The sequence below is a fragment of the Bacillus sp. M6-12 genome (assembly GCF_002860285.1).
Classification (GTDB): Bacteria; Bacillota; Bacilli; order Bacillales; family DSM-1321; genus Peribacillus.
In genome coordinates, this window is sequence record NZ_PGVF01000033.1 from 1 (window position 1) to 57,671 (window position 57,671).

Consider the following 57,671-nt stretch of genomic DNA (forward strand, 5'->3'; position numbering starts at 1 on the left):
TCGTGAGTTTTTTTCCATGTAATTACCTCGATGTATTATTTATTAATAATGTCCCTTATTTTTTCTATTTTGATACCTACGTTTCGTAAGGCATTAGAAATATACCTGGCAAACTCCAAGGCACTTTCTCCATCTCCATGAATGCAAACCGTGTCGGCTTTAATCTGTATATCTGTACCCTGCAGCGAGCGAACCTTTCCTTCTTTAACTATTTTAATAACCTGGCCAATCGCAGCATCATGATCCTTAATCAGAGCATTGCTTTCCAGCCTGGGGGTCAGTGAACCGTCCTCCTGATAGGTCCGGTCAGAGAATACTTCACTTGCTGATAGCAAACCAGCTTTCTCTCCGGCTTTTACCAATTCGCTTTCCGCTAGACCAACCAAAATTAATTGGGGATCAACCTTGTAAATGGCTTCTGCTATTGCTTCTGATAATTTAGGGCTTCTGGCGGCCATATTATAAAGGGCTCCATGAGGCTTAACATGCTGCAGCCTTCCTCCTTCAGCCTTGACAAATCCATAAAGGGCCCCTATTTGATAAAGCACGAGATCATAAGCCTCCTGAGGGGAAATTTGTATGTCCCTTCTTCCAAATCCAGCTAAATCCTGGAGTCCAGGATGCACACCAATGCCGACATTTTTCTCCAGTGCCATTTGGACGGTTTTCCGCATTGTAGAAGGGTCTCCTGCATGAAATCCGCATGCAATATTAGCCGACGTGATGAAATCAAGAATTTCTTCATCCCTGCCCATTCTATAGGCCCCAAAGCTTTCACCCATATCACAGTTGATGTCTATCATATGCATATTTTTCACCCTTATTTAAATTTTAGTGATACTCCATTTTTCAGATGCTGAATCCTTTTCTCCTTTTCAAAGAGCAGGCGTTGTGCTTCTTGAGTAGAGACTTCTGTAAACCTAATAAACTCCCCTGGTTTCATCTGGGCAACCAAAGGCAAATCAACAGACGCAACCTGGCCGATTTTTGGGTAACCGCCTGTAGTTTGGCGGTCTGCCATCAGGACAATTGGATTTCCTTCAGAGGGAACCTGAATCGTCCCAAACGTTACTGCCTCCGAAAGCATCTCCTCTGCATTTTCCAATTGAAGTGATGGCCCTTTTAGCCGGTAGCCCATTCGATCGGATTGCGGCGTCACCTGGAATCGTTCAGCAAACAGGCTTTCCAGGCTGTCATTCGTAAACAAGTGAAATTGGCGTCCTCTTGTTATGCGGACGGAGGGTTCAGTTACCGAGTATGGCATAATATCGGCAGCAACTGACCAATCCATTTCTGTGAAAGGCCGTTCAACCATACTGGCTGTCATTGATTCCCCCATTTTTTTTGAGAGTATTCCAGGAACTCCAAACCTTAGTTGATCGCCCTCTTTTAATGCACGGCCAAAAATACCGCCGATTTCTGCCCTTAAGTATGTTGAACTGCTATTCATCACTTTTGGTACTGAAAAACCTCCGGCCACAGCAATATAAGCCCGGCAGCCCGAACGGGGTGAGCCAAATGTAAGCCTGCTGCCTTTTTTTATAAAAACGGAACGCCACGGCCTGACGGGCAGGCCATTAATCATCGGGGCCAGATCACCGCCGCAAATGGAGATTAAGACATTTTCATTAAACTCTATTTGCGGACCAAGCAAAGTTATCTCCATAGTTGGTGCATTTTCTTCATTCCCAACCAGGATGTTAGCCACTCGATGGGCAAACCGGTCCATAGCACCGCTCGCAATAACACCATATTTTTGAAACCCATACCTGCCTAAGTCTTGGATAGTCGTAAGGAGGCCAGGCTTGATGATTGTCAGCATCTCTCGTCCTTCTCCCATTTTAAGTATTCCTTTTGGCTTATTGGTGTAAATCGGATTTTATCCCCTGCTCGTAGCAGGCTTGGCGGATTTTCGTCCGGTCGGAACAGTTCAATAGGTGTTTGCCCGATCAGCTGCCACCCTCCTGGAGTTTCTATTGGATAGACTCCTGTCTGCATTCCCGCAATACCAACAGTCCGGGCCGGGATTTTTAATCGAGGAGATTCTCTTCTCGGTGCTGCTATCTTTTCGGACATGCCTCCGACATATGGAAACCCCGGAGCAAAGCCAATCATATAGACTATATAATCGCCGGCTGAATGTATCTGAATGACCTCATCTGTCGTTAACTTATTAATTTCGGCCACATACTCCAGATCAGGACCATATTCCCCGCCGTAACAAACAGGGATATCCACTACTCGCGATTCGGAAGATTTACCAAGGGATATTGTTGGCAAAAGTCTTTCAAGATGATAACAGACCTTTTCAAAGGGAAGAGAAAAATTATCTCCGGATAAGGAAGGATGAACCGGATTATAAAGAATGGTAATGGTCGTAAAGGCAGGTATGTATTCAATGATCCATGGAAATGGATTTTCATCTAAACAGGATGCAATTACTTGAATCCGCTGTTGTGTTTTCATATCAATTTCTTTTCCGAGTTCGATAATAACCGCATTATCACCTAACGGATACAAGCTATATTCCATTGTTATACCTCCTTCTAGCTTTTATATTGCTGTTTTTATATAAAATTAATGGCATGGAACATCATTGAACTGATTTATTGAAATTTCAGATAATAGCATCACATTATTATAACTCGATTATTACTTGCAACATTTTTGCTTATACAAATTAATCCAATAAAGCGCATTAATCAGGACAGACACAGGTATGCTCTATATAATTTGAATCAAAATGCGGATTCGATTCTGGAATAATAAAAAAACCGCTGGCATTGTTTTACCGGCGGTGTAATAGATTTAACTTCATCAAACAGTGTAAGTTAAGATTTTACTTTACAAATTTCTTTTCTTTTTCAGTACTATCCAAAACATTTTCCATGTAATTTTTACCCCACTTATACATGGAATCAAGGATAGGCATCAGGCTTTGTCCTTGTTCTGTAAGGGAATACTCAACTTTTGGCGGAACAACAGGATATACTTCACGATGGACTATAAGGTCTTCCTCCAGCTCACGAAGCTGGTTTACAAGCATTCGCTGGGTAATTCCCGGCATAAGCCCCTTCAGCTCACCAAATCTCTTGGTTCCCTCTTTCCCCAAATGCCACAAAATGAGCATCTTCCATTTTCCTCCAATAACAGAAAGGGTTAATTCTTTTTCACAGTTAAACGTCTTCTCCTGTATTCGTGACATATCATTCACCTCTATTGCCTATTATAACTGATAGTATACTTTTTAACACTATGTAAGAAAAAAGTGCGTACTTCCATATGATAAATATACCTCGTATACTTGGGCAGTAACCTGTGATTGGAAACATTAGCTTAATAAATAACAGGTGAAGAAAAATAATCATAGAAGTAAATACTATGATGGTGCGGGATTCAGATATCATCTTGCTTGCCCCCCAATAAACTTTAGAGGAGTGGACAATTTATGGAACTTCAACTGGCATTGGATCTTGTAAATATTCCGGAAGCAATAAAATTGGTGAAGGAAGTCGAAGATCATATTGATATCGTTGAAATCGGCACACCGGTTGTTATAAATGAAGGCCTTAGAGCCGTTAAGGAAATAAAAGCAGAATTCCCAAACCTAAAGGTTCTGGCAGATTTGAAGATCATGGACGCTGCGGGCTATGAAGTCATGAAGGCCTCCGAAGCCGGAGCTGATATTATCACAATTCTCGGCGCTGCTGAGGACATGTCAATTAAGGGGGCCGTTGAGGAAGCAAAAAAACAGGGCAAGAAAATCCTTGTCGACATGATCGCAGTAAAGGATATTGAAGGCCGTGCGAAAGAGCTTGATGAGTTTGGTGTAGACTATATTTGTGTACACACAGGCTATGACCTGCAGGCAGTCGGGCAAAATTCATTTGAAGACCTTGCTAAAATCAAAAGTGTCGTAAAAAATGCCAAGACTGCAATTGCTGGCGGGATTAAACTGGATACATTGCAGGAAGTCATCCAAGCCCAGCCCGACCTGGTTATTGTTGGAGGCGGGATTACAAGCCAGAACGATAAAAAGGCAGCTGCAGCCGAAATGCAAAAAATGCTACAACAGGCTATCCAATGAATACCACGCAATACCTTGATATAATTCTTGAGGAGCTAAACAATACAGTTCGCTTAATTCCGGATGAAGGTGCTGAGAAATTGGTAAATGGAATACTGGAATCCAAATAGATTTTTACTGCGGGGGCGGGACGTTCCGGATTTATGGCAAAATCGTTTGCCATGCGTCTGATGCATATGGGATAAGATGCATTTGTCATTGGAGAAGACCGTTACTCCTAACTTTGAAAAGAGGATATCCTCATCATCGGTTCCGGTTCAGGTGAAACAAAAAGGTTGGTCTCGATGGCTGAAAAAGCTAAAAACATCGGCGGAACGATCGCTATTGCAACAATTTTTCCTGAATCCACTATCGGAAAATTAGCGGATATTGCAATTAAATTGCCAAGCTCACCTAAAGATAAAAATCAAGGTGGTTACAGTACCATCCAGCCCATGGCATCCCTTTTTGAACAAACTTTATTGCTTTTCTTCGATGCTGTAATCCTGAGATTTATGGAGAAAAAAGAATTAAATTCAGACACAATGTTTGGCAGGCATGCAAATTTGGAATAGACTTAAAAGGCAAAGACCGCATATTTTTTGTTACGTTGCGGTCTTTGTTAGGTTTTTTATTTGAAAGGAGCCGGGATAAATGAGTAATTTATCAGGAAAAACTGCTTTGATAACAGGGGCTGGCAGAGGAATCGGGCGTGCGACAGCAATTGCTCTGGCTAAGGAAGGCGTCAACATTGGACTGGTAGGGCGTAACATGTCTAACCTCGAGAAGGTAGCTTCCGAATTAGCGGAATATAATATTGAAATTTCAGCGGCCTCCGCAGACGTAGCCGATCTTGATTCAGTTACCCATGCAATTGAACACATCAATTCAGACTTAGGTGCTATCGATATCTTAATCAACAATGCCGGAATCGCCAAATTCGGCGGGTTTCTTGAACTCTCTCCGGAAGAATGGGAAAATATCATCCGCGTCAACTTAATGGGCGTATATAATGTAACGCGCGCTGTTTTACCGGGGATGATTGAAAAAAAATCAGGCGATATCATTAATATATCCTCTTCCGCCGGCCAAAAAGGCGCTCCTGTTACCAGCGCATACAGCGCTTCAAAATTTGCCGTACTGGGCTTAACCGAATCGCTAATGCTTGAGGTCCGCAAGCATAATATTAGGGTAAGTGCACTAACGCCAAGTACTGTGGCTACCGATCTTGCAATCGAAACTAATTTAACGGACGGAAATCCAGAAAAAGTCATGCAGCCTGAAGATCTGGCAGAATTTATGGTCGCTCAGCTAAAACTTAATCCGCGGGTCTTCGTAAAAACGGCTGGACTCTGGTCAACCAACCCTTAAAAAGAATTTAAGCAGGTCCCTGGTGCGGGCCTGCTTGTTTACATTTTCTCTCCGTCAGTCACAGCTCACGGAATTGCACCCCGTTTTCACTAAAATAATTACATCTCCACTGAATCGCGCCCCGTTTCTAAGGAATTCAAATAGCTGATTTCTGAGGGATATTCTGAGTTCAAGAAAAACCTAGTAAATATCTGCCCTCTTAAAATAAATCAATGTTGCCATAAACCCTGCCACCGCCACAGCAGTTATCACAAGGTAAGAAATTTCTGCGGGATAAGTTGGCAGCATGGTATTGTTCGCAATGTCTCCTGCGATTCTGATTATGTTTTACCTGCCCCGTTTCTTCCAAGAAATCCATAGATCTCCCCTTCGTTGACCGAGAAATTAAGATGATCAACTGAAATTTGGGTTCCATAACGCTTTGTCAGATTGGTCGTTTTGATAATCTCACTCATTTGACATCCTTCTTCCCTCAGTCATTAAAAGGTTTTAGATCTATCCTTTTCAGTAGCAGCCATAGTAAGGCGCTTGATAAAACTAAATCTAGGGACAACCCTGTAAGCAAGCAGCGCGGAAAGAATACCAAGCAAAGCTCCGGCAGCAACGTCAGCCGGATAGTGAACTCCAACCCAGATCCGCGAAAGAGCCACCAAAACTGCAAGGATAAGCAGCAATGACCCTTCTTTTTTTCGCATCAGCCAAAAAGAAAAACAAATAGAAAAAAAGATGATTGTATGGTCGCTTGGAAAAGAATTATTAACACCTTTTTCAATTAATAAATTGACGTTCTTAAGCTCTGCAAATGGCTGGTAATTGGAATAAAACATCCCTGCAATCTTCCCGCCGATCTCAGCGATTACAAGGGCAAAAGCAGCATTCATTACCATTATCCTGTTCTTATTTGTCCCGGTAAACCAGGATAGAAGCAAAGCTACACCTAAAAAATACACCATATATTCCGCCAAAAACTCAAAGATAGGATTTAAATATTCATGCTGTTTACTTAAGTCATTGATAAAACGAAACATAGCTACATTACTATCAGTAAAATTCATTATTCAGTCCTCCTCTATACTTTATGAGAAGATTATATATCACAACCGGCCAATGGTTATATCGAATAATGCTTACAGAACATTACATTTTTGAAAGGTTTGGCTAAGTAATTTATCAGCCCACTAAAAAAGAGCCGTATATGGCTCTAATAGACATAAAAAAACAGTTGCTGAAAAATACAGCTTATAATAATAACAGGCAGAGGTGCCCTTCAATAAAATCTATAGGTCCTTGCGATTCTGGTGATCCTCAAGGCGATTTCGAACAGCTTCTTCTTTGAAATTGCTCTCTGAAACCGTCTTTATAGACTTCCTTACTAAGGGAAATGTTTCAGGCTGGCGGTTGACCACGAGCAATTCCTTCTCTTTCCCGCGCAGCATGATCCGGTCTAAAATCTCTTCAACATGATTTGCAAAAACAGAATTAGAACGCTGCCTTGGCCTCGGCAGATTGATCTGTTTATTTAACACTATTTTCCCATCTTCAATAAGAATGACCCTGTCCGCGATTGCAACTGCTTCCTCAACATCATGTGTAACCAGTATAGAGGTGAATTTTTTTTCTTTCCAAATTGTCTCAATCAGATCCTGCATTTCGATTCGGGTTAAGGCATCAAGGGCACCCAGCGGTTCATCAAGCAACAGGATATCAGGCTTATGAACCAATGCACGGGCCAATGCTACCCGCTGTTTTTGTCCTCCAGAAAGCTTCCCGGGCCAATCCTGGCCCCGCTCTTCCAGTCCAACATTGCGCAGGGCCTGGAATGCTTCGTCTTTCCAATCTCCATGAAGCCCTAGGCCTACATTATCTATGACCCGTTTCCACGGAAGGAGCCTGCCATCCTGAAACATGATCCGGGCCTGTCGGTTGAGGCGGTTTAATCCCGCCCCGGCAACAGTGATTGTTCCCCCATCATATTTCTCCAGACCGGCTACCAACCGAAGAAGTGTACTTTTCCCGCAGCCGCTCTTACCAACGACAGCAACAAATTCGCCAAACTTAATACTAAGGTTGATCCCATTTAGAACCGGGCGATTATTATAAGATTTTTGAATAGTTTCCAATACAATATGGGAGTCAGGTATATGAGATAACAACTGCCTTTCCTCCTCTCCATTTGGTTCTTACGAATTCCATTGAAGCCATTTTCCTTCTACCAATCTAGCTATTACATCTGAAAATTTTCCAAACATTGCGTATAAGACAATGCTTAATACAATCACATCCATTTGCATGAATTCGCGTGCATTCATCGCCATGTAACCGATCCCGGAATGTGCTGAAATCGTTTCTGCTACAATGAGTGTCATCCACATTACTCCAAGTGAGAAACGGATTCCCACCAGTATGGAAGATAGGGCTCCTGGAAAGATGATTGTCCAGAATAAAGTGCTTCCCTTAAGCCCGTATGCCTGCCCCATTTCAATCAGGTTTTTATCCACAGATTTTATCCCATGGTAGGTATTAATATAAACTGGGAATAATACACCAAGTGCTACAATAAAGATTTTCGAAGTTTCATCAATTCCGAACCATAGAATAACCAGCGGGATTAACGCCAGGTGCGGTATATTTCTGAGCATCTGAATAGATGTATCCAAAAACAGCTCGGAAACCCTGGATATCCCATTAAAGAGTCCTAGCAGAAACCCAATTGTACCGCCAATCAAAAATCCTGTTAATGCCCTGCCTAGGCTGATCGATAAATGGTCTATCAGCTCTCCCGTTTTCGTTAATTCCACCGCGGCCTTCAAAACATCCAAAGGTGCTGGAAGAATTCTGGGCGGGATGACACCCAATGAAGCAAATATCTGCCAGCAAAGCAGGAGAAGGACCGGTACTGCCCAGGGAATAAATAGTTTCGCGGCTCCATTTATGCTTGGTTTCATGAGTCAGCTTCCCCTCTATTTATTCTTTTGCCATCCTTTCATGATCTACAGCGTCGTTTACATTAATCTCTTTCGGAATAATTTTCAGTTCAACATACGTGTCTGCTATCTCCTGTTGTTCACTGATAATCTGTTTATTCAGCTGGTCTACACCGTAAACGCGCCGCTGTGCTGACATTAGTAATGATTTCTCATCAATTTTCAGGATTGGAGAGAGCATTGCTACCAATTCATCATGGTTAGAATTCGCCCAATCGGCGGATTTCTGAATTTCTTCTATAATGATATCTATTACATCGCTGTTATTCTTTGCGAACTCAGTATTTGCCAAAAAGAAATCCCGGTCAGTAGTTAATCCTTCTCCATTCACTAACATACGGGCATTTGAATGGATTTCAGTATCTGCAGTAAACGGATCCCATATGGCCCATGCATCGATATTTCCCTGTTCAAAAGCAACCCGGGCATCCCCTGGCTGAAGGAAGGAAGGCTGAATATCTTCATAGGATACTCCTGCTTTTTTAAGTGCCTTTACCAATAGATAGTGAGAGCTGGAACCCTTTGCAAAACCTATCTTCTTTCCTTTTAAATCAGCAAGGGACTTGATTGGGGAATCTTTATGCACTAAAATCCCGCTTCCCTTAAATTTTGATTTTCCTGCTGCCACATAAACAAAAGGGGTGTCAGCTGCCTGCGCAAAAATTGGAGGCGAATCTCCGCTTCTGCCGAAGTTAATACTGCCGCCATTTAAGGCTTCCATAAGGGCAGGACCTGAAGTGAATTCCTTCCACTCCACCTTATACCCCTCAGGCTCCAGCCTTTTCTCAAGTGTTCCGAGGCTTTTTAGAATGACCAGCGGCCCGTTTTTCTGGTACCCGATCTTAACAACCTCATCTTTAGGTTTTGCTGTTGGTTTTTCAGTATTTGTTTTAGTGCTGGTCCCGGTTTTTTCGCTTTTATTTGCACAGCCTGTAAGCATAAGGCCGGCTGCCAGTAATAAACAGAGTAAATACATAAGCAGAGAATTGCCCTTTTTTCCTCTCATTCATCTCCAACCCTTCTCATATATCTATTTCTCTTTTTAGGTTATGTTTAAAAAAATTCTAGGTTCCTGTCCCGGCTTAATTAAAACTTGTACATAAATTTTTCCTAGAATGCAAAAATAAGAAGAGACTGAAAAGGAGGGTTTTAAGATGGGCATATTAAGCGGTAATCCAAAAGAGGAACCTCTGCATGCTGGTGAAGTGTTTCACCTGTGGACACATTTGCACGGTACAAAAGGAATGTTAGTTACACTGGAGATTTTTGCAAATCACACTGGAGATAATGACCTGAAGATTCTTCTGGAGGATTTGAAGGATAATTGCATTAAACAAGAGGAACAGCAAGTTGAGGCAATTTTAAAAGAATGCGGCATTCGCCTTCCTCCGGCACCTCCCAATCGTCCCAATGTTGAAGTACAGGATATCCCTGCCGGTGCTCGCTTCAACGATCCTGAAATTGCTGCTTTAGTATCAAAGGATATCGCTGCTGGAATGGTGGTTTGCAGCACAATTATGGGATTGTCCATCAGAGAGGATATTGCCCAAATGTTTGGGGAGTTTCATTCGCAGAAATCAGAATATGCAGCGAAATTATTAACAATTAACAAAGAAAAAGGCTGGCTTGTACCACCGCCGTTAATGGCAAGAAACTAAATTTTGTTAACAAGGATGTGAACCATCTGTGTCATCGTCAAAAAATAACGGCATGTCCATTGCAGCTATCGGTTCGATCCCGCTGATTATGACTTTAGGGAATTCGATGTTAATTCCTATTTTGCCGGCAATGCAAAGTTCATTAAACCTTACAGCAATGCAGGTAAGTCTGACGATCACTGTGTTTTCAGTTGGAGCAGCCATCTTCATTCCAATATTAGGATACCTTTCTGACCGCTATTCAAGAAAAATTATTATTATTCCTGCATTAATATTATACGGCATAGGCGGCCTTCTGGCAGGTTTTGCTGCAACGGCCTTCTCTAATTCATATCCGTTAATACTGATTGGAAGAATTCTTCAAGGGATAGGCGCAGCCGGAACTGCTCCGATAGCTATGGCACTCGCAGGTGATCTTTTTAAAGGAGGAGAACAGAGCCGTGTCCTGGGAATTGTAGAGGCCTCAAATGGATTTGGAAAAGTGCTGTCACCGATACTTGGCTCACTGTTCGGAATCATTGCGTGGTATGCTCCTTTTTATGCATTTCCCGTTTTCTGTCTCATTTCAATTTTGTTAACCTGGTTATTTATTAAGGAAAAGAAGCATAGGCAGGCCCCCCCTCCGTTTAAAAAATATGTTTTGAACATTAAACATGAATTTGCAAAAGACGGAGGCTGGCTGCTGGCTACCTACATAGCAGGAGCTACTTGTTTATTTACTCTTTTCGGCATTCTGTTTTATTTGTCCGATCTTTTAGAACAGCAATATGGCATCAATGGTGTAAAAAAAGGCCTTATTCTGGCTATCCCATTGCTTGTAATGTGTGCAACATCCTATATTACAGGAAGTAAAATTGGAAAAAACCTGGAATTAATGAAAAAACTAATCATTATGGGTTTTTTGGCAATGACTGTTTCGTACACCATCTTGGTTTTCGTGGAGAAATTAGTTCCCTTTTTATTTATCCTGGTCATCAGCAGTTTTGGAACCGGCTTGATATTGCCTTGCATAAACACACTTATTACTGGTTCAGTGCAAAAGGAAATAAGAGGGTTCGTTACTTCTTTGTATAGTTCAGTCAGGTTTTTGGGAGTTGCAATAGGCCCTCCCATTTTTACTCGCCTGATTGAATGGTCGCGGACAGGGATGTTTATTTCTCTGGCCATTTTAACATTATTGGTTGGGCTTCTTGCTTTAACCATGATCCATGTAAAGGGAAAAGACGGAACCCCTAATAAAAATACACCGGTCCGGTATAGATACGTCTAACGATTTTTTATTTTTTTCGCCAGCCTAGGGTGTAGGTTTGATAAAAATTTATTTTGCATATCAAATCAACCATTATTGTTGAAATCCACTGGCTTAAGAGAGCCTGGATAATAATTTCCCACTTTATTACAGACGCAGTAAGAATAAAGATGCAGCCATTGATCAGAAAAAGCGGTTTTCCCGGCAGGATATTTCTTGAGTTAGAAATAATTAAGGCGATCACTCCTACCCCGCCGTTGGAGACGCCCTCCCTAAGCAATATCCCGACTCCAGTTCCAAGAAAAATGGACCCAATAGCCAAATCAATCCACACATTCCTTGCCGGGACATGTACCGTAAGCTGAAACGCATATATGGCTAATGAGGTTACAGTAATCGAAACCATTGTCCATAACGTGCTTCGATTCCCCAAATACTTCATGGCCAAAAGCAACATGGAAAAATTAACAATCCAAAGGGCAAAACCAATTGGAATGTTAAACCAATAATTTATCAGAACGGACAGTCCCCCTGCCCCCCCTGAGGGTATGGCATGTGGAAATAAAAACACACCCATACCAAATCCCTGAATTGTACCTCCAGCAATAACCAGTCCATTTTTCCTCCAGAATTTCCACATGTGACCCTACCTGTCTTTTTTAATTTTAAAATGTGTGGTCAAGCCTTCTTTTTATCATTATTCGGAAATGGTTAGTTATATGAATGAAGTTCTTCTGTTATCTGATCAAATTTAAAAAGGGATATAACCTATTTTCAAAAAATATTCCAGCTAAATCCCCTCTAAATTTTCACTGGCTACTTACTCTTTGCGTCAAGTCATACTAATTATTTCGTCTTTTAATTCCGTTTAATATAAAACCGCCTTTAAACCTTCTTGGTTCATAGGATATAATAAATGCAGCAGGCTCATAAAATTCAATAATATGAATGAGTTCATCTTCTCGACATCTCTTAGTCAGAACCTCCAACTGGTAACGCCTCCCATCCCTGCCCTCTCCTTCAAATCCTGTAACACCAAAACCCTCGTTCCTTAACCTTACTATTAACTCTTGATTTTTCCCTATTAAGTTAACGATTAAAGCAGTATACCCAATTGCTAATTTCTTTTCAACATATGCACCAATTAATATACCCAGTCCAAACCCTAATGCATAAACAACCATAGATATTGTTGATTTTTCACCTGATAAAACGATAGATAAACCAAATACATATATTAGTCCTTCCAAAACAGCGAGTGTTGAAGCAATAGTACTTAAACCTTTTACTAAAAATATCGTTCGGAGTGTAAATATAGGCACATAAACTAATTGCAAAAGTAAAATCAATAGAATACCCTTCAACATATCCCTTCTGTTCCTCATTAAATTAATAAAAGTAATCTCTTATTACTAAAGGCTCGATATTGTAAACCAACATCGAGCCTTACTCTTAGTATAAAGTTTCACCGTTTTTTAAATCCGCATAAGAAATTTAGAATCGCATACGCTCCAGTTTTTGCAGTTATATTGTTGGAAAAGTCACGATTTGGGTCTAGCTCAACAATATCCATCGCACAAACATTATGTTCCTGACCTATTAAATAGATTGCCTCCAACAATTCCCATGTTTGCATTCCTCCTGGAGTGGAAGCAGGGACGCCAGGTGCTGAACTAATATCGAGAACATCTACATCTACAGTTAAATAGATTAGATCCACTTTATCTGATAAATAAGCAAGAGCTTCTTTAACCGTTTTTTCAATTCCTTTCATTCTTACTTCACGCATCGTATAGAATTTGATTTGCTGCTCATCTGCGTATTCTTTATATGCATAAGAATTAAAGTACCCATGCAACCCAATATTCACAACGTGCTGACCTTCTAATTGACCTGACTCTAATAACCCTCTTATAGGTGTTCCATTACTTGGGCCACCATCTTCAAGATTTCTTAAATCAAAGTGGGTATCAAACTGGATAATCCCAATTTTTTTATCATAGTGGTATTTTTTAAAAGCTTTAAAAGATGGGCAGGTAATCGAGTGATCCCCCCCCATAATTACCGGAAGAAAACTTTCATTAGATTTTAATACTTCATAGATACCATTTTCAATATTGTCGTGGCACTCAGTTATATTAGTAACATGCATTCTAATGTCACCGATATCTGCAATATTAACGTCTTCTATGTTAATATCATAATCTATATTGTAAGTAGTGAAATTCTTCCACACGGAACGGATAGCATTCGGAGTTTCACTAGCTCCTGATACACTGATGGACGATCTGGAGAGAGGTGCGCCGATTAAGCCTACATCAAATGACACGCCTGGGTTATAGCTTTTAATTATTTGTGTCATCTTCATATCCATGCTGTCAACAGACTTCGTTTTAGTTATTAATTGAGGCGGCTCAATATAGGTAAGTGAATTATCCAACAAGCGATCCCCCTTGTAAAACTAACTTCCCATCCTTCATTACCGTTTCTACCAGATTTACTCCATAGTTATATTGTAAAAATTGAAAATTAGGAGCGTCAAATATTACTATATCGGCTTTCTTGCCAACCTCAAGACTGCCAATTTGATCAGCGCGATTAATCGCATGGGCAGCATTAATTGTAGTTGCAGAAATCACTTCTGCGGGTGTCATCTTCATTGTTAAACATGCTAAATTCATAATGAGCTGTAAAGACTCAGTTGGTGATGAGCCTGGATTACGATCTGTTGAAAGGGCAACAGGGATTCCTTCCTCTATCATTTTTCTTGCATTTGCAGGTTCTGCCATCAGGAAAAATGCTGTACCTGGAAGAAGAACAGCGACAACGCCAGCCTCAGCCATTTGTTTGATCCCTTCATCGGATGCTCTTAGCAAATGATCTGCTGAAATCGCCCCAATCTTAGCCGACAATTCAGCACCGCCAAATTGAACAATTTCGTCGGCATGTATCTTTGGGATTAACCCCAGCTTCTTGCCAGCGTTTAAAATTCGTTCAGATTGTTCTATTGTAAAGACCCCTTCTTCGCAGAACACATCGCAGAATTCAGCTAAATTTTCTTCAACTACCTTAGGTAACATGCTTTCTATAACTATTTCAACATAACGATCGGGACTTTCTTTATATTCTCCGGGGATTGCATGAGCACCCATAAATGTAGATACAAGATCGATGGGATGTGTTTCGTTTAATTTCTTCGCTACCCGGAGCTGTTTTAACTCATCTTCAACTGTTAATCCATAACCGCTTTTAGCCTCAATTGTTGTAACTCCATGCATTAAAAAGCGATCAAGCCGTTTTGATGTTTCGTTAATAAGCGCTTCTTCAGTCGCTTTTCTTGTTTGAGTTGTCGAATATAATATGCCTCCACCTTGTTTTAAAATGTCAATATAAGAAGCACCTTGTAATCTCATCTCTAATTCTTGTTCCCGGCTCCCTCCAAACACAATGTGTGTATGCGGATCGACCAATCCGGGTGTGACAATCTTATTGGTGGCATCAATGATATTGACGTCTGCCTTCATATCGTCTACAAAATTTTGAGCTTCTACATCCGATCCCACAAAAACAATTCGATCCCCATCAGTTATAATACCCGCATTACTGATAATGGAAAGTTCGCCTAATTCTTCTCTTCGCTTTGGACGATGGCTATGGCCTTCTACTGTAATCGCTTGCGCTGCGTTTTTAATATATTGGATTCGAGTCATATCCAAGCCCCTCCTATTCCTTTAGCATCGGAATACGAATACCCTTTTGATTGGCAGTTTCGATTGCCAGGTCATAGCCCGCATCAGCATGTCTTACTACACCCATTCCAGGGTCTGTTGTTAACACTCTTTCTAAACGCTTTGCCGCATCCTCTGAGCCATCAGCAACAACAACCATACCTGCGTGCAGGGAATAACCCATACCTACTCCCCCTCCATGATGCAGTGAAACCCAGCTTGCACCTGCTGCTGTATTTACTAATGCATTCAAAATTGGCCAGTCAGCAATTGCATCGCTGCCGTCCTTCATTGCTTCCGTTTCTCGGTTTGGCGAAGCAACTGATCCCGCATCTAAATGATCACGGCCAATAACAATAGGAGCTGAAAGTTCACCCGAGGCTACCATATCGTTTATTATTTTTCCAAAGCGGGCTCTTTCTCCATAGCCCAGCCAGCAAATTCTGGAAGGAAGACCTTGGAAAGCTATTTGGTCTTGGGCCATTTTTATCCACTTGCAAAGATGTTCATTATATGAAAATTCCCTTAATATTACTTCGTCCGTTTTTCTTATATCTTCAGGGTCACCAGATAATGCCACCCAACGGAAAGGCCCTTTTCCTTCACAAAATTGCGGCCTTATGTAGGCTGGAACGAAACCTGGGAAATTAAATGCATCGGTTACCCCTTCATCGTAAGCAACCTGGCGTATATTGTTACCGTAATCAAACGCTATAGCACCTTTTTCCTGCATCATGAGCATAGCTTTTACGTGGGCAGCCATACTTCTTTTTGACAGGCGCACATACTCCTCAGGTTTGGAATTTCGCAATTCTGCCCCTTCTTCTAAAGTAAGTCCTTCTGGGAGATATCCGTTTAACGGATCGTGTGCTGATGTCTGGTCTGTGATAATGTCAGGAATAAAGTTTCTATTTATCATTTCCGGAAGTACTTGAGCTGCATTGCCTAATAAACCAATTGAAAGTGCCCGTCCTTCATGTTTTGCGTTTGCAGCTAACTCAATAGCTTCCTCAAGTGTTTCTACTAAAATATCACAATAGCGAGTCTCGATCCGCTTCTCGATTCTTGAGCGATCTACGTCGATCCCGATTACTACTCCCTCATTCATGGTTACTGCCAATGTCTGTGCACCGCCCATACCGCCTAAACCAGCAGTGACAGTAATGGTCCCTTTTAATGAACCCCCGAAATGCTGCCTTGCACACTCGGCAAATGTCTCATATGTACCTTGAACAATTCCCTGACTGCCGATGTAAATCCAGCTTCCTGCAGTCATTTGTCCATACATCATTAAGCCCTTTTTATCCAGTTCGTGAAATGTGTCCCAATTTGCCCAAGCAGGTACAAGGTTTGAATTCGCTAATAAAACACGTGGTGCATCCTTATGTGTCCGAAATACTGCAACCGGTTTCCCAGATTGGATTAATAGGGTTTCATCTTCTTCTAAATTTTTCAATGTTTCCACAATTTTATCAAAGGACTCCCAGTTACGTGCAGCTTTACCAATTCCACCATAAACGACAAGTTTATCCGGATGTTCGGCCACCTCTGGATCAAGGTTATTCATTAGCATACGAAGAGCCGCTTCCTGAACCCACCCCTTTGTATTAAGTTTTGTACCATGAGGTGCCTTAATAATTCTATTTAATGTTTTAGACATTATTTTTTCCTCCTAATAACTTAGTTCATATGTAAATCATAAACATTACAACAGTAAGTATCACTAGATTTTATTTTGAATATTCGCAATTTTTTGTTGTGACTTATTCTTATTTTTTTATTAACTTTACTTTTTTGTGGTTTCTAAGTATTTTTGCGTTTTCCACTGCTTTGGAGAATCACCGCTGAATGCTTTGAATACCCTGCTAAAATAATTGGGGTCATGGTAACCTACTAATAAAGCAATTTCTGATATGGTATAATCTCCTTCCATCAATAATTCTTTTGCTTTCTTTATCCTTAGATTTGTTAGATATTCAACAAATGTCAGGTTCATGACTTTTTTAAACAGATGACTAAAATAGTATGGACTTCTCTTTACGTAATTAGAAACGTCCTCAAGAGTTATACTGCTTGTATAATTTGAGTGGATAAAATCCAAGGCCTTTTCAATTACAATATGCTGAAGGGAAAAAGCATTAATTTCCGTTAGCTCGGTTAAGTATTTTTTTACTTCCGGCATAATCTGTTCAATTGTTTCACTGTTGATAATACTTTCACTTTGTTTAAAAAAGAATTTGAAATGGTCTTTTTCATTCTTTATAAAATGATTAGATAATTGCGACAATATATATAATAGCGTTACCTTAAAATAAATCGGAGAAACACCAGTTTGTTTCATTAAATTCAAGTTGTTTTCAAGCTCTGAAAAAATAAATGGGAGTTTCTCTTTTGTTAATCCATCCTCTACAGATGGAATCTCAATTTCTTCAATAATGTTTGAATTGTATAACTGGGGATAATCGCCATAGAAAATAATTTTCCCTCCGGAAAAGTAAAACTGTAAATCCTCTAATTTTTTTGCCTCATTATATGAATGGTATAAAAGCATAGGATCTTTATATTCATTTCCAATAGCTATAAAAAGATTGTAACCTGTTTCTTTTTGAACCAAATTAAAAAGCTGATAGCTCAGTTGTTTCACATTATCAATTATATTCTGTTTCTGTTCTCCTTTTTTCGGGATATACAACAGGACAAATTCATCATAATTATTCAAGGAAATTAATGATTGGCTTTTGGAGAATTCTTCTACCTTTTCATACACAGTTAACAATAATTGCTTTTTCCAAAGGTCACTTTTATTTTTAACCAGCTCATTTAATTGGCTAACCTTACAAATGATTACGACACTTGGGAGCTTGGGAAATCCTAATATCGTTGCTTGATCCCAGATTTCTTTTAAATGTGTAACTTGACCAAATATTAAGCTACTTACCCATTGTTCTTTAATAAAATTTAATTCTTGATTGGAATCGGTGTTTTTTAATTCACGTGCTCCAGAAAGACTCACATCTCTTACTACATCCATAATGGCTTGAATTGCTAAAGGCTTGATATAGAGGCGAAAAAAGCCCAGCTCTAAACAGCGGACAGCCAAGTCAAAGTCTTTTTTCTCAGAGACTCCCACAACAGTAGCCTGTTTTGTAATCCAATTAAAGGACTCCCACTCATCAGCTTGCAGCATATCTACATCAATAATTATTAAATGATGCTGGCCTTGATTCACATGTATAAAAAAATCTTCTGATGTTTGAACTTCTATGTACTGATTGATTTTGTAGCCTGAGCTATCCAGCATCCACTTTAATCCGTTCCTTTGGAAGTCACTTCGTTCAGCAACTAGAATATTCATGATATCCCCCTTACAACTGCTTCAAACCTAATCCCAATTCCCTTGCTTTCTGTTGAGCGATCTCATAACCCGCATCAGCATAGCGCACAATTCCCAAGCCAACATCGCCATTAAACACTTTGGCCATTTTCTCATGAGTCTTACGGCTTCCATCTGCGACAATGCTCATCCCTGCATGCAAGGAGTAACCAATCCCTACACCTCCCCCATGCTGAAAACTCACGAACGTCGCACCATTTGCTGTATTAAGAAGAGCATTTAGGACAGGCCAATCCCCTACATAATCACTGCCATCTTTCATATTTTCTGTTTCACGCAGAGGTGACGCCATTGAACCAGCATCCATATGATCTCTAGTAAATACCACAGGGGCTTGAAGAATTCCTTTAGCAACTAAATTATTTACTTCCTCCGAAATCCAGATACGATCTTCTGCTTTCATCCAGCAAGTTCTAGCGGGTAATCCTTGAAAACGAACATTGGCTTGAGCATATTCGATCCATTTCCGAATCGTTTCGTTATTAGAAAATTGTGTTTTCACAATATGATCTATTTTATATATATCGCTTGGATCTCCTGATAAAGCAATCCACCTAAAAGGGCTATAACCTTCACATTGAAGATCGCGGATATATTCCGGAATAAAATTAGCAAATGAAAATGCATCTTTATAGCCTGCTGAATATGCTTGCTGACGAATACTATTGCCATAGTCAAAGACAATTGAACCTCTTCGCTTTAACTCTACCATTGCAGCCACATGCTGAACTACTGTTTTTTTGGCATCACGCAAATACATTTCCGGTACTTGCTCCCTAATTCTCTTAGCATGGTTAATTGAATAATCAGAGGGAATATATCCTTCCAGGAGATTATGTGCAGAAGTCTGGTCTGTAACTATATCAGGTAAAACATTCCGATGAACAAGTTCTTGATAAACATCAGCTGCATTACCTAACAGTACTACATTTAAGGAATCGTTCTCTGCAATAGCATCCGAAATATATTGAAGTGCATCATCTAAATTATCAGTTGATACATCACAGATATTGTGCTTTATACTTCTTTCAATCTTAAAGGGGTCTACTTCAACTATTAGGGAAACGCCATTATTCATTTTTACTGCCGTTGGCTGGGCACTTCCCATTCCTCCAAGACCGCTTGTTAAAATCCACTTCCCTTCTAGTGTTCCGCCAAAATGCTGTTTTGCAATAGCATGGAATGTTTCAAAGGTCCCTTGCAGGATCCCCTGAGAACCGATATAAGACCATGAACTTGCAGTAGACTGGCCATACATCGTCAGTCCGCTTTTTTCTAATTGACGAAATTCATTCCAGTTCGAGAATGCTGGAACGAGCACCGAATTAACGGAAATCACCCTTGGGGAATGTTCAAAACTTTTAAAAACAGCTACCGGTTTACCAGATTGTATTAAGAGAGTTTCATCTTTTTTTAGGTTTTTTAAAGTTGAAAGAATTGCTTCTACTGCTTCAGAATTGCGGGCTGCTTTACCCGTCCCATACACAACTAAATTATCTGAGTCTTCCGCTACATCAGAATCTATTGTATTTAAGAACATTCGTAATATTCCTTCTACTTGCCAATCCTTGCACTGTAAATCCTCATATAAGGTTTGAGCTAAAGGCTCCATTTTCCCCCTACCCTTCAAACTATATTAGATAGCCCCTATCCTTGCTTCCACAGCACCAATCCATAAATTTTGCTCTACTATTCTATTTATCTTTTCAAGGTCTGGATAAAAAACACGATCCTCAGTCCATGCAGGAATTTCCGCTCTGATCATTTGATAGACAAGTGAAGTGCCAGCACCAAATTGATAGGGATGATGAAATTCAAGGGCTTGTGCGGCAGTTAACAACTCAATTGCAATTACCTTTTGGACATTACGGATTACTTGATAAGCTTTAATAGCTGCCGGTGTCCCCATACTTACATGGTCTTCTTGGTAACCCGACATAGGAATTGAATCGACTGAGATGGGATGGGATAAAACTTTGTTTTCAGCAACCAAAGAAGCTGCGACATATTGCGGGATCATAAATCCAGTGTTTAAGCCAGGAGTTGAAACTAAAAATGCCGGCAATTCACTGACATGCGGATTCACCAAACGATCTATCCGCCTTTCAGAAATATTCCCCAATTCAGAAACAGCAATTGCTAAGAGATCCATTGTTTGAGCCAATGGTTCCCCGTGAGCATTACATGACGAGATGGAAACACCTCCATTTTCTGTTTCAAAAATAAGGGGATTGTCTGTGGCTGCATTCAGCTCTACCAAGACCATTTCTAATGCATGGTTTATCTTATCCCTGCTGGCACCATGCACTTGCGGCATTGCTCGAAGACTTAGTGCATCTTGAACTCTATAGTCTTTGAAATTTTCAGATATCTCACTGCCGCTTATTAAACGAAGCAAATTATCGGCAGCCTGTATTTGTCCCTTATATGGCCGAAGCTCATTAATTCTTTTATCAAAGGCATATCTTGTTCCTTTCAAAGCCTCAAAGCTCATCGCGCCTGCAATATCCGTCCACTTTGCCAGCTGGATAGAGTCATAGATTGCAAGGGCACTGATCCCGGTCATACACACAGTGCCATTCACCAATGAAAGTCCTTCTTTAGCTTCTAAAACAATAGTTTCGATACCCGCTTTTTCCATGGCTTCTTTTCCAGAATACAATTGACCTTCAAAATAGGCTTCTCCTAGGCCAATCATGACAAGTGATATATGTGCCATATGTGTTAAATACCCTACTGATCCTTGTCCGGGAACGTGAGGGATAACCCCGTAATTAAGCATATTTAAAAGAGTTTCAACCGTCTTGAGCCTTACTCCTGAATGGCCATGGCTAAAGTTTAAAATAGCAGAAAACATTATTGCTCTAATTTGATCGTAAGGCAGGGGAGCACCCATTCCACAAGCATGGCTCATAATAATATTCTTCGATAATACACATAATTTATCTGACGGAATACTAACTTTACACAGATCACCGAGACCTGTTGTTATCCCATAAATGACTCTCTCTTCCTGAACAAACTTTTCAACCAGCATTCTGCATCTGGTGATCTTATTTTTTATTGTTTCACTTAATTGGATATGCAAACCTTCTCTTGCTACTGCCACAACATCCTCTATTTTTATTTGCTGACCCTCTATAAGAATAGATTGATGAATTGTTTTCATCATATTCCCTTAATCCCCCTAATTAACCCCTTGCATAATCATTTCATTAGCAGGCTCCAACAAAGCTTGAATATGTGCAAAGTTTATGACACCAATAATTTCACTTTTTTCATCAACAATGTATAAATTCTCTAGGCCAGACTTTAGCATGATTCCTAATGCGGATTTAATATCAGTAGTATCAGGAATAGTATCGCCGGGGTTAACTGCTGTTTGTATGGCCACTTTCCTCATTGCTTCCTTTACACTGATAAGGCTTACTTGGCGGATTATATCTTCCCCCCCAATTAAATCACGGACAAACTCATTCTTAGGATGGGCAATTATATTCAATGGAGTATCATACTGAACTACATCACCGTCTTTCATTATGACAATTTTATCCGCAAGCCTTAAGGCTTCATCCACATCATGAGTAACAAATAAAATTGTCTTATGAAGCTTTTTCTGAATATTAATTAATTCGTCCTGAAGTTTTGTTCTTGTAATAGCATCAATAGCCCCAAATGGTTCATCCATTAACATAATTGGCGGATCAGCAGCTAACGCACGTGCCAGTCCAATTCTTTGCTGTTGGCCGCCTGAAAGCTGGCGAGGGTATCTGTTTCGGTAGACCTTAGGATCAAGGTGGACCAGTTCAAGCAATTCAGTGGTTCTTAACTCCATTTTCTTTTTGTCCCACCCTAACATATCGGGTACAACGGTAATATTTTTTTCAACAGTCATATGTGGAAATAATCCACTTTGTTGTATGACATACCCTATTTTTCTTCTAAGCTCATTGACTGGTAATTCTCTTGTATCTGTCCCATCAATAATAATTGAACCTTCTGTTTGTTCGTATAACCTGTTGATCATTTTCAATAGCGTCGTTTTCCCGCATCCTGAAGTTCCTAAAAAAACTACAAATTCACCAGATTTGACTTCTAAGTTAACATTATTTACAGCTGCTTTTTCGCTTCCACGGTAAACCTTTCTTACATTTTTAAATACGATATTACTCATTTTGTACCTCCTTAAAGAGGGGGATCAAAGATGACCCCCGCTACTGAAATTTCGTATTTTTTTGTTTATATCATTTAATTAAGCTTATTTTCCTTAAGGAATTCCTCTGCTATCTTAGCAGGCTCTTCCTTATCATCCCCATCAGCTTTCCAATTCATCTCGGCCATAATTTCGTCCGTTAACAGACCATTAATTTTATTTAGAATTTCTGCAACTTCAGGATTTTTAGATGTTACCTCTTCTCGGACTAGAGGTGCAGCATGATATGGCGGCCAAAAATTCTTATCGTCCTTTAATGCAACCAAATCATATCCAGCAATTTGTCCATCAGTTCCAAAACCAATTGTTACATCAACTTCTCCGCTAGTAAGGGCTTTGTACTTTAAGCCTATTTCGAATAATTGTGCATCCTTAAACTTGAATCCTCCATATGTCTTTTGCAGGCCTGGCAGACCGTCTGCGCGTTCAGCGAATTCTGGAATTAGAGCGAACTTTAATTCTGAGGCTTTTTTGGAAAGGTCAGATAAAGTTTCGAGATTATGTTTCTTAGCTATCTTTTTTGATGCTACCAAAACGTAGGTATTGTTAAATTTTGTTTTATCCAAAACCTCTATTTTCTTTTCTTTCAATCCTTCTTTTACTTTTTGATAAACTGCTTCGCCATCCCCTGCTGCTTCCCCTTTCAAAATATCCATCAGCGCAGTCCCGGTGTATTCTGGATAAAGATCAATATCACCACTTTTTAAGGCTTCATAGGCAACTAATGTTCCTCCAAGATTTAATTTTCGTTCAACTGGATAACCATTAGCCTCTAAAGCTTGAGCATAGATTTCACCTAGGATGAATTGCTCAGTAAAGTTTTTGGAACCAATTTTAATCGTTGGTTTATCGCTGCCGCTAGCTTTCGAACTGGAATCCGAACCTCCGCATGCTGTGACAAACATAGAGACAATCAACATGAAACCAATTAAAACGGACAGCTTTTTTCGTGTGTTCATAAATAAATCCCCCTTTTAATAATGATTATGTAGTAGGCGGTGATGTAAGTTTTTCAATTCCCGAAAAAGTAAATTCTGCTAATAGGGCAAGGATGGCTACAGGAATAGCTCCAACCAGTAACAGGTACGCATTTGCCCCAGCAATTCCATTTATGATAAACACGCCTAAACCACCCCCACCAATAAAAGCAGCCAGAGTTGCACTAGCAATTACTTCCACTGAGGCAGTACGGACTCCGGTGATAATGACTGGGAGGGCTAAAGGTATTTCTATTTTTCGTATAACTCTCGCATTACTCATTCCCATTCCAAAAGCAGCTTCGACTATACTGCTATCCACTTCTTTAACGGCTATCACTGTATTAATTAGTATAGGAGGACACACCAGCAAAGTTAATGCAATTAATGAAGGAAAAAATCCAATTCCGACAAATGGCATCACTAGAGCCAGGATAGCAAGACTTGGAATAATCCGGCCTACATTCACAATATTCATGATTATAAGTGAAGCCTTTTCCGTCTTTGCTAAATAGATCCCTAACGGAACACAAAGGAGGATACCAATTCCAACCGCCGCAAAACTTAAGAATAGATGAATTTTAACCGCTTCAAAAAAATGTTCAGAATTATTAAGAATATAGTTATACGCCTCACTGAGAATCACATAAAACACCCACTTTCTATTAAGTTGTTACAGATTCAGTAACAACCCTAACCTTCCGTGCTAAGTTTTTTTTCCAATACCCGAAATCCTAGATCAGCGGCAATTGCCAAAACCGCTACCGCTATAGTCCCCGCTATAATTTTTTGAGAATGATCTTGATAGATGCCTTCAAATATTAATTCACCTAATCCGCCAGCATTGATATAAGCAGCAATAGCAGCAATTCCGATTATAGACACAGTCGCAATTCTTACTCCTGCAACTACGACAGGCAAGGCAAGCGGAAGTTCTACCTTAACTAAAATCCTCCATTTTCCCATTCCCATGCCCCTGGCTGCTTCAATAATAGAAGAATCTATTCCTCTTATTGCTGCCACGATATTACGAACTAAAATCATTAGTGAGTAAGCCACAAGAGCGATAAAAGCTGAAGTGAAACCTAACCCTAGAAAAGGGATCATCAGGGCGAATAACGCTATACTCGGAATTGTATAAATTATTCCTAAACTTCCAATTACAGGAGTATAAAGTATCTTGTACCTGGAGATTGTAATGCCTAATATTGTTGAAATGATTAGAGATACAAATAAAGAAATTGATACAAGATACAAATGCTCCAAGAACAACTCTATTACTCTGTCAAAGTTAGAGATAAGATAACCCAAATTCACACCTCCTTGATTTTTAAAAATTTAGATTATTTAAATTATATTTTAAGGAATTATTGATTACACTAGAAATAAATTCGAATTATCGGATATTTTTGCTCACAAGAAAGCGTTTGCAGACAGATTCTTACTTTTCTTGCTTTTTCAAGATTTTTTTGCTTCATATTTAATTCCCTTCTTAAGCTCTTAAAATTGTACCAGGTCATAATAGAAGTTAGTTTACGAATAATTTTGGAAATATCTTTTTTTATGTAAATAACAGGAAATGATTGATTGACTTTAAACATCAGTTACATCATACTGTAACCATAACAGTTAACTGTAACAAGGAGGACAGAACGGTGGGATATACAGCCCAGGAAATCGTGGAATTGCTTCAAAATGAAGGTGACAGCGAGGCAACTTTAAGAATGGTAAGATACTATACTCAAATTGGGCTTGTCCCGGTGCTTGAAGTAATCGGAAACAGAAGAATGTACACAGAAAAACACCTTGATTACTTTAGAGCGATTCGCACAATGAGCAGGACTGGCCGGAAGCTTGCAGATATCCAGCAGGACCTTCAGCAAATGAATCCGGATCGAATAATAAAGATTGGCCGCCAATTGCAAAATTACAGTTCAGAAATGCTTCTTGAAAAGTCAGAAATGGAGTATTATGAACTCCATCCGGAGCTGACACTGCAAATCAGCTCTAGTTTTGACTGTCAAAAAAAAGAAAAAATCCTCAATACTATTCAAAACATTCTTGATTCATAAAGGAGAGATATATATGCTGACCAGCAAATGGGCAAAGAACAAAATGGAAGCGATTGAAGGATTGAATCATCTGAGCATTGAAATAATTCCTCCGGCCCCACCCGCAAAAAGTAATAAGCCCGTTGCCATCCTTCTTGTAATAGACCGATCTGGAAGCATGTCACAAGCAGCTGAACAAACCAGAATGGCTGAAGGCCGTGCCAGCAAGCTTGATTTCGTTAAAGACGCTTCAGAAAAACTGGTAGATATGATGAGGGATGGCGACCAGATTGGTATTATCTCTTTTGACCACATTGCAAGGGTCGAGTATCCGCTTAGCGCTTTGTCAAGGACAGAATCCGCAGTATTAATACTGGCGGCACTACCAATATCAGTGACGGACTAGAGCAGGCTTTCCGGCAATTATCACTAGAACTATTTCTCTCCCACCATGTAAAAATAATTTTGCTGAGTGATGGTGAAGCGAACAACGGGATTACTGATATCGACGATCTTTGCACTGTTGTGAGCCGTTACCGGAATGACGGAGCCAGCATTTCCACCATTGGTGTTGGTATCGACTACAACAGCTTTTTTATGGAAAGCATTGCAACAAGCTCAGGTGCGTTATTTTATCATTTAGATTACATGAGCAAATTGGAGCAAATCCTGACTCAGGAATTAGAAACATTGGCAGCCTTGACGATGAAGCAGGCGAAACTGTCTATAGTATTGCCGAAAGGAATGCAGCGCGAAAAGAATCTGAATGATTACAGTGAAGCCGCCAGCGGAACTGTATACCTGGGAAATGTGTTTGAAGACCAAGAGATTTTGTTTGAATGTTTTACCGACGAGGAAGGAGCAGCCTCTGGTATCAAGAATGTCGAAGTAATTCTTGAGTTTCAGGATTACAAAGGGACTAAACATAAAAACACCATTATCATTTCAATTCCTCTTGTCGGTGAAGAAGACATGGATAACGTAGTCATTGATGAAAAAGTTATTGAAAGTGTTAAAACACTGATGCAATCAAAGGCAAAACGGGAAGCCATCCGCCATTTTGAGGACCGGAACTTCGAAGCAATACAGTCAATGGACTCCAGCAGTTTTGATAAACTATCAAATAACTATTCTATGGATGTGCGGGATAGCTTAATGGAAGTAAAAGAATTACAATCTTCACTTTCCTATGACATTACTGAGGAGAAAAGAAGCCAGATTAAAGAGGAGTATGCTGTCAACCTGCAAAGATCTAGGAGGAAGAGATGATATCCAATAACGGCAGAATTTGCAGCATATAGGTTAGAAAAACGAAGTGTTTATAAAAAGACAGAAGGAGAATGTAAAAGGTTCCTTCTGTCTTTTTTCTTATTGATAGTTCTATTACACCCACCACATCTGCGATGGGGTTTCCTGGATCAGGACTGACTGCAGGTTAGTGACTGCCCGCTTAAATCCTTCCTCAATTGACATGATTGGATCTTCATGTTCAATACTGACAACATAATCATAGCCATACGTGCGAAGGGCGCTCATCATGTCAGACCATTCTTTCATGCTGTGGCCGCAGCCGACGGAGCGGAAGGACCAGGCTCTGGTTTGTACTTCCCCGTATGGCTGCATATCAGACAAGCCGTACATATTAACATTATCCTGGTCAATATATGTGTCCTTGGCATGGAAATGGTGGATTGCCTTTTCTTTTGCAAGGATTTTGATAGCCGCAACCGGGTCAATTCCCTGCCACCATAAGTGGCTTGGATCGAGATTCGCACCAATGGCGTCGCATGTTTCCTCACGCAATTTAAGCAGTGTATAAGGTGTATGGACAAGGAAACCGCCATGAAGCTCGAGGCCGATTTTCACATTATGGTCCTTGGCGAATTGTCCAACTTCCTTCCAATAAGGGATGAGTTTTTCTTCCCATTGCCACTTTAACACGTCGCCATATTCATTTGGCCATGGTGTTACAGGCCAATTTGGGTATTTTGCTCCTTCATGATCGCCTGCAGTGCCTGAGAAGCAGTTCACTACGGGTACTCCTAAAAGCGATGCGAGTTTAATAGTCTTCAAGAGCGTTTCATGAGAATCTTTAGCAAAGCTTTCTTCAGGAGAAATCGGATTGCCATGGCAGCTAAAAGCGCTGATCATCAAATCCCGTTCCTGGATTTTCCCAATAAACTGTGTACGCAACTCCTCGCTTTCAAGCAGAGCATTCAGATCACAATGTGCATTGCCTGGATAGCAGCCTGTTCCGATTTCAACCGCATTCAGCCCTGCTTCCTTTACAGTATCAAGCATTTCTTCAAACGATTTGTCGGCAAATAATACAGTGAATACGCCTAATTTCATTTCAGTACTCCTTCCCTGTTTCCAGACATGCTGTTTTCGTAAATAGCTTCAATAATTTGTGATACCTGTAGGGCTTCTTCCGGCTTTACAATAAGCGGTGCATTTCCCAGACAAGCATCAATGAAGTTTCTCGCCTGCGGCAGTCCTGCATCTTCTTCACCTGGGATGTACACAGGCTGGCTATTTACCAGCATTCCGTTTTCTGTCTTATAAAGTTCCAGCGGGAATACACTTAGTCCCCCGTCCACTCCCGAAATACTGACATGCTCATGATCATCTTTTATATTCGAAGCCCATGATGTTTCAAACAGCATGGATGCTCCATTTTCAAATTTGATATAAGCGGTTACATGGTCATCAACATTAAAGGTTTCGTGGTCAAAATTGCCCCAAAGGTTAACTTGGCCTGGCATCTTGCTTAAAGCATTATACGTACTGCCAACAACATCAGTCGCCTTTGGATTTCCCATTAGCCAAAGAGATAAATCAAGAAGATGGCATCCGTAATCGATTAAGCTGCCGCCTCCCTGAAGTTCCTTGTTTGTAAACACGCCCCACCCCGGAACTTTGCGCCTCCGTAATGCCTGGACTCTTGTTACCAGCGGCATGCCTACTTCCTGCATTGCTCTCTTCGCTGCCGCCGCTTCCTTCATGAAACGGTAGTGATAGGCAATGGCAAGAACTTTCTCTGCCTTGTGGGAAGCCGCAATCATCGATTCACATTCTGCGGCACTGAGAGCCATTGGCTTTTCGCACATTACATGGACTCCGGCCTCCAACGCGGCAATGGTAATTTCAGCGTGGAACTTATTCGGCGTGCATATGCAAACAGCATCCACTTCTGAAAACATTTGATGATACTGTTCAAAAACATATGGAATATTAAGTGTCTCAGATGCCTCTTTTGCCCTTGCAAAATTCATATCACTTAGAGCAGTAATTGTACAATGGTCACTTAACTTAAGAAAAGCCGGAATATGGCGGGACAGTGCAATTCCACCCACCCCAATAATCCCTATTCGAAGCTTCATCACTGCAACCCAGCTCCTACTTTTACAATCTGCTTTGATTCATTTGAGTCTAATGCTGCCAATATTACCTTTAAAGATTTTAGTCCTTCTTCTCCGGTAACAGGCGGCTCATCATCTAAAAGAATAGAGTCTATGAATTTCTCTATTACATGTGAATTATTTTGCCCGCCATCATCATTGGATTGAATTTTTCCAAGCTGATAGTTGACAACATCCCCATTCACATACTGAACAACAAGCGAATTTATTGGATCATCTTCTAAACGGAGGATCGCTTTCTCGCCATAAATAATGGTAGAGTTATCTTCCTTGCTTACGTAGGCCCAGCTGGCAGCAAGTGTTCCAATGATACCGCTTTCTGTTTTTAAAACACAAACCGCATTGTCGTCCACATCCGCAAAATCCTTGGCACTAGTTTCAACAAATGCAGCGACCTCTGTAATTTCTTCACCAAGTACATAACGAAGCAGATCCGTCTTATGAACGCCTAGATCGCCCATCGCTCCGACGAACGCCTTTTCCTTTTGAAAGAACCATCCGCCTTTTCCTTCAACACTCCAGCCTTCTGGTCCGCCGTGGCCGAATGAAGTACGGAAGCTATAAATTTTACCGACTTCCCCGTTCTCAATCAGCTGGCGTGCTTTCTGATGAGAAGGCACAAATCGCTGATTATGGGCTATCATTAGTTTTTTTCCGCTATCCTTTGCTGCTGCTATCATAGCTTCTGCTTCCCCGGCTGAAGTTGCCATCGGTTTTTCACAAAGAACATGTAATCCAGCGTTTAAGGCAGCAATAGAAATCGGCGCATGGAGATAGTTCGGTGTACAAACACTGACCGCATCTGCCAGTCCGCTTTCAAGCAGTTCTTCATAACCAGTAAAGGCTTTAACCCCGAATTCTTCTGCAACCTTTTCTGCCCGTTCTGCAACATTGTCACAAACAGCAACAAGTTCTACTGCTTGATTCGCTGCATATTCGGGTAAATGGCGATGCTGGGCAATACTGCCGCATCCGATAACTCCCACTCTAATTTTTTCCATTTATGTTCTCCCCCTATTTCTTCTTAATCTCTTCCAATGGCTGTGCATTTCCATAAACCGGCCGCTCACGTTTAACAGGCTTTGCCCATTTTACTGCATTGCTGATAACCCGCTGAACTTGCTTATTATGATAGGTTGGGTAGGTTTCATGACCGGGACGGAAGTAAAACACTTTCCCATTCCCTCTTTTATAGGTACATCCGCTGCGGAATACTTCGCCGCCTTCAAACCAGCTTGTAAATATCAGCTCATCAGGAGCCGGTATATCAAAATGCTCTCCATACATTTCTTCTTTTTCAAGTTCAATATATTCGCCAATGCCTTCAGTAATCGGATGACTTGGGCTTACCACCCAGAGGCGTTCTTTTTCATCAGCTTCCCGCCATTTTAAATCACAGCTGGTACCCATTAACTTTTTAAAGATTTTTGAGAAGTGTCCAGAATGAAGAACTACAAGTCCCATTCCGTCTAGGACGCGCTGCTGTACTTTTTGAACGACTTCGTCCTTTACTTCGTCATGGGCAAGATGGCCCCACCAAACTAATACGTCAGTGTTTGCAAGGACATCATCCGTTAAGCCATGCTCCGGCTGATCAAGAGTTGCCGTACCTGCATCCATTCCTTCTGCCTTTAGAAACTCAGCAATCGTACCATGGATGCCATTAGGATAAATATCTCTTACAACCGGATTTTTTTGCTCGTGACGGTTTTCATTCCATACTATTACCTTTAACATGACGAATACACTCCTTTTATAAGCTCACTATACTCCTCTATTGTAGATTACCTATATATTTATGAAACGGCTTACATTGACCGATAGGGTGGAATATATTGATCGATTCTTCAGCCCCCTTAATCACGTTTTGCCTTCTGCGAAAAAAAGAAAAAAGTGGAAGTCCCCTCTGCTTTTTACCGGTGAGAACCCAAGCGCAGTATTACGAAAATTTTTTATTTTCTCAGGCCTGAAGTTTAAATTAATCTTTCAGGCAATAAAGAACCCGGTCTGGAAAATTTTCTCAGAACCGGGATTAAATATTTATTTTTCCATTCCCAAACGATTAGCTAAAAACCCCGCCTGGAAGTAGTTAGCTTCAAAAATTGCAGCAAATATAGCGGCTTTTTTATTTATGACTGTCGCGATACTCATTTGGAGTAACACCTGTTATTTTTTTAAACACTTTACGAAAATATTTGTCATCCTGGTAGCCTGCAATAACGGCAATTTCATATACTTTCATCTGGCTGTTTTTCAGGAGGGATTTCGCCTTGTTCATTCGGACCTTTACCAAATAATCAGAAATATTCACATTGAATTCTTGCTTGAATTTCCTTGAAATATATTCTCTGCTTAAGTAGAATTTATCTGCTATCTCCTGTAGCTTTACATCTCTATCGAAGTTCGCCTGAATATATTTTTCGACTTCATAAATAATATTTACATTTTTCCGGGAGGAGCGCCGTTTTACAAGCTTCAAAAAGATATTAATTTCACGCTTTTTTCTCTCGATATACTTGTCCAGCTGGAAGGTTCCATTTTTATCAAAATATATATCAAGACGTTTTTCTATATTCTCATCTGATTCATTTGCAGGAATATCATACTTTTTTAGCCACCTGTTGCTAATCACCTGATATTCCTTTTCAAAGTGGATTAGCTGCTTCATTGTTAAAAACAAGGGACTTGTAAATTCTTTTGCTATTTGCTCAATCACTTCTTCAAATGCACCAATTTCCCCTGATTTTATAGCAAGCTCAATGGAAGATGAAAAGGCCATTAAATCGATTAGAGGGCTTTTTAGAGGAGCTTCATTTATATAAACCTTTTCTTTCTTATCCAATACATTCACGCTATATAAAAATTGTTTCGCGCATTGATACGAATCAATCAACTTAGAACGTGTATCTACAGGAATCCCTAAAGCTGTAGGACATGTAATATCCATCGCTTTCTGCAGTGCCCTGTATATTTGAAACAGTAATTCTTTTATTCGATCAAATTTATCCCAAAAGATTATCACTACCTCTCCTTTGTTAGATAAATATCGAAAGCCGATTCCACAATCATTTTCTATTAATATCTCATTTATAACGTTCAATATTGTAAAATATGCTAAATCTCTGTCTCCTTTAAACTCACTGATTGTCTTTCCATTAATTTTCACCAGGGCCGCTGTATATTGGCGTGAAAAATGAAATCCAAATTCTTCATACATATTTTCTTTCATGTCAGCGTTATTTAAAAATTGAGTAAGAATCCTATCCCGATAAACCGGCTTCATTTGGTTTAACAATTGATAGCTGCTTTCACTCGATTTACGCTCGGCTTCTTCCCTTTTCCATGCTTTCACCACGTTTTCGAGTGTATTATTCAGCACCTCTGGATCGACTGGCTTCAAAATATAATCTGAACTGCCAAAATGGATTGCTTTGCGCATATAGTGATAATCATCATATCCGGTCACCACAACAGTCTTGCTGTTAGGCTGGTTTTCTTTTATCCAATCCAGAAGCTGAATACCATCCATTTTCGGCATTTTCATGTCTGAAAAAATGATTTCTGGCCGATAGTCACGAATCATTAAAATGGCTTCTTCGCCATTTGCTGCTTCCAAGATATTCTCAATTCCGAATTTCTCCCATTCGCCCAGCAGTTTTATTCCTTCGCGGACGTGCCTTTCGTCATCGACAATCAAAACTTTCAAGTAAGCTGCACCTCCCGCCTGATTACTTTAGGAATCTCGATTGAGACAGTAAACCCTTTATCTTCCTCGCTTTCAATTGTTACCGAAGCCTGATTGCTATAATAAATCTCCAGTCGATCAGTAATATTTTTGAGGCCAATGGCTTCCCTTTGAATTTCTTTCTTTGGGCTTCCTTCATTTACTTCCTGAAGGATGCTTCTTAAACGGTCCTCATTTACCCCTTTGCCATTATCCTGCACAGTTATAGAAACCATTCCATTTTCCTTCATACTCGCAGAAATGAGTATGAAAGCTCGTCCATCCTTCTGGTCAAAACCATGTTTAAAACTATTTTCTACAATAGGCTGTAAAATCATTTTTGGTACCATGATTTTTTCTAATCTATTTTCAATCTCTATTTCATACTCAAAGCGCTCATCAAATCGCTGCTTTTGTAAAACCAGATACGATTGTACATGCTTTAATTCATCAGAAAATGAGACAATATCGTCCTGCATATTCATGCTGTATCTCATGATTTTTGACAATGATGTCAGAAGCGTATAAACCTTGCCTGCGTTATGCTGGAGAGCCAATGTCCCTATGGATTGAAGTGCATTATAAAGAAAATGCGGATTGACCTGTGATTGCAAAACCCTCAATTGCGATGATTTATTTTCTATTTCCAGCTTGTATTCCTTTTGGATTAGATCATTGATTGTAGCAATCATCATTTTGAAGTGCCTTCCCAGTTCCCCAAACTCATCATTTCCCAATGAGTCAAAATCTGCTTTCAATTCACCTTTTTCAACCCTTTTCATGTTGGCAATCAACACTTTTATAGGTGCCGTAAACTTGAAAGAAGCGGCCATTGTGGCTATCACCACAATAACAATTGTAACAAGTCCTATTAAAATATTAATATAGGCCGTTTCTCTGGCGCTTTGATACAAAAAGTCATAAGGAGTCCGTTTTACAACATACCAATCTTCGAGTGCTCCAGAAAATTTATCATGTACTATTACACCCGAAAATTCATCATCTTCCCATTCCATACTTTTGTTTATGCCAGAAGAATGTTTTACCTTCTGGAACCAATCCTGCTGATTCTTTTTCCCTATTAAACTCTCATCAGAAGAGTAAACAATTAAATCGTCTTCATTCATAATATAAAAGTCTTCTACATCTTTCCTATATAAACGGTTGGCTATAGCATTTAATTGAGAAAAGTTTATATCTATAGAAAAAAAGGCAAGCGGTGTAGCAGACGGAATATCCCTTATCACATGGTGAAAACTGATTACATTTTTCCTGCCGGTGTCCGGGATAACTGACAAATTGTTATAACTGTAAATTTCATGAGTCGGTTCAATGACTGTGAATTCGTTTGACATACTTAATTTACGGTAGTAAGGATGAGCATAAATATTCTTATAATACCCGCGGCCGCTTGGTGTTGAATGGTAGTTTGTATATGAATCTTTCCCTTTGTGTATATAAAGATGCATTTGTTCAATTTCAGGGCGTGTGTTGTATAGATAGACGAGTATCCGGTTTATTTCCTGCTGGTTATCCCGTAAATCACTGGATACTCCAACTCGAAACACATTCATTAATGGAGTATACCTGTATAGGATTGTAGTCATTTCTGAAACTTCTTTCAAATAAGCGGAAATGTCCTCTTTACCATTTTCAACCACATCCTGATTGCTCGATACAAAGCGGTCCTTGAGTGACTCCGTCGTATAATAATAGGTTATCGCAATGGCCGATCCAAAAGGAAGAACTGTGACAGCCATTAACAAGATGATTAATTTTTTTCGAATGCTCCATCCCATACATACCTGGTTAGTTTTCTCGCAAACCGAACTAACCTGCCCTCCTCTTATAAAAGCCTTAATTTATATTATCTTTCAGAATTGTAACCGTTTTAATCATTGTAGCATAGAGTGACAGCCGCTCTAATAATGTAAATTCTGTAATGGCTGCGCGAGAAGGTTTCATCAATTTTGAGCTAAAAAAATTCAAGGCAAGAACGCCTTCTTCCGGAATTCGTCTTATACTTGTCGGACTTGCACAGGACAAGGAACGCTTCGGCAGCGATACATCGCACGAAACAAAGCGGGTAGCTTTGTGAGGATGTGCTGGCGTCGACGTTGGCACAGGCCGTGCCAGATATTAGCTCGACGTTCCTCTTCCAATCCGCTTGCGCATTTCTTATATGTCCAGCTCCAGCGTCTAGCCCACTGTGGAAAAGATAAAAGCCCTCGTAAGGCAAAAAGCGCCTTCCGGGACTTTTCCTATTTCCTTCGCGGGCTGTTCAAGCCGCTTACACATTTCTTATATGACTGTTCAATATTTTCCACCCTACTGGTCAATGTAAGCCGTTTCATAAATTTTAATTTCCTCTAAAATAAAGTTATCGGAGGTGCAGTATATGGACAATCAGACTAAATTGGAAAATGGAAATTCAACCCCTTTGAATCTTACAAAAAGCGTAAACGTTTCTAAGTCTGTACCCGTAAAGAATAATAAAAAGCTGAAAAAGGCAGGTTTATTTGCTCTTTTTGTCGGGCCAGCCTTTTTAACTTTTACATTAATAGTTCTGGTACCCTTTATTACGGGAATTTATTATGCGTTTACCGATTGGAACGGGGTCACAGGTACAGTAAATTGGGTAGGATTTGACAATTTCAAATACTTGTTTACCGAGGATAAGCAGTTTCAGCAATCATTCCTGCTTACGCTAAAATATACAACAGTGGCAATCATTCTTACCAATTTGGTAGGATTCGGATTAGCCTTAATGGTTTCACAAATGCTGAAAACCAGCAATATACTACGGACAGTATTTTTCCTGCCCAATCTGATCGGCGGCCTGCTGCTAGGATTTATCTGGCAGTTCATATTTATTAGAGGCTTTGCATCTATCGGGGAATTAACCGGGATTAACTTGTTTGAAATGGCATGGTTAGGCGATGAAAAGACAGCTTTCTGGGGAATCGTCATTGTCAGTGTCTGGCAAGGAGCTGGCTATATTATGATCATTTATTTAGCAGCATTGCAAAATGTTCCTCAAGATATTGTTGAAGCAGCCAGGATAGACGGAGCGAACAGATGGCAGGTTCTTCGCCATATAACAATGCCGATGGTGGCTCCAGCTGTAACAATCTGTTTATTCTTGACTATTTCCTCTTCATTTAAGGTCTTTGATGTTAACTTATCGCTTACAAACGGCGGTCCTTTTAAATCCACCGAAATGTTAGCGCTTAACATTTATACAGAAGCATTTGTAAATAATCGATACGGTATTGGTGAAGCAAAGGCCTTGATCTTCTTCATCGTTGTAGCTGCTATAACTACCCTTCAGGTTATGATCACGAAGAGGCGGGAGGTCGAATCCTAATGGGAAACAAATATACAGGCAAAACATTTATCATAGAGATCATTGCCATCCTGCTTGGTCTGCTCTTTTTGGTTCCGTTCTATTACGTAGTTTCAAATTCCTTGAAGACGTTTGCAGAAATACTAACGAATACTTCAGCACTGCCGGAAGTTTTTCAGTTTCAGAACTATGTAAACGCATTCGAGAAGCTTAATTATTTAAAAGTTTTCACTAACTCGCTGCTTATTACAGTAATCAGCAATGTAGTTCTTGTGGTCTTCTGTTCCATGGCAGCTTACATGCTTGTTAGAACCAAAAAGAAAATCTCAAATGTTATCTTTATGATTTTCGTAGCTGCGATGGTAATTCCATTTCAGTCCATCATGATCCCGCTCGTCAAGACTGCAAGCAACTTTGGATTATTAAATAGCATTTGGGGCCTTGTCATCATGTACTTAGGCTTCGGATCAGGGATGACGATTTTCTTGTATCACGGCTTTATCAAAGGAATTCCTGTTGAGCTCGAAGAAGCTGCCATCATTGATGGATGCTCACCTTTCGGAGTATTTTGGAGAATCGTTTTCCCATTATTGAAACCGATTACAGTTACAATCATGATTTTAAACAGCTTATGGATTTGGAATGATTTCCTCTTGCCATCTCTTGTTCTTCAAAATCCTGAATTACGTACTATTCCATTAGCAACCTTCTTCTTCTTTGGACAGTACACAAAGCAATGGGATTTGGCATTGGCAGCATTAGTCATGGGTATCATTCCGCTATTGATTTTCTTCTTCTCGATGCAAAAACATATCATTAAAGGTATTACAAGCGGTTCCATTAAGTAATTTAAACAGGGAACACTCTTTGCCTGGCCATCCCGTACAAAGCTGGCCGGCAAAGATCCATATAAACAAAGGTTAATATATTAGGAGGGAAAAAGAATGGCTTTTAAAATGAAAAAATATTCGCTGGCAGCAGGAATTCTATCTGCTTCACTACTTTTAACAACTGCTTGTTCAGGCGGCAGTGACAGCGCATCAGGAGACAAAAAGGAAACTGGAGGAAAAAAGGATGAAAAAGTTGTCCTTGAAATGTTCCAAGGGAAAGTTGAAATTGCAGATCCTCTAAAAGCATTAACAGACCAATATACAAAAGAACATCCAAATGTTACATTCGAAATTACAACAGTAGGCGGCGGTGCTGATACTGCTGCAGCTCTGAAGGCTAAGTTTGCTTCTGGCGAAGGTCCAGATATCTTCACAAACGGCGGATATCAAGACGCAATTACATGGAAAGAGAAATTGGAAGATTTGTCAGACCAGCCTTGGGTGGATAAAGCGTTTGATGGTACGCTTGGACCAATGACAATGGATGGTAAAATTTATGGCCAGCCTCAGAACCTTGAAGGCTATGGATTTACTTATAACAAAGCATTATTCAAAAAAGCAGGAATCACTGAACTTCCTAAAACATTTGCTGAACTGGAAGCAACTGCGAAGAAATTGAAGGATGCGGGTATTACTCCATTCTCCGTCGGCTACAGCGAGTGGTGGGTACTTGCGAACCATGGCTTAAACATTCCATTTGCGTATCAGGAAGATCCAGATGCATTTATCAAAACTTTAAATGATGGCTCAGGCAAAATAGCAGGCAATGAGCACTTTAACAAATACTTTGATCTGCTAGACTTAACAATAAAGTATGGCAACAAAAACCCGTTAACAACAGACTACAATACTCAGGTTACACTGTTTGCTACTGGCGAAACAGCTATGATTCAGCAAGGAAACTGGATCCAGCCAATGCTTGACAAAATGGATCCAAACCTGGAAGTGGGTATCCTTCCAATGCCATTAACCGACGATCCTGCAGTAGGTGATAGACTGGCAGTTGACGTGCCAACTAACTGGGTTATTCATAACGCAGCTCCTGAAGCAGATAAAAAGGCGGCAAAAGATTTCTTGAATTGGATTGTAACTTCTGACTACAGCAAAAAAGCAATTGCTGAAGACTTCAAATATGTACCTGCCTTTGAAGGAATTGAAGGAAAAGGAATTGGAGCATTAGGTGAAGAAGTTCTGAAATATTCTCAAGAAGGAAAAACCTTCTCATGGCAATTCATGAAATACCCGGATGGGGCAGGACAAGAATTTGGTGCTGCTCTCCAATCATATGTTGGAGGAAAATCATCCAGAGAAGAAGCAATGAAGGCATTTGACAGCACTTGGGCTAAATTGAAGAAATAATCCTGCATTAAGACTTAGGCTCTTCCTATATACGGGAGAGCCTTTTTCTGTGGAAAAGGGGGCGGATCTGCGCCCTTTATTCTGCGTAACAAGATTAATAAAATTAATATGCAATCCATTAGGAAGTTGTATGGTTTAGCTTCGCTCACCGCCTTTATTGTATTAGTATGTCTAACTATTTTTGCTTATTTCCATGATTAGGCTGGGAGTTGAGACTCATGAAAGTTTTCTATGCAATATCCATCGCCACCCGGCATCCATAAAATAATAATTCTTAAAATCGGACCTGTTTATCCATCCATCCTTCCAGCAGACTTTTGAAGATCCGCATATAAATTTTTCCAACATAAAAAAGGAAGCCTGTTAACAGGACTTCCCTTCTAGCTCAAATAGCTGCCTTTTTACAGCCGGTATCAGGTTTGTATCCTTTTTGCTATCGGGCAGCTATTCACATACTGTTTGTGAATACCTTCCTCTGTCACGCATGCATCTTATTCTCTTCCTTTTTAAAGAAACTCTTCATGGCATGAAATACGTCTGATTTTTGTTTGAGGATATAATAGCGGAATTTTTCATTGTTGATATTTTTGTAGGCACCCATTAAGGTAGAGTGGCGGTTATATTGGTTAACTTCCCCATAGCCGAACATGTTTGAAACCTTCATCAGCTGCTCGACCAGTTTTACACATCGGGCATTATCTGAGGTGAGATTATCGCCGTCCGAGAAATGGAATGGATAAATGTTAAATTTGGATGGATTGTACTTGCTCTCCACCAATTCCAGTGACTTGCGGTATACGGATGAACAAATGGTTCCACCGCTCTCACCTTTAGTGAAAAAGTCTTCTTCAGACACAACCCTTGCTTCCGTATGGTGAGCAATGAATTCAATTTCGACAGTTTCATATTTAGTGCGCAGGAAGCGGGTCATCCAGAAGAAAAAGCTCCGGGCCATATATTTTTCCCATAAACCCATACTGCCTGATGTATCCATCATCGCGAGCACGACGGCCTTTGAATCGGGCTTAATTACTTCATTCCAGGTCTTGAACTTTAAATCTTCCGGGTAAATCGGATGGAAGCCCGGGCTGCCGCCCATAGCATTACGCTTGAATGCTGACATCATCGTTTTCTTTTTATCTATATTCCCCATTAATCCTGTTTTTCGGATATCGTTAAATTCAAAATTCTCTACCTGATTTTCGTCATTTTCTTTTCTCTGCAGATTTGGCAGCTCCAGTTGGCTGAATAAAGCTTCTTCAATTTCAAGCATTGATACTTCTGCTTCATAATAATCTTCACCAGCTTGATCTCCTGCACCCTGGCCTTTTCCGGGACCTTTTTGCTGGGATGGGGAACCATCACGTGCCACTACATCCCCGACCTTGCTCTCACCGTCTCCCTGGCCTACATGTTTGTTTTTATCATAGTTATAGCGAATTTTATATTCATCTAACGACCGAATTGGAATTTTTACAACATCCCGGCCATTGGACATGATAATGCTTTCCTCGGAAATTAAATCCGGCAAATTATTTTTAAGTGCTTCCTGTACCTTTTCCTGATGTCGCTGCTGATCGTCATAACCTTTGCGGTGGAGGGACCAATCTTCCTTAGAAATCACAAATTGATGATTATTCACATCCGTCATTTACCTTCCCCTCCTAAAAAAATTTTTTCAGACAAATTTTATCCATTAGCATACAATATGGCGAGTGTCCAATTTTCCAGGTATAATTACCTTTTCCTTTATTCTATACATCCAATGACAATATTCTATTCCTTTTAAAGATGGAAAGATAAAGGATTGTATTACTCTATCATATGCGACATATGAAGAATAATTTACAAATTATTTAGACAATGGGACATACACGAATGATTTGGACAAGTATGTTTCCTATTCTGGGGCAAAAAGACTACCAAAAGGGTTTATCGCTTTCATTTTGTCAGCTCTGTTAGCGCATCTTTCCCCAACCAAAAAAACCATTTTTCATCCTCCCAGCCTATGCCTGGAAAAAGAAAAGAAGTTAGCACATGCTAACTAGAGGGCGGTGGTGAATGAATCTAAAAAAATATAACGTTATTAAAGATTTTACATCTTAATTTAATTAATTTTTCAGCTCGAACAAATGGCACAGATCCCCTTTTCCTATAAAAAAAGCCTCCGCTAAATAGCGAAGACAGTTATTTCTTCTCAATTTCGTGCTGTACCGGATCCGGTCTTTTATCCCATTGCTTAAGTTCTTCATTGGTTCGAAGATTTTCCATCTGCTTACCGAGATTTTTCATTTCATCCAAATTTCTAGCCATTGAGCTATTTTCCGGTACAGAATCTTTCTTTACTTCGTTTACCATATAATCACCTCTACTCCGTATATACCCGCTTTTCTTGTGCAAGAAACCGGCTGAAGGCTTTCATTCGAAAATTTAGCATAGCAGTTACATAGTATTTATAGCATTTGGTCTCTACACGAAAATGGGTATTTACTCGCCAAAATCGATGGTATACTCTCCAAAACCCTGAAAATAGGCCTTACTTTCTGCCAGGTCTATTTTCAGGGTATTTAAAACTGTATTTTCATGAGTTTTAACTCCCAGCCTATGCTTGGAAATAAGATAAATAGTTTGCACACGCTAATCCAATAAAGGCGGTGTCAGCGAAGCTATACCTTACAAATTCCTAATCGAAAAACATTTTATTTTAAGTAAGATTTTTACCGGACAATAGGCGCAGCTTCACTCCTTATCCATAAAAAAAGCCCCCAGTTTCAGAACCGGAAGGCCACCCTCCTAACTAGGCTCTACTTCGTCCCAGGATAAGGTTGTAACACTTGTGTATTCACCTTTTTTTATCTCTTCTTCTGTCGCCTGCCGGTCAAATTCCTCATGGTCGTCTATACCGGGGGCAACCATGTTTTCTAGGTTTTGTTCATCTTTTTTCTTCATAAAAGAGTCATCTCCTTTTAGCTTTACAATCCCCCGAAGCTCCGGGCGATATACAGGTCCACATTGTTTAAATATCCCCAATAGCAGAGGACAGCTTAGCCGAATGGATTTTCGTGAAAACGCTCATTAATTCCGTGAAGAATAAATTTTATTCCGTGAATGCAAAACGGAATTCCGTAAAAATCAGGATAATTTCGTGAAAGAGCTTTTTTAATTACTCTATACTTAAAAACAATTAAACACCCTGCCAGCTTTGCCGGCAGGGCGTTTCGCATATTTTAAAATGGTTTGCTACCGATTTAACAGACTTCCAACATATCGAAGCAGCTCGTTTGCGGAAGTGGAGTTATAACCGTGTTCATCAATCAGCCTTGCCACTACTTCATTCACCTTTTTCAGCTGGCGTTCATCCGGCGTTTTTGTAGAAGTTGTAATTTTGACAACATCCTTCAAGTCTGCAAACAGTTTCTTTTGTATAGCTTCACGCAGACGGTCATGTGAGTTGTAATCAAATCGCTTGCCTTTGCGGGCATATGCCGAAATCCTGATTAATATCTCCTCGCGGAAAGCTTTTTTCGCATTTTCAGAAATGCCAATTTGTTCTTCTATAGAGCGCATTAATTTTTCATCCGGACTAATTTCTTCTCCGGTTAATGGATCATGAAGTTTCGACTTATTGCAGTAAGCCTCTACATTATCCAGATAGTTATCCATCAGCGTCTTAGCCGACTCTTCATAGGAATACACAAACGCTTTTTGTACTTCCTTTTTAGCGATTGTGTCATATTCTTTTCTCGCTAGGGAGATGAAGTTTAAATAACGTTCCCGCAGTTCAGCTGTGATCGACGGGTGCTGGTCAAGCCCTTCCTTTAGTGAACGAAGAACATCTAGTGCATTGATGGATGGATTTTCTTTACGGATGATTGTGGAAGAAATCCGGTTAATCACATAACGCGGATCTATTCCGCTCATGCCTTCATCCTGGTACTCCTTTTTGAGCTCGTCGACATCTGCCGAGTTATATCCCTCCACACTCTCACCGTTATACAGCCTCATTTTCTTGATTAGGTCGATGTCACTTTTTTTCGGATCCTTAAGCCTAGTCAAAATTGTAAACATGGCAGCAACCTTTAGAGTATGCGGAGCAATATGAACATTGGAGACGTCGCTTTCGCGAATCATTTTTTCATAAATTTTTTCTTCTTCCGTTACCTTTAAATTGTACGGTACCGGCATTACAATGATTCTTGAATGCAATGCTTCGTTTTTCTTATTTGAAATGAAAGAACGATACTCAGTTTCATTCGTGTGTGCTACGATTAGTTCGTCTGCAGAGATTAACGCAAACCTGCCTGCTTTGAAATTGCCTTCCTGGGTGAGGGAAAGCAAATGCCACAGAAACTTTTCATCACATTTTAGCATTTCCTGGAATTCCATCATGCCTCGGTTGGCTTTATTCAGCTCACCATCAAACCGGTACGCCCTTGGATCAGATTCAGAGCCATATTCAGCAATCGTTGAAAAGTCGATGCTTCCAGTTAAATCAGCAATATCCTGCGACTTTGGATCAGAAGGGCTGAATGTCCCGATTCCGACCCGTTTATCTTCGGAAAGGAAAATCCGCTCTACGATAACATCCTCAATCCGGCCGCCATAATCCTGGTCCAGGCGCATTACATTAAGCGGAGACAGATTCCCTTCAATTCGGATGCCATACTCTTCGAAAAAATCATCCCGTAAATTATGAGGAATTAAATGGAGCGGATCTTCATGCATCGGACATCCTTTGATCGCATAGATGGCACCATTACTTTTATGTGTATAGTTTTCAAGACCGCGTTTTAACATCGAAACCAGCGTGGATTTTCCGCCGCTGACAGGACCCATTAACAGCAAAATCCGTTTGCGGACATCAAGCCTTTTGGCTGCCGGATGAAAATATTCTTCTACTAACCTCTCAAGCGATTCCTCTAACCCAAACAGCTGGCCGCTGAAAAAATTATACTTTCTCTTTCCGTTAACCTCTTCAATCCCGGCATCTTTAATCATGTTATATACACGCGAATGTGCTGACTGTGCAACCAACGGCTGTTCTTTGATGATTTCCAAATACTCCGCGAAGGTGCCTTCCCATTTAAGCTTGTTCTCTTCTTCCCTGAACTTTTCAATCTTTTTCAAAATATCCATAAAGGAACCTCCCCCTGTACCTTTCAGAGATGATACTATACTGTATGCACGGAATATCTTAATCATGATAATGAATAAAAAAGCACGTTTATATGTTGAAAATTCTCCACAGGTTTTCATTCACACACTCCAGGGGATAAGGTATAATATCGATATAACTATAAATTGGGACAATAAGGGGCAAAGGAGGACAACATAGTGGGCACAATTGTGATTATTGGTGTGACAATCGCTTTCCTTTCAGCTATTTTCACTGCTGGCTATAACGACAAGCCAGGCGTTAAATAAGAAAAGCAAAAGGTTCCTGACAAAAGGAAGGACAGATAAGTGTACCTGCCCTGTGCGTCTAAGCTTGGCAGTGGAGCTAGCTGTCACTACATTTTAATGGGTATCTTACATAATAAAAAACGGCTGATTCTGCTATCAGCCGTTTTTCTTATTGCGTTCTAATTTTTGGCTCAATGTCTAATATTTTCTTTTATTATCTTTTATTCATGTTCCTCTCTTCCACAAATTCCTTCATATACATGCGGCTTTTTGCTCCAATCATTTGAACCATCTGCTCTGTCCATGTATCTTTTCTTTTTCCGTCTGTTCTTTCCTCATAATAATCAGAAATCGTTTCATTGTAGTTCGTCAGTTGCTTCCTAAAACTAGCTTCATCAGTATTATAACCGTTTTCATGGTAAATGTTTTCAATCGGCAGACGAGGCTTTTTATCATTTATCTTATTGGGGTAACCTACTGCCATGCCAAAAAGCGGGAGCACTCCATCAGGAATATTCAGCAAATCACATACTGATGGCAGATCATTTCGGATTCCGCCAATATAACAAATGCCAAGCCCCATTGATTCGGCAGCCAGGGCTGCATTTTGTGCGGCCAATGCGGCATCGATGCAGGCAACCATAAACTTTTCCGTGCTTTCCAGCGGCACCTGCAAATCAGTTCCTTCCATTTCCGCCAGAATTCTATGTCTGTTTAAATCACCGCAAAAGACAAAGAAATGACCATTGTTCTCGACGTACGACTGGCCTCCAGCGAGTTCCGCCAGCTTTTGTTTTTTCTCGCGGTCTTTCACGCCAATAATCGTATAACCCTGGATAAAACTTGATGTTGAAGCAGCCTGGGCGCTTCTGATAATCGTTTCAATTTGCTCTGCCGTTAAGGCTTTCTCCTCAAAAGAACGAATGGAGCGGTGGTTCAAAATAGTTTCGATTACATCATTCAATTGCTTTCACCTCTTGTATCAGCATTCCCTGCATGAATAAGGAACAAACTTTTTTGGCTTCCTTGCGGGATAAATAATTCACTTATATATTAATACTCTATCGTTCAGTACACAATCTTCGGTGCTTTCTTACCACAGCACAGGGTTCCATCTGCCAATTTCCCTCTATTCAGGATTAAGGTGGGGCAGGTTACGGATTTCTCCTTGGAGGGCCCTGCAGAAAAAAGCCCCGTTTATAAAAACAGGGATACATTCACGGCGGTAACGCGCCATTTTATAAGCAAAGGCATTAAATTCTTCTTCGAAATTACGGAATTATCCGCTGGTTATCTGTATTTTTTGATCGTCAGAGCTTAGACCAGGTTCAAATAAATGCCTTCTGAAATATTGCCAGCGCATAGATTTTTCTCTGCGTAAACCTCACTCATTTTCCTAACCCTCATCAGCGTTAGATTAAACCTTTATTGTTAACTTGTTATAACAAATTAGGATAATCCTGCTGCCTCAGAGCTTCATAAATCAAGATTGCCGCAGTATTCGACAGGTTCAAAGAACGAATATTTTCGTTCATCGGTATCCTGAGACCACGTTCCTGCTGCTCCATGATCAGATCCTTAGGAAGCCCTGTCGTTTCCTTGCCAAAAATAAAAAAATGATCCTTGTCACGGTCGCTGAAATCAAAATTCGTAAACGTCTTCTTTCCGAATTTTGTAATATAGTAAAATTCTCCGCCCTTATTCGTCTCAAAAAAATCGTCCAAGGAATCATAATAAGTAATGCTTACATGCTCCCAGTAATCCAGACCAGCTCTTTTGAGCATTTTATCGTCCGTTGAAAAACCCAGCGGACGGATTAAGTGCAGCCTCGTATCCGTTCCGGCGCATGTACGGGCAATGTTCCCTGTATTGGCTGGAATTTCAGGCTGATATAAAACAACGTGTATAGCCACCAAAACTCACCTCATGAATAAACTGTACCAAATATTATATCACTATTCGTCTCAATCCCCATCCAAAATCGTAAAGAACTTATATTTAATATTTGGCGTATAGGCAGTTGAATCTTTATATGCCCAGTTTCTCATCCGGCTGTTATAGGTATGGGCATTAACGAGCGGCATCCCGTTCGCATCTTTGGCGGTTACTATTGTATTATGGTCAAAACGGCCATCTCCCTGGAAATCATAACAAATTACATCTCCAAGCATCAGTTCTCCAGGTGTCTTAACCTCCTTTGCCCTCAATCCGGTTCTTGAATTGGAAAGATATATTCTGAGTGCATTGGCAACAGACCAGCTATAGCTCCAGCTATTCCTTGACATCCACCATCCCTTTGAACGATTAGGAGCACCCCACATTGGTGCGCCTCCAGCGTGGAGGCATTGAGAGATAAAATTGGTGCAATCCACCTCAAACTTCTTATAGGCAGGGTTATAATCATTCCACCATCGTTCCGCATACCTTACCGCCTTTAAACGGTCGTATGTGTAAGCTACCCGTTCATCCTCAAGCCTTTCTAAACTGAAAAAACCTCCTTCCCCAGCCTCCATCTTGAATACGTCTCCATCTTTGATTTTATATTTTGGAGTAATCTCACAGTCTTCCTGCAGTTCCCCAGAAATAAATCTGGCCTGCCGCTGCTCCAGCTCTTCTTCCAGGTAAAAAAGGTCGCCATGTTTAATTAAATACTGCATATGAACAGAATAGTCCAATACCGTTTCATCCAGGTCCTTCCTCTCCGCAATCACCTGCCCGGCCGCCTTTACCTTCACTATGCTTTTGCCGTCCTCCGCAAGGGCACCTATTTTCCGAATATCACCTTCATTTTCCTGCTTGCTCTCCAAATTGCCTGCCAGATGATTAACCCTTTCATTCAGCAGGTTTTCAAGATGTTTCTTCAAAGAAAACCCTCCTTCTCATATCTTCTATTTATATGCTATGAGGGCTTATTCTTATAAAGCACGTGATAAAAAAGAAAGAACCGGCATTTTAACTCGCCGGTTTTCTGACAACTTCCTATTTTATATTTTACTTTCCCAGTCATCTGATGTTAAAGCGAGAAATCTTGCCTCATCCTTTTCATCCAAGGCTTTATCAATCTCGCTGTATCTTTTATTTTGAAGATATTGGCGCTGGACTTTTTTTATAATCTCATTAGCTTCTCCTGTATATTCGGTATATTCCTGAAGCAGGATTTTTCTAGTCGTGATTTCATCCTTGTTCATCATTGCGCGCAAATAAGAAGCACTGTACTTGTCATTATCGAATAGATTGGATTTATATTCATGGTTCATGATGATACCTGCCTTCCTTTTTTTAATTTATTAGGTTAATACCCCAAAAACCAGAAAGATAACAATATTAAAAAAGGTTCTTTTATGTTAAAAATTTTACATTTTTTCAAAAAGAATGTAACAATCCTCTTACCAATACGTCATATGTAATGTAGAATGAACATACAAATAGATATCCATTTCATCTATTGGAGGAGAACAAAATTAAGAGATTCGTATTATTAGTATCATCGGCGGTATTTTTCAGCGGGTGCAGTTTAACGGAGCAGTCCCAGATGACCATGGCTAAGAATTCGGCTAGTGAAAAGGCTTTGTCTGCAAAAGCAATGGCAGGATCAGCTTTAAATTTAATAGATAGCCGAACCAAAGATGTAGTTGAAACATTTGCCCCTAAATCCTTTGAAAAAGAGATATTGGCCAAAGAGGTGGATAGCCTTGTCGGCCAAATGGCGGACAAATTCGATAAGCCAATGATACCAGCCCGAATTGGGGAAAACGGCAAATTAATTCCTGGCCAAAATCGAATTGTTTTAGATGAAGAGGCATTAAAAGCTTCTTTGTTAGAAGCTTCGGTTTTTGACAAAGAAATTGCCCTTCCCATTCAGGAATCTGCCCCCAACGTTTCCCAGGAGGCACTCACATCCGTGCAGCAAAAAGTCATCGGCAGCTATAAAACAAAATTCAACCCAGCCGTGCCTGGCCGGTCATATAATATAGCATTATCCGCAAAGGCTATCAATCAAATCGTCCTCGGTCCAGGAGACCGCTTTTATTTCAACTTAATAGTTGGGGAAAGGTCGGTAGAACGGGGTTATCAGAAAGCGATGGAAATCGTTAATAAAGAATTCGTGGAAGGTATTGGCGGCGGAATCTGCCAGACATCAAGCACCCTTTATAATGCTGTTGAAAGGGCTGGTCTGGAAATTATTGAACTCCATCATCATTCCAAAACTGTCGGCTATGTTCCAGAAGGTAAAGATGCCACCGTATCTTGGGGCGGAAATGACTTTAAATTCCTTAATAACAAAGAATATCCAATTATTGTTAAAACAATTATGGATGGAAAAAGAGGCAGCCTTGAAGTTCAATTGCTCGCTGCTGTAAAGTAATAATAAAAAAAGGATAGATCATAGCAGAACACTCTGCTGATCTATCCTTTTTTGTGTTAAAGTAATGCTGCACCTATGGCTGCGTTGTCTCCATTTAAAACTTATTTCAAAACCAGCGGCTATTTTTCACAGGCAATTAAATCATTATCACGATCACTCTTTTTATTGGCATCATATAGTGCCTTCGAAACAAAGGGCTTAAATTTCGTTTTTCCACCTTTATTTTTCACAGCAGCTGCACGGGCAATGCCGCCTTTATAAACCTTATTCAGCTCGGTACAGTTCTTATAAGTAACTGTTTTTGTTTTTGCTGCTTCTGCTTTATCGATAGAAATAAATGTAACACCAAGGATCAGGACAAATGTCAGGACAACTGCAGAAAATTTTTTCACTCAATAAAACCCTTCCTATTATTTACTCTATTGTAAATAATAGTATGAACTTTCAACTAATTCAACAGTAAATATTGTAACAATAAAAGAAACTTGTACGCATATTAAATATAATAAAAAGACAGGTTCCCCGCCTTACACTTGTTTTAATAGCTTCATTCCTTTTTCCATTTCCTCGATGGCCTCAGGATCCTGCTCTTTTTTAACCGCTCGAAGCAAGGCTGTTTCAGCTTCATTTCCGCCAATTTTACCAAGAGCCCATGCGGCTGTTCCGCGCAGAACCGGGCGTGGATCATTTTCCATAACCCCTATCAGATCGGGAATTGCCGTTTCATCCTTGTAGTGTGCAAGCGCCAGAATCGCGTTGCGCTGCAGCGGTTTTTTTCCTCTCCAAGAACCTGAAATATGGCCATACTTTTCTTTGAAATCACGGTTGCTAAGTGTTAAGAAAGGCTTGAGTAATGGTTTAGCTATTTCCGGATCGGGCTCCATTTCAGGATGTAAATGATAGTCCTTCCCTTTGTTTTCCGGGCAAACAGTCTGGCAAGTATCACATCCATACAGCCTGTTGCCAATCTTGCTGCGGAACTCATCGGGCAGGAAACCTTTCGTCTGAGTTAAAAATGCAATACACCGCTGGGAATTCAATTGTCCCCCCTGGACAAGTGCACCGGTCGGACAAACATCAATGCATTTATTGCAGGAACCGCATTTGTCTTCCATAGGAGTATCCGGCTCGAATGGAATATTCGTTACCATTTCCCCAAGATAAACATAGGAGCCAAATTCCGGAGTAATAATGGCGCAGTTTTTACCGCTCCAGCCAATACCGGCCCTTTGGGCAACAGCCCGGTCGACCAATTCACCGGTATCGACCATTGATTTCATTACTGCTTCCGGTAAACGGGAAATAATGAACTCTTCAAGCAGCTTCAATTTTTTCCGCAAAATTACATGGTAATCCGTTCCCCATGATGCCCTGCAGAAGATGCCGCGTCTTTCGCTTTTAGTGCTTTGCGGAGCATTCTTCATTTTTGACGGGTAAGCAAGTGCAATCGAAATGATTGATCTGGGTGTGGCTGAAAAAATCAGTTCAGGATCCACTCTTTTTTCAATATCCTTCTCTTCAAAACCTGACTGGTACCCCAATGCCTCCTGCTGCAGAAGCCTGTTCTTCATCTCGCTGAACGTATTCGCAGTCGTAAAGCCTATTTTGTTTATCCCAATTTCCCTGCTGTATAATATAACTTCTTCTTTAAGCTGGTTAAAATCCATAATTTCCCCTCCTTCCTAGAAAAGAGCTGGTGCAAGTCATTTATATTTGTGAAAAGAGTTAAACATCGTCATCTTTTTTAGCTCTGTCAGACTTGCCTGTTGATTTCCGCTGTAGTGGCGGTCCATGGCCTCCTCGGCGTTGCCGCCTGTGGGGTCTCCCTTGGTCCGCTTCTTCCGCAGGACGTTAAATAAGCATCCTCGAATAAACACCGCACGAAGGAAATGCGAATGCATTTTCGAGGATCTAGCACCTTCCGCTCCAATCAACATAGTACCAAAACTAACATCTAAATTTAACATCGTTATCTTTTTAAAAAATATCAATTATAGTAAAATAGACACATATCTCTATCATAAACTATTTTCAATCTTTTTTGGAGGTGAAACCACTGGAAATAATTATACACCCTGAGATTTGTGCAAAAGTGCCTGGGTTCAAATTAGGGGTTATTATTTATCGCGGAATAGAGATTGGAGAATCCCCGCAAATGCTTAAAGGCAGGCTCCAGCTTTTTCAGGAATCAATTTATTTTGATTTGCTTGATAAGGATCTGTATGATTTCCCTGGACTAAAGGAATGGCGTTCCGTATTTAAGGCCGCAGGAACTGATGCAGCCAGATACCGTCCCGCAGCAGAGGCCCTATATCGAAGAATCAAAAAACAGAATTACTTATCGCCCATTCATTCAGCGATTGACCTTAATAACTTTTTTTCACTCGAATATGAAGTACCGATTGGTATCTATAATCTCGACGCAATTAAAGGAAATGTTGATATAAATATCGGAGAAGCAGGAGAAGAATATGAAGGAATCAACGGACGAGTCAATTCAATGCTGAATATGATTCACTCCGCTGATGAGGCTGGTCCCTTTGGCAGTCCCTTTGTTGATTCAAAGCGCACAATGGTGACAGAGTCTGTAAATAAAGCCCTTCAGCTTGTTTATCACAGACCTTCCACAAGAATTGAAAGCGCCGATAAAATGACCAGATCCTTGATGGAAATGTTTCTGCAAATCCATGGTGGACAAGGAGAATATCGCGTGGTTCATTGCGATTAGCACCACAAACTCCCTAAAAGAGACAGGACAGGTTAATGCACACGTCCTCTGGGCTGGGTAAAGCACAAAAATGCAGTTCGGCTAATACCGGACTGCATTTTTCTATCTTAATCCTCTCTCAGCTTAAGCTGCTGCCTTGCCAATTTTTGATAGAGTTCATGATGCTGAAGCAGACTTTCATGCGTTCCTTCTCCGCTGATTATTCCATTTTCAATAACCAGAATACGATCAGCTTCCACAACCGTTGAAAGGCGGTGGGCAATGATCAGTGTAGTCCGTCCAGCCATCAGATTCTTTACCGCACTTTGAACCAGCAATTCAGATTCACTGTCCAAATTGGATGTTGCTTCGTCCAGCAGCAGGATTTGCGGATCCCGCAATATCGCCCTGGCTATCGCAATTCGCTGTCTTTGCCCGCCTGATAGCTTTACGCCCCTTTCCCCTACTTCTGTTTCAAATCCATTCGGAAGTTTCACTATGAATTCAAGTGCATTCGCTGATCTCGCAGCATCCTGCACTTCTACCAGGGTAACTTCTCTTGTAGATCCATAGCAGATATTTTCTTTAATAGTTCCAGACATAACCGGACTTTCCTGCGAAACATATCCAATTTGCCGTCTCCAGTATGATAATTCGATATCCTGAATGGAAACACCGCCGAGTTTAATGTCGCCAGAGGATGGTTTATAAAAACGCTTAATTAAGGAAAAAATCGTCGTTTTTCCGCCGCCGCTCGGCCCAACAAGAGCGACCGTTTTATTTGAAGGAACAGAAAAAGAAATGCCTTTTAAAATTTCCTTTCCTGAGGCATAACCAAATGAAACGTCCGAAAATGACAGATCCTGATTTGCAGGTGCTTCCTCATTCGCCTTATAGTTTTCAGCCTGAAGCCCAAGCAGATAATTGATTCGTTCCGTAGCTCCCATCGCCTTTTGGAATGCAGTAAAGAAGGAGGCAATTTGACTGAACGGCACCACAATCTGAAACATATAGATTATGATCGCCACCAGAGTGCCCGCAGTCAAATGGCCTGAAGCCACACGGACACCGCCATAGCCAATCAGCACGACTAGGATCACCATCATGATTGTTGTCATAAACGGAGAAACAATGGCCTGGATGCGCGCTTCCTTCAGTCCATATTGAAACAATTGATGAATTCCCTGCTTGCCTTTTTCCTGTTCAATATTTTCCCCGTTATAGGCCTTTACCAGCCTTATCTCGCTTAGAACTCTGCCAAGGTTGCCGCTCAAGGACGCCATCTCATCCTGTGTAAGCCTTGAAACCTTATACATTTTCCGTCCGAGCGGCATGATAATGAGCATAGACACAGGCACAATTGCCAGCATAATCATCGTCATTTTCCAATCAAGCATAATAAGTATCACTACCGAGCCGATGATGGAAATGATTCCGGATACAAATGTAACCAGATGGTTGGTAATCACCGTTTTTATCGTATTGGTATCCTGCGTTACCCGGCTCATCGTTTCCCCAGACTGGTTTTGGTCAAAAAAAGAAATGGGAAGCGTTAGAATATGACGCCAAAGATGTTCCCTTATTCCTGCTACCATTCTTTCTCCGATGTATGTCAGCATATAGTAGGAAATACCACCAGAAACGGTTTGAAGGATAAATGTACCTGCAAGCAAAAAGATAATTCCTGCCTGTATCCCGCCTTCTGATATTAGATCAACCAATTTTTTTGTAAAAAGAGGCACCACAAGCCCTGCACCTGTTTCAATCAAGCTAAGCAGAATAACAGCTGATACAAGCAGTGCCGGCGGTTTTTCCAATTTTAAAAGAGATACAAATTCCCGCCATTGCTTTGTATCATTTTGTTTTTTTTGCATATAACTCCCTGCCTTTTGGACATGCCGGATCACTATTTTCAAGCATATAATAACCTCAGGCATATGCTCAAAAAATCTCCAGCCTCTCCTAGTATATAATTATCCCCTGACGTTTTCCTTTGTTAGTAAAAGTGGTTCAAGTAAATACAAAATAAGAAGCAAATAATGGTTACACTAGCTGCCAACCAAAGCATACCTTAAATGACTATCAGTTGAAAGCGGGAGTAACCGCGAAATTTGCCCCATCAGAAAAGCCCAGGCGCCCTGACAAAAAGGACGTCGACTAAAGCTGTGACGCCGGCACGAGCTTGTCCTATGCTTCGGGGCTTTTTCCTATAGAAAAAAAGCTGCTGGGGGCTGGAGTTAGGTCCTCTGTACTTGTTATTTATTCAGCAAAAAAAGCCGTTTAAAAACGGCTCCTTAGTAATATTGGATCAAGAAACAACGGTCTCTCGATACGATTTCTTTGAAAATAGTCAAGTTAAGCATCCCAGGGAATCACTTTAAGCACGGGCCAATTTTTCAGCCATTTTGCTGTCTTGTTGTTATATATCGCCTTTGTAATTTGGGTTTTATTAGGTCTTACGATCATCCCAAACAAATCGTTCAGCCCATAAGGGGCATACACCTTAAATTCTCCGGTTTCCTTTTGACGGATACCAAGTGATGAAGCAGTCGTCGGCCATGTATTAATTGCATCCCCCAAAGAAGTATAGGGCCGAATTTTAAAACCAAACTTTTCTTCGTACCACATATGCACCCTCGCTTCATTCTTCACATCTATCTTAAATGGAAGATCTTGAAGCAAGGAACTGATGTGTTTTTCGATCTGCCGCTCACTCTCCAGACTAAGATCCACCGAATCAAAATAAATGATATCAATATCTGTGATTCCATGCTTTAGGTCAAAGTTTAATAGATAGTTCCAAACCGTCTGCACAAGGCAGCCTGCCCCCACATAATACTCACCTAATTCTCTTTGTGAGATTTTGAAGATTAGAGGAAGGTAGTCGCTTTTTCTAAAATCCTCAATAAAAGTTTAACTTGATATCCTAAATCCTGATTATAGCCTGGTGTTTCATCATAGTTTATTTGTTCCACAGTAACCCCCATCTGCCGGATCGTCTTAAAGCTAGATTCATAACTTAATTGCTTACACCATGAGAAACATCCAGCAGGATTTTCCCGGTACTCTCCCTGCTCTCTACAAACCGATTAGCCTGTTCCGCTTCAGCAAGGGGAAAAATTCTTCCGATTTGAAGGTTAATTTGCCCTTTTTCCAGAAACGGAAGTGCCCGCTCAGCGATTTGACTAACCTGATGAGGCCTATGCTTTCTAGTAGTCCCGAAACTGAAACCAAGCACAGCTCGTGAACTGTTATGTAATTCGCTAGTGTTAAATTCACCAGCCACTCCAGAAGCATTTCCGAAATTCACCATACGGCCGAATTTCGCAAGACACTTTAAGCTTCCCGCCGCTACATCTCCTGCAATGGAGTCAAGAATTACATCCACACCGTTTCCGCCTGTCAGCTCATTTACTTTTTGGATAAAATCTTCACTCTCTCGGACAATCACGTCATCGGCCCCTGCATTAATGGCTGCTGCAACTTTGGCTTCACTGCCAACTGTTCCGATTACCTTTCTCGCACCTAACAGCTTAGCAAGCTGAATTGCAGTCGTGCCAATCCCGCCGGATGCAGCGTGAACAAGAACGGTTTCGCCTTTTTCAATCCTTGCAACATCCGCCAGCAACTTATAAGAAGTAAATAATACAATCGGGCAGGCAGCTGCTGTATGAAAATCAACTCCATTCGGAATAGGAAATGTCATATATTCTTCTGCAGCAGCAAACTCAGCATAGGAACCGCTCTTTGGAAAAGCAATAACCCGCTGGCCTGCTTTTAAATGAACCACATCTTTCCCGACTTCTTCAACAACACCGGCACAATCCAATCCGGGGATGAAGGGAAATTTCCCTTCCCCTTTGTTCCCGTATCTTGTTTTAATATCAGCATAATTAACGCTCGTTGCAACAACACGAATCAGTACCTGTGTTGATGAAATGGACGGCTTATCCATATCCATATATTGCATAACTTCTGGGCCGCCGAACTTTGGTACAACGATTGCTTTCATCTATTGGCCCCGCTCCCGTCGAACCGTTACTCTTTCCCCGCCGATTCCCCAATTATCGGTATCTACCTCATCGATTACAACCACGGTAGTTGCAGGGTTTTTCCCTAAAACATCTTTTAATAAATTGGTAACTCCCTCAATTAACAATTCTTTTTGCTCCACTGTAGCTCCTTCTCGAGTGATCTTAATATTTACATATGGCATTGTACATCTTCCCTTCTATTTGTTTTATAGAATTTTATCCATTGTCCGATGCAAAGAAGTAAAACTGCCGCTAACAGGACCGCTGCGGAAAAATATAAGGAGGTGGTGTAATCTCCAGCAAGTGATACCAAGAAACCGGCAATGGACGGACCCAATATTTGTCCGACACCATATACTCCTGTTAAAAGTCCAATTACTCTGCTGCTATTGTTAGGCTGAATCATCCGTGCATAGGTTGTAGTCATTGCGGTGATCCCCATAAATGTGGCCCCAAATAATAAAGCTCCCAGAAAACCTCCAGCCATATTAGGGGAAAATACGGGCAAAAGTACCCCGACAGCCTGAACACCAATTCCCAGACAGATGGACAAAATAAAACCAAACCTCTTGGCTATAGTTACCCAGATAAAGGTCGAGGGAATAGCGGCTAAACCTACAAAAACCCAGCTTAACGAAGACAAAGAACGTGAATCCGGCAATTCCGTTGAATATGTCTACCAGAAATGTGCCGCTAATAATATAACCTAAACCTTCAAGGCCATAAGCCAGTACAAGCCATGGCAGGATGTCATTTTTCTCATCCCTATCTACCGTTTCATTCTGCTTATTGTCATTTGTTTCAGGCACCACTTTCAGCCAGGCAGAAACGAGAAAGCCGAGAAGAACTGAAAGTCCGGCCAAAAATAGCCAAGCTCCTTTCCATCCAAAATAAGTATTCGATAACGGGACGGAAATTCCTGTTATGAAAATTCCTATTCCTACCCCGCTATAAAAAAATCCAGACGAGCTTGTAAGTCCCCTTTTTGCGAGAGCGTCTAAAACAAAGCTTGAACAAAGGACAAAAATCAATCCGCTGGAAATCCCTGAAATAAACCGGAGAATTAGCCAAATTACATAATTATCTGTTACTCCCATAGCTGCAATCGAAATAATATTAGCGAATAATATCCGAATTAAAATTTTCGGGTGGCCCTTATGATTAATTCTTCTGGCACAGAAAGCTCCAACAAGATAGCCCAGAAAATTACATGAAGCAAGATAACCGGCAGCAGCCTCTGAAAAGCCTGCTGAATTCAATTTTAAGGTGCATTTTATCCATTTTTCTCTCTCTTCACCCCTTTTCCTTTTTATACCTTTATTGTAAATGAAAAATGACTTCTCTTGATGAAAGCAGTTATTATTTTTGATTTATTCTATAAGAGGAAAGGAAGAAACAAATGCCGGGCTGGCTCCGCAGGTTTTTCGGACAGTAGCGATACAGGTTAATCACAAAAGCTAAGTACTTAAATTAGCTACAAACACTTTTTATAAAAAAAAGACCATCAAACGATGATCATCGGCCTAATATACGAGTTTTTCCGTCATTTCCCATCCCATTCTTGAGCCCAAAGCGTTATGGAATCAATTACTTTCTCTAAAGCCATTCCTTTTTCAGTAAGCACGTACTCTATTCTTACCGGAGTTTCCGAATAAACGACCCTTTTTACAATTTTATGTTCCTCTAATTCCTTCAGTCTTTCGGATAATAGTCTGCCGCTGATGGGTAGTGAAGAAGAAATCTCAGTGAATCTCTTCTTTCCTGCCAGCAATTGAGTAACAACCAATCCGACCCATCTTTTACTCAATAATTCCATTGCTGCTTCGAATTTAGGGCATAACTCCGATTTCGGGCAAGGTAAATTCTCTTCTTTATCAGCCAAAATAACGTCACCTCTTTTTTGGCTTTATTATTATACATTTAGTTATTTTTAATAACCGCTGAAATAAGTATAAATATTTATTCCTGTATTTTCAATTTTTCACACATTCCTAAATGCTTTCTTCTGCAGGCAAACTTTGAACCTGGATTTTTCTCCGAACACTTCTCAACATTTTATAGAAGAGAATTTGATTAGGGCTTATGAAGAAAAATGCCAGAAAAAATAGAAAATCCACAGTGTCCAGGACTGTGGCATGCTAATTTTATTGAACAGCCCTTAAAAAGGGCATTAAAAAACGCAATGCTTCGTTCTCTTGTGTAACGAAACACTGCGTTGGCTTATGTATGGAGCGGGTGATGAGAATCGAACTCACGACATCAGCTTGGAAGGCTGAGGTTTTACCATTAAACTACACCCGCATGTTGTTTTGTTGAACTTTGTCGAAACTTGTTTGTTTTCGTTGATAAATAATATTATAGTCCCTTTTATGCATACTTGCAAGCATTTTTATTAAACTTTTTAAGATACTTTATACCCGGATTTTTATGGAATTAAACCCAACTTCAATAGTTTTTTTAAATGTCCGATTTACAGCTCACGTTTTCTGATTTAGCATTTGAAGGCAAAGCATTATGTTTGCATTTGCCTTCATTCTTTTACATTGCCTTACTTTTGCAGTAATCTTCGGACGTCGATCAAATAATTTAAAACTTCGATTGTAAAAATAGCTGTTTCAGACGCTGTAATGATTATTCATCAACTGAAATATGATGGGACAGCTGTAAGATGCAGTAAAAAAGCACCCATATATTTTCTAGCCATTCAATTCTTATTTTATACATTTAGT

At 40.4% G+C, this 57,671-nt stretch carries 54 protein-coding genes, 1 tRNA gene and 3 pseudogenes (1 of these 58 running past the window's edge); 12 read left to right on the plus strand and 46 right to left on the minus strand.

Annotated elements, in window-relative coordinates:
* Nucleotides 1-35: 35 nt before the first annotated feature.
* The 4 genes from CVD28_RS26015 to CVD28_RS26030 all read right to left on the minus strand — a co-directional run bounded on the left by CVD28_RS26015 (nucleotide 36) and on the right by CVD28_RS26030 (nucleotide 3,205).
* A complete protein-coding gene (locus CVD28_RS26015) occupies nucleotides 36-809 on the minus strand; it encodes a LamB/YcsF family protein (RefSeq protein WP_101597576.1) in 774 nt (257 codons plus the stop codon).
* Between the two features lie 11 nt (nucleotides 810-820).
* Nucleotides 821-1,822, minus strand: a complete 1,002-nt coding sequence (locus CVD28_RS26020; protein ID WP_101597577.1) for a biotin-dependent carboxyltransferase family protein — start codon at nucleotides 1,820-1,822, stop codon at nucleotides 821-823.
* The gene (gene pxpB / locus CVD28_RS26025) at nucleotides 1,816-2,532 is read right to left on the minus strand and encodes a 5-oxoprolinase subunit PxpB (RefSeq protein WP_101597578.1); all 717 of its coding nucleotides are present in this window, start codon (nucleotides 2,530-2,532) and stop codon (nucleotides 1,816-1,818) included. Before pxpB ends, CVD28_RS26020 begins: the two co-directional genes overlap by 7 nt.
* Nucleotides 2,533-2,839: 307 nt before the next feature.
* The gene (locus CVD28_RS26030) at nucleotides 2,840-3,205 is read right to left on the minus strand and encodes a winged helix-turn-helix transcriptional regulator (RefSeq protein ID WP_101597579.1); all 366 of its coding nucleotides are present in this window, start codon (nucleotides 3,203-3,205) and stop codon (nucleotides 2,840-2,842) included.
* Nucleotides 3,206-3,448: 243 nt separating this feature from the next.
* Between CVD28_RS26030 and hxlA the strand changes: the two genes are divergently transcribed.
* From hxlA to CVD28_RS26050, 3 genes and pseudogenes are all read left to right on the plus strand, one after another.
* Nucleotides 3,449-4,087: a 3-hexulose-6-phosphate synthase gene (gene hxlA, locus CVD28_RS26040; RefSeq protein ID WP_101597581.1), complete on the plus strand. Its 639-nt coding sequence runs from the start codon at nucleotides 3,449-3,451 to the stop codon at nucleotides 4,085-4,087.
* Nucleotides 4,084-4,641: pseudogene (gene hxlB, locus CVD28_RS26045) on the plus strand (6-phospho-3-hexuloisomerase). The gene hxlA and the pseudogene hxlB overlap by 4 nt, the downstream one beginning before the upstream one ends.
* A 79-nt stretch (nucleotides 4,642-4,720) precedes the next feature.
* Nucleotides 4,721-5,437 (plus strand): 3-ketoacyl-ACP reductase, encoded by a 717-nt coding sequence (locus tag CVD28_RS26050; protein WP_101597582.1) that lies wholly within the window; start codon nucleotides 4,721-4,723, stop codon nucleotides 5,435-5,437.
* A gap of 323 nt (nucleotides 5,438-5,760) precedes the next feature.
* On the opposite strand, the pseudogene CVD28_RS26060 reads toward CVD28_RS26050, so the two are convergent.
* The 5 genes and pseudogenes from CVD28_RS26060 to CVD28_RS26080 all read right to left on the minus strand — a co-directional run.
* Nucleotides 5,761-5,892: pseudogene (locus tag CVD28_RS26060) on the minus strand (ATP-binding cassette domain-containing protein); the annotation flags it as partial.
* Between the two features lie 24 nt (nucleotides 5,893-5,916).
* Entirely contained in the window at nucleotides 5,917-6,492 is a 576-nt protein-coding gene (locus CVD28_RS26065; RefSeq protein ID WP_101597583.1) for an undecaprenyl-diphosphatase, read from the minus strand.
* Nucleotides 6,493-6,714: 222 nt separating this feature from the next.
* The gene (locus CVD28_RS26070; RefSeq protein ID WP_257985987.1) at nucleotides 6,715-7,590 is read right to left on the minus strand and encodes an ATP-binding cassette domain-containing protein; all 876 of its coding nucleotides are present in this window, start codon (nucleotides 7,588-7,590) and stop codon (nucleotides 6,715-6,717) included.
* A gap of 27 nt (nucleotides 7,591-7,617) precedes the next feature.
* Nucleotides 7,618-8,382 (minus strand): ABC transporter permease subunit, encoded by a 765-nt coding sequence (locus tag CVD28_RS26075; RefSeq protein WP_101597584.1) that lies wholly within the window; start codon nucleotides 8,380-8,382, stop codon nucleotides 7,618-7,620.
* Between the two features lie 19 nt (nucleotides 8,383-8,401).
* Entirely contained in the window at nucleotides 8,402-9,427 is a 1,026-nt protein-coding gene (locus CVD28_RS26080) for a sulfonate ABC transporter substrate-binding protein (protein WP_257985988.1), read from the minus strand.
* 148 nt (nucleotides 9,428-9,575) lie between these two features.
* On the opposite strand from CVD28_RS26080, the gene CVD28_RS26085 reads away from it, so the two are divergent.
* Both CVD28_RS26085 and CVD28_RS26090 read left to right on the plus strand, forming a co-directional pair.
* A complete protein-coding gene (locus tag CVD28_RS26085) occupies nucleotides 9,576-10,079 on the plus strand; it encodes a DUF3231 family protein (protein WP_101597585.1) in 504 nt (167 codons plus the stop codon).
* A gap of 52 nt (nucleotides 10,080-10,131) precedes the next feature.
* The gene (locus tag CVD28_RS26090) at nucleotides 10,132-11,349 is read left to right on the plus strand and encodes an MFS transporter (RefSeq protein ID WP_101597628.1); all 1,218 of its coding nucleotides are present in this window, start codon (nucleotides 10,132-10,134) and stop codon (nucleotides 11,347-11,349) included.
* Between the two features lie 7 nt (nucleotides 11,350-11,356).
* Here CVD28_RS26090 and CVD28_RS26095 read toward each other — a convergent pair whose 3' ends face one another.
* The 12 genes from CVD28_RS26095 to CVD28_RS26150 all read right to left on the minus strand — a co-directional run bounded on the left by CVD28_RS26095 (nucleotide 11,357) and on the right by CVD28_RS26150 (nucleotide 24,951).
* Nucleotides 11,357-11,968, minus strand: a complete 612-nt coding sequence (locus CVD28_RS26095) for a YitT family protein (protein WP_101597586.1) — start codon at nucleotides 11,966-11,968, stop codon at nucleotides 11,357-11,359.
* Between the two features lie 202 nt (nucleotides 11,969-12,170).
* The gene (locus CVD28_RS26100; RefSeq protein ID WP_101597629.1) at nucleotides 12,171-12,692 is read right to left on the minus strand and encodes a DUF2179 domain-containing protein; all 522 of its coding nucleotides are present in this window, start codon (nucleotides 12,690-12,692) and stop codon (nucleotides 12,171-12,173) included.
* Between the two features lie 101 nt (nucleotides 12,693-12,793).
* Nucleotides 12,794-13,768 carry a formimidoylglutamase gene (gene hutG / locus CVD28_RS26105; RefSeq protein ID WP_101597587.1) on the minus strand — a complete coding sequence of 325 codons (975 nt, stop codon included), beginning with the start codon at nucleotides 13,766-13,768 and terminating at the stop codon, nucleotides 12,794-12,796.
* Nucleotides 13,761-15,038, minus strand: a complete 1,278-nt coding sequence (gene hutI, locus CVD28_RS26110; RefSeq protein ID WP_101597588.1) for an imidazolonepropionase — start codon at nucleotides 15,036-15,038, stop codon at nucleotides 13,761-13,763. Before hutI ends, hutG begins: the two co-directional genes overlap by 8 nt.
* A gap of 13 nt (nucleotides 15,039-15,051) precedes the next feature.
* On the minus strand, nucleotides 15,052-16,716 hold the full coding sequence (gene hutU, locus CVD28_RS26115; RefSeq protein WP_101597589.1) for a urocanate hydratase: 1,665 nt from the start codon (nucleotides 16,714-16,716) through the stop codon (nucleotides 15,052-15,054).
* 126 nt (nucleotides 16,717-16,842) lie between these two features.
* Nucleotides 16,843-18,411, minus strand: coding sequence for a response regulator transcription factor (locus CVD28_RS26120; protein WP_101597590.1), 1,569 nt, complete (start codon nucleotides 18,409-18,411; stop codon nucleotides 16,843-16,845).
* Between the two features lie 10 nt (nucleotides 18,412-18,421).
* On the minus strand, nucleotides 18,422-20,062 hold the full coding sequence (gene hutU, locus CVD28_RS26125; RefSeq protein WP_101597591.1) for a urocanate hydratase: 1,641 nt from the start codon (nucleotides 20,060-20,062) through the stop codon (nucleotides 18,422-18,424).
* 24 nt (nucleotides 20,063-20,086) lie between these two features.
* Nucleotides 20,087-21,622, minus strand: a complete 1,536-nt coding sequence (hutH, locus tag CVD28_RS26130; RefSeq protein ID WP_101597592.1) for a histidine ammonia-lyase — start codon at nucleotides 21,620-21,622, stop codon at nucleotides 20,087-20,089.
* Nucleotides 21,623-21,637: 15 nt separating this feature from the next.
* Nucleotides 21,638-22,624 carry an ABC transporter ATP-binding protein gene (locus CVD28_RS26135; protein WP_101597593.1) on the minus strand — a complete coding sequence of 329 codons (987 nt, stop codon included), beginning with the start codon at nucleotides 22,622-22,624 and terminating at the stop codon, nucleotides 21,638-21,640.
* A gap of 74 nt (nucleotides 22,625-22,698) precedes the next feature.
* Nucleotides 22,699-23,622 carry an ABC transporter substrate-binding protein gene (locus tag CVD28_RS26140; protein ID WP_101597594.1) on the minus strand — a complete coding sequence of 308 codons (924 nt, stop codon included), beginning with the start codon at nucleotides 23,620-23,622 and terminating at the stop codon, nucleotides 22,699-22,701.
* A 25-nt stretch (nucleotides 23,623-23,647) separates the two neighbouring features.
* On the minus strand, nucleotides 23,648-24,286 hold the full coding sequence (locus CVD28_RS26145; protein WP_101597595.1) for an ABC transporter permease: 639 nt from the start codon (nucleotides 24,284-24,286) through the stop codon (nucleotides 23,648-23,650).
* Nucleotides 24,287-24,333: 47 nt separating this feature from the next.
* On the minus strand, nucleotides 24,334-24,951 hold the full coding sequence (locus CVD28_RS26150) for an ABC transporter permease (RefSeq protein WP_101597596.1): 618 nt from the start codon (nucleotides 24,949-24,951) through the stop codon (nucleotides 24,334-24,336).
* A gap of 344 nt (nucleotides 24,952-25,295) precedes the next feature.
* Here CVD28_RS26150 and CVD28_RS26160 point away from each other — a divergent pair, with 344 nt between their 5' ends.
* A complete protein-coding gene (locus CVD28_RS26160; protein ID WP_219621213.1) occupies nucleotides 25,296-25,712 on the plus strand; it encodes a MerR family transcriptional regulator in 417 nt (138 codons plus the stop codon).
* A 43-nt stretch (nucleotides 25,713-25,755) separates the two neighbouring features.
* Nucleotides 25,756-26,960 (plus strand): annotated as a pseudogene (locus tag CVD28_RS26170) (vWA domain-containing protein).
* A gap of 114 nt (nucleotides 26,961-27,074) precedes the next feature.
* Here the strand turns inward: CVD28_RS26170 and CVD28_RS26175 are convergent.
* The 6 genes from CVD28_RS26175 to CVD28_RS26205 all read right to left on the minus strand — a co-directional run bounded on the left by CVD28_RS26175 (nucleotide 27,075) and on the right by CVD28_RS26205 (nucleotide 34,636).
* Nucleotides 27,075-28,043, minus strand: a complete 969-nt coding sequence (locus tag CVD28_RS26175) for a sugar phosphate isomerase/epimerase family protein (protein WP_101597600.1) — start codon at nucleotides 28,041-28,043, stop codon at nucleotides 27,075-27,077.
* Nucleotides 28,040-29,074 (minus strand): Gfo/Idh/MocA family protein, encoded by a 1,035-nt coding sequence (locus tag CVD28_RS26180; RefSeq protein ID WP_101597601.1) that lies wholly within the window; start codon nucleotides 29,072-29,074, stop codon nucleotides 28,040-28,042. The genes CVD28_RS26175 and CVD28_RS26180 overlap by 4 nt, the downstream gene beginning before the upstream one ends.
* Nucleotides 29,074-30,114, minus strand: a complete 1,041-nt coding sequence (locus CVD28_RS26185; protein WP_101597602.1) for a Gfo/Idh/MocA family protein — start codon at nucleotides 30,112-30,114, stop codon at nucleotides 29,074-29,076. Before CVD28_RS26185 ends, CVD28_RS26180 begins: the two co-directional genes overlap by 1 nt.
* Before the next feature lie 13 nt (nucleotides 30,115-30,127).
* Nucleotides 30,128-30,850: a ThuA domain-containing protein gene (locus CVD28_RS26190; protein WP_101597603.1), complete on the minus strand. Its 723-nt coding sequence runs from the start codon at nucleotides 30,848-30,850 to the stop codon at nucleotides 30,128-30,130.
* A 388-nt stretch (nucleotides 30,851-31,238) separates the two neighbouring features.
* Nucleotides 31,239-32,819 (minus strand): response regulator transcription factor, encoded by a 1,581-nt coding sequence (locus CVD28_RS26200; RefSeq protein WP_101597605.1) that lies wholly within the window; start codon nucleotides 32,817-32,819, stop codon nucleotides 31,239-31,241.
* On the minus strand, nucleotides 32,816-34,636 hold the full coding sequence (locus tag CVD28_RS26205) for a sensor histidine kinase (protein WP_101597606.1): 1,821 nt from the start codon (nucleotides 34,634-34,636) through the stop codon (nucleotides 32,816-32,818). Before CVD28_RS26205 ends, CVD28_RS26200 begins: the two co-directional genes overlap by 4 nt.
* A gap of 599 nt (nucleotides 34,637-35,235) precedes the next feature.
* Here CVD28_RS26205 and CVD28_RS26210 point away from each other — a divergent pair.
* From CVD28_RS26210 to CVD28_RS26220, 3 genes are all read left to right on the plus strand, one after another.
* The gene (locus tag CVD28_RS26210; RefSeq protein ID WP_101597607.1) at nucleotides 35,236-36,204 is read left to right on the plus strand and encodes a carbohydrate ABC transporter permease; all 969 of its coding nucleotides are present in this window, start codon (nucleotides 35,236-35,238) and stop codon (nucleotides 36,202-36,204) included.
* Nucleotides 36,204-37,031 (plus strand): carbohydrate ABC transporter permease, encoded by an 828-nt coding sequence (locus CVD28_RS26215; protein WP_101597608.1) that lies wholly within the window; start codon nucleotides 36,204-36,206, stop codon nucleotides 37,029-37,031. Before CVD28_RS26210 ends, CVD28_RS26215 begins: the two co-directional genes overlap by 1 nt.
* Nucleotides 37,032-37,127: 96 nt before the next feature.
* Nucleotides 37,128-38,432, plus strand: coding sequence for an ABC transporter substrate-binding protein (locus CVD28_RS26220; protein ID WP_101597609.1), 1,305 nt, complete (start codon nucleotides 37,128-37,130; stop codon nucleotides 38,430-38,432).
* Between the two features lie 478 nt (nucleotides 38,433-38,910).
* Here CVD28_RS26220 and yhbH read toward each other — a convergent pair whose 3' ends face one another.
* From yhbH to CVD28_RS26255, 8 genes are all read right to left on the minus strand, one after another.
* Nucleotides 38,911-40,083 (minus strand): sporulation protein YhbH, encoded by a 1,173-nt coding sequence (yhbH, locus tag CVD28_RS26225; RefSeq protein WP_101597610.1) that lies wholly within the window; start codon nucleotides 40,081-40,083, stop codon nucleotides 38,911-38,913.
* Nucleotides 40,084-40,619: 536 nt separating this feature from the next.
* On the minus strand, nucleotides 40,620-40,790 hold the full coding sequence (locus CVD28_RS28385) for a hypothetical protein (protein WP_180954315.1): 171 nt from the start codon (nucleotides 40,788-40,790) through the stop codon (nucleotides 40,620-40,622).
* Nucleotides 40,791-41,225: 435 nt separating this feature from the next.
* A complete protein-coding gene (locus CVD28_RS28390) occupies nucleotides 41,226-41,381 on the minus strand; it encodes a hypothetical protein (RefSeq protein WP_180954316.1) in 156 nt (51 codons plus the stop codon).
* Nucleotides 41,382-41,672: 291 nt separating this feature from the next.
* The gene (locus CVD28_RS26235) at nucleotides 41,673-43,568 is read right to left on the minus strand and encodes a PrkA family serine protein kinase (RefSeq protein WP_101597631.1); all 1,896 of its coding nucleotides are present in this window, start codon (nucleotides 43,566-43,568) and stop codon (nucleotides 41,673-41,675) included.
* A 481-nt stretch (nucleotides 43,569-44,049) separates the two neighbouring features.
* The gene (gene nfsA, locus CVD28_RS26240; protein WP_101597612.1) at nucleotides 44,050-44,799 is read right to left on the minus strand and encodes an oxygen-insensitive NADPH nitroreductase; all 750 of its coding nucleotides are present in this window, start codon (nucleotides 44,797-44,799) and stop codon (nucleotides 44,050-44,052) included.
* A gap of 475 nt (nucleotides 44,800-45,274) precedes the next feature.
* Nucleotides 45,275-45,748, minus strand: a complete 474-nt coding sequence (gene trmL / locus CVD28_RS26245) for a tRNA (uridine(34)/cytosine(34)/5-carboxymethylaminomethyluridine(34)-2'-O)-methyltransferase TrmL (RefSeq protein WP_101597613.1) — start codon at nucleotides 45,746-45,748, stop codon at nucleotides 45,275-45,277.
* A gap of 51 nt (nucleotides 45,749-45,799) precedes the next feature.
* Nucleotides 45,800-46,699, minus strand: a complete 900-nt coding sequence (locus CVD28_RS26250) for an amidase domain-containing protein (protein ID WP_257985989.1) — start codon at nucleotides 46,697-46,699, stop codon at nucleotides 45,800-45,802.
* 120 nt (nucleotides 46,700-46,819) lie between these two features.
* Nucleotides 46,820-47,092: an IDEAL domain-containing protein gene (locus tag CVD28_RS26255; protein ID WP_101597614.1), complete on the minus strand. Its 273-nt coding sequence runs from the start codon at nucleotides 47,090-47,092 to the stop codon at nucleotides 46,820-46,822.
* Nucleotides 47,093-47,367: 275 nt separating this feature from the next.
* Between CVD28_RS26255 and CVD28_RS26260 the strand changes: the two genes are divergently transcribed.
* A complete protein-coding gene (locus CVD28_RS26260; protein WP_101597615.1) occupies nucleotides 47,368-48,201 on the plus strand; it encodes a VanW family protein in 834 nt (277 codons plus the stop codon).
* 119 nt (nucleotides 48,202-48,320) lie between these two features.
* Here the strand turns inward: CVD28_RS26260 and CVD28_RS26265 are convergent, their stop codons facing one another.
* Together CVD28_RS26265 and queG are read right to left on the minus strand one after the other, a co-directional pair.
* Entirely contained in the window at nucleotides 48,321-48,593 is a 273-nt protein-coding gene (locus tag CVD28_RS26265; protein WP_101597616.1) for an excalibur calcium-binding domain-containing protein, read from the minus strand.
* Between the two features lie 135 nt (nucleotides 48,594-48,728).
* Entirely contained in the window at nucleotides 48,729-49,868 is a 1,140-nt protein-coding gene (gene queG / locus CVD28_RS26270) for a tRNA epoxyqueuosine(34) reductase QueG (protein ID WP_101597617.1), read from the minus strand.
* Between the two features lie 389 nt (nucleotides 49,869-50,257).
* Here queG and CVD28_RS26280 point away from each other — a divergent pair, with 389 nt between their 5' ends.
* Entirely contained in the window at nucleotides 50,258-50,929 is a 672-nt protein-coding gene (locus CVD28_RS26280) for a B3/B4 domain-containing protein (protein WP_101597633.1), read from the plus strand.
* Between the two features lie 107 nt (nucleotides 50,930-51,036).
* On the opposite strand, the gene CVD28_RS26285 is transcribed toward CVD28_RS26280, so the two are convergent.
* From CVD28_RS26285 to CVD28_RS26325, 9 genes are all read right to left on the minus strand, one after another.
* Entirely contained in the window at nucleotides 51,037-52,782 is a 1,746-nt protein-coding gene (locus tag CVD28_RS26285; RefSeq protein WP_101597634.1) for an ABC transporter ATP-binding protein, read from the minus strand.
* Nucleotides 52,783-53,263: 481 nt separating this feature from the next.
* A complete protein-coding gene (locus CVD28_RS26290) occupies nucleotides 53,264-53,815 on the minus strand; it encodes a nucleotidyltransferase family protein (RefSeq protein ID WP_101597619.1) in 552 nt (183 codons plus the stop codon).
* 112 nt (nucleotides 53,816-53,927) lie between these two features.
* Nucleotides 53,928-54,920 (minus strand): quinone oxidoreductase family protein, encoded by a 993-nt coding sequence (locus tag CVD28_RS26295; protein WP_101597620.1) that lies wholly within the window; start codon nucleotides 54,918-54,920, stop codon nucleotides 53,928-53,930.
* A complete protein-coding gene (locus CVD28_RS26300) occupies nucleotides 54,921-55,124 on the minus strand; it encodes a 2-hydroxymuconate tautomerase family protein (RefSeq protein ID WP_101597621.1) in 204 nt (67 codons plus the stop codon).
* Nucleotides 55,112-55,546, minus strand: a complete 435-nt coding sequence (locus CVD28_RS28395; protein ID WP_257985991.1) for a YbfB/YjiJ family MFS transporter — start codon at nucleotides 55,544-55,546, stop codon at nucleotides 55,112-55,114. Before CVD28_RS28395 ends, CVD28_RS26300 begins: the two co-directional genes overlap by 13 nt.
* Nucleotides 55,431-56,312 (minus strand): YbfB/YjiJ family MFS transporter, encoded by an 882-nt coding sequence (locus CVD28_RS26310; protein WP_101597623.1) that lies wholly within the window; start codon nucleotides 56,310-56,312, stop codon nucleotides 55,431-55,433. Before CVD28_RS26310 ends, CVD28_RS28395 begins: the two co-directional genes overlap by 116 nt.
* Before the next feature lie 173 nt (nucleotides 56,313-56,485).
* Nucleotides 56,486-56,758 (minus strand): winged helix-turn-helix transcriptional regulator, encoded by a 273-nt coding sequence (locus tag CVD28_RS26315; protein ID WP_101597635.1) that lies wholly within the window; start codon nucleotides 56,756-56,758, stop codon nucleotides 56,486-56,488.
* Nucleotides 56,759-57,169: 411 nt separating this feature from the next.
* A tRNA-Gly gene (locus CVD28_RS26320) sits at nucleotides 57,170-57,243 on the minus strand.
* A 415-nt stretch (nucleotides 57,244-57,658) separates the two neighbouring features.
* On the minus strand, nucleotides 57,659-57,671 hold the final stretch of the coding sequence (locus tag CVD28_RS26325; RefSeq protein ID WP_101597624.1) for an NAD-dependent epimerase/dehydratase family protein. 971 nt of this gene lie beyond the right edge of the window; the window shows 13 of its 984 coding nt (coding positions 972-984); the start codon falls outside the window, past its right edge; it ends in the stop codon at nucleotides 57,659-57,661.

Bases quoted from the DNA above. Each gene is read 5' to 3' on its own strand.
- CVD28_RS26255 (WP_101597614.1), bottom strand. From the start codon at position 47,092: ATGAACCATGAATATAAATCCAATCTATTCGATAATGACAAGTACAGT.
- CVD28_RS26260 (WP_101597615.1), top strand. From the start codon at position 47,368: ATGACCATGGCTAAGAATTCGGCTAGTGAAAAGGCTTTGTCTGCAAAA.
- hutH (WP_101597592.1), bottom strand. From the start codon at position 21,622: ATGATGAAAACAATTCATCAATCTATTCTTATAGAGGGTCAGCAAATA.
- hutU (WP_101597589.1), bottom strand. From the start codon at position 16,716: ATGTCTAAAACATTAAATAGAATTATTAAGGCACCTCATGGTACAAAA.
- CVD28_RS26075 (WP_101597584.1), bottom strand. From the start codon at position 8,382: ATGAAACCAAGCATAAATGGAGCCGCGAAACTATTTATTCCCTGGGCA.
- CVD28_RS26065 (WP_101597583.1), bottom strand. From the start codon at position 6,492: ATGAATTTTACTGATAGTAATGTAGCTATGTTTCGTTTTATCAATGAC.
- CVD28_RS26295 (WP_101597620.1), bottom strand. From the start codon at position 54,920: ATGAAAGCAATCGTTGTACCAAAGTTCGGCGGCCCAGAAGTTATGCAA.
- CVD28_RS26020 (WP_101597577.1), bottom strand. From the start codon at position 1,822: ATGCTGACAATCATCAAGCCTGGCCTCCTTACGACTATCCAAGACTTA.
- hxlA (WP_101597581.1), top strand. From the start codon at position 3,449: ATGGAACTTCAACTGGCATTGGATCTTGTAAATATTCCGGAAGCAATA.
- queG (WP_101597617.1), bottom strand. From the start codon at position 49,868: ATGGATTTTAACCAGCTTAAAGAAGAAGTTATATTATACAGCAGGGAA.
- CVD28_RS26175 (WP_101597600.1), bottom strand. From the start codon at position 28,043: ATGAAATTAGGCGTATTCACTGTATTATTTGCCGACAAATCGTTTGAA.
- CVD28_RS26315 (WP_101597635.1), bottom strand. From the start codon at position 56,758: ATGGAATTATTGAGTAAAAGATGGGTCGGATTGGTTGTTACTCAATTG.
- CVD28_RS26090 (WP_101597628.1), top strand. From the start codon at position 10,132: ATGTCCATTGCAGCTATCGGTTCGATCCCGCTGATTATGACTTTAGGG.
- CVD28_RS26120 (WP_101597590.1), bottom strand. From the start codon at position 18,411: ATGAATATTCTAGTTGCTGAACGAAGTGACTTCCAAAGGAACGGATTA.
- CVD28_RS28385 (WP_180954315.1), bottom strand. From the start codon at position 40,790: ATGGTAAACGAAGTAAAGAAAGATTCTGTACCGGAAAATAGCTCAATG.
- CVD28_RS26085 (WP_101597585.1), top strand. From the start codon at position 9,576: ATGGGCATATTAAGCGGTAATCCAAAAGAGGAACCTCTGCATGCTGGT.
- CVD28_RS26285 (WP_101597634.1), bottom strand. From the start codon at position 52,782: ATGCAAAAAAAACAAAATGATACAAAGCAATGGCGGGAATTTGTATCT.
- CVD28_RS28390 (WP_180954316.1), bottom strand. From the start codon at position 41,381: ATGAAGAAAAAAGATGAACAAAACCTAGAAAACATGGTTGCCCCCGGT.
- CVD28_RS26185 (WP_101597602.1), bottom strand. From the start codon at position 30,114: ATGGAAAAAATTAGAGTGGGAGTTATCGGATGCGGCAGTATTGCCCAG.
- hutU (WP_101597591.1), bottom strand. From the start codon at position 20,062: ATGGAGCCTTTAGCTCAAACCTTATATGAGGATTTACAGTGCAAGGAT.
- CVD28_RS26050 (WP_101597582.1), top strand. From the start codon at position 4,721: ATGAGTAATTTATCAGGAAAAACTGCTTTGATAACAGGGGCTGGCAGA.
- CVD28_RS26210 (WP_101597607.1), top strand. From the start codon at position 35,236: ATGGACAATCAGACTAAATTGGAAAATGGAAATTCAACCCCTTTGAAT.
- CVD28_RS26180 (WP_101597601.1), bottom strand. From the start codon at position 29,074: ATGAAGCTTCGAATAGGGATTATTGGGGTGGGTGGAATTGCACTGTCC.
- CVD28_RS26135 (WP_101597593.1), bottom strand. From the start codon at position 22,624: ATGAGTAATATCGTATTTAAAAATGTAAGAAAGGTTTACCGTGGAAGC.
- pxpB (WP_101597578.1), bottom strand. From the start codon at position 2,532: ATGGAATATAGCTTGTATCCGTTAGGTGATAATGCGGTTATTATCGAA.
- CVD28_RS26015 (WP_101597576.1), bottom strand. From the start codon at position 809: ATGCATATGATAGACATCAACTGTGATATGGGTGAAAGCTTTGGGGCC.
- CVD28_RS26140 (WP_101597594.1), bottom strand. From the start codon at position 23,622: ATGAACACACGAAAAAAGCTGTCCGTTTTAATTGGTTTCATGTTGATT.
- CVD28_RS26190 (WP_101597603.1), bottom strand. From the start codon at position 30,850: ATGTTAAAGGTAATAGTATGGAATGAAAACCGTCACGAGCAAAAAAAT.
- CVD28_RS26235 (WP_101597631.1), bottom strand. From the start codon at position 43,568: ATGGATATTTTGAAAAAGATTGAAAAGTTCAGGGAAGAAGAGAACAAG.
- CVD28_RS26205 (WP_101597606.1), bottom strand. From the start codon at position 34,636: ATGGGATGGAGCATTCGAAAAAAATTAATCATCTTGTTAATGGCTGTC.
- CVD28_RS26095 (WP_101597586.1), bottom strand. From the start codon at position 11,968: ATGTGGAAATTCTGGAGGAAAAATGGACTGGTTATTGCTGGAGGTACA.
- CVD28_RS26220 (WP_101597609.1), top strand. From the start codon at position 37,128: ATGGCTTTTAAAATGAAAAAATATTCGCTGGCAGCAGGAATTCTATCT.
- CVD28_RS26215 (WP_101597608.1), top strand. From the start codon at position 36,204: ATGGGAAACAAATATACAGGCAAAACATTTATCATAGAGATCATTGCC.
- CVD28_RS26300 (WP_101597621.1), bottom strand. From the start codon at position 55,124: ATGCCATATGTAAATATTAAGATCACTCGAGAAGGAGCTACAGTGGAG.
- CVD28_RS26080 (WP_257985988.1), bottom strand. From the start codon at position 9,427: ATGAGAGGAAAAAAGGGCAATTCTCTGCTTATGTATTTACTCTGTTTA.
- yhbH (WP_101597610.1), bottom strand. From the start codon at position 40,083: ATGACGGATGTGAATAATCATCAATTTGTGATTTCTAAGGAAGATTGG.
- hutI (WP_101597588.1), bottom strand. From the start codon at position 15,038: ATGACTCGAATCCAATATATTAAAAACGCAGCGCAAGCGATTACAGTA.
- CVD28_RS26030 (WP_101597579.1), bottom strand. From the start codon at position 3,205: ATGTCACGAATACAGGAGAAGACGTTTAACTGTGAAAAAGAATTAACC.